At 54.7% G+C, this 57,340-nt stretch carries 53 protein-coding genes; 33 read left to right on the top strand and 20 right to left on the bottom strand.

Annotated features, from left to right (window positions below; all coding sequences use genetic code 11):
• Positions 1-117: 117 nt before the first annotated feature.
• Positions 118-1,464, bottom strand: coding sequence for an alpha-glucosidase/alpha-galactosidase (locus ABLV11_RS11145; RefSeq protein WP_004109389.1), 1,347 nt, complete (start codon positions 1,462-1,464; stop codon positions 118-120).
• Between the two features lie 238 nt (positions 1,465-1,702).
• On the opposite strand from ABLV11_RS11145, the gene melR reads away from it, so the two are divergent.
• Positions 1,703-2,644: a transcriptional regulator MelR gene (melR, locus tag ABLV11_RS11140; RefSeq protein WP_224330408.1), complete on the top strand. Its 942-nt coding sequence runs from the start codon at positions 1,703-1,705 to the stop codon at positions 2,642-2,644.
• Positions 2,645-2,695: 51 nt separating this feature from the next.
• Here melR and proP read toward each other — a convergent pair whose 3' ends face one another.
• Positions 2,696-4,198: a glycine betaine/L-proline transporter ProP gene (gene proP / locus ABLV11_RS11135; RefSeq protein ID WP_004109391.1), complete on the bottom strand. Its 1,503-nt coding sequence runs from the start codon at positions 4,196-4,198 to the stop codon at positions 2,696-2,698.
• Positions 4,199-4,737: 539 nt separating this feature from the next.
• Between proP and ABLV11_RS11130 the strand changes: the two genes are divergently transcribed.
• From ABLV11_RS11130 to ABLV11_RS11055, 16 genes are all read left to right on the top strand, one after another.
• Positions 4,738-5,073 (top strand): zinc ribbon domain-containing protein YjdM, encoded by a 336-nt coding sequence (locus tag ABLV11_RS11130; RefSeq protein ID WP_004109392.1) that lies wholly within the window; start codon positions 4,738-4,740, stop codon positions 5,071-5,073.
• Positions 5,074-5,243: 170 nt separating this feature from the next.
• A complete protein-coding gene (gene yjdN / locus ABLV11_RS11125) occupies positions 5,244-5,678 on the top strand; it encodes a VOC family metalloprotein YjdN (protein ID WP_126488199.1) in 435 nt (144 codons plus the stop codon).
• A gap of 294 nt (positions 5,679-5,972) precedes the next feature.
• Positions 5,973-6,698, top strand: coding sequence for a phosphonate metabolism transcriptional regulator PhnF (gene phnF / locus ABLV11_RS11120; protein WP_004117305.1), 726 nt, complete (start codon positions 5,973-5,975; stop codon positions 6,696-6,698).
• Positions 6,699-7,151, top strand: a complete 453-nt coding sequence (phnG, locus tag ABLV11_RS11115; protein WP_004109395.1) for a phosphonate C-P lyase system protein PhnG — start codon at positions 6,699-6,701, stop codon at positions 7,149-7,151.
• Positions 7,148-7,732, top strand: a complete 585-nt coding sequence (gene phnH / locus ABLV11_RS11110; protein ID WP_126488197.1) for a phosphonate C-P lyase system protein PhnH — start codon at positions 7,148-7,150, stop codon at positions 7,730-7,732. The genes phnG and phnH overlap by 4 nt, the downstream gene beginning before the upstream one ends.
• On the top strand, positions 7,732-8,796 hold the full coding sequence (locus ABLV11_RS11105) for a carbon-phosphorus lyase complex subunit PhnI (protein ID WP_004109397.1): 1,065 nt from the start codon (positions 7,732-7,734) through the stop codon (positions 8,794-8,796). The genes phnH and ABLV11_RS11105 overlap by 1 nt, the downstream gene beginning before the upstream one ends.
• Positions 8,789-9,637, top strand: coding sequence for an alpha-D-ribose 1-methylphosphonate 5-phosphate C-P-lyase PhnJ (locus ABLV11_RS11100; protein WP_004109398.1), 849 nt, complete (start codon positions 8,789-8,791; stop codon positions 9,635-9,637). The genes ABLV11_RS11105 and ABLV11_RS11100 overlap by 8 nt, the downstream gene beginning before the upstream one ends.
• Entirely contained in the window at positions 9,634-10,392 is a 759-nt protein-coding gene (phnK, locus tag ABLV11_RS11095; protein WP_126488195.1) for a phosphonate C-P lyase system protein PhnK, read from the top strand. Before ABLV11_RS11100 ends, phnK begins: the two co-directional genes overlap by 4 nt.
• 195 nt (positions 10,393-10,587) lie before the next feature.
• Positions 10,588-11,274, top strand: a complete 687-nt coding sequence (gene phnL, locus ABLV11_RS11090; RefSeq protein ID WP_017145113.1) for a phosphonate C-P lyase system protein PhnL — start codon at positions 10,588-10,590, stop codon at positions 11,272-11,274.
• Positions 11,271-12,407 (top strand): alpha-D-ribose 1-methylphosphonate 5-triphosphate diphosphatase, encoded by a 1,137-nt coding sequence (gene phnM, locus ABLV11_RS11085; RefSeq protein ID WP_016808416.1) that lies wholly within the window; start codon positions 11,271-11,273, stop codon positions 12,405-12,407. Before phnL ends, phnM begins: the two co-directional genes overlap by 4 nt.
• The gene (phnN, locus tag ABLV11_RS11080; protein WP_064373110.1) at positions 12,407-12,970 is read left to right on the top strand and encodes a ribose 1,5-bisphosphokinase; all 564 of its coding nucleotides are present in this window, start codon (positions 12,407-12,409) and stop codon (positions 12,968-12,970) included. The genes phnM and phnN overlap by 1 nt, the downstream gene beginning before the upstream one ends.
• A 16-nt stretch (positions 12,971-12,986) precedes the next feature.
• Positions 12,987-13,745: a phosphonate metabolism protein PhnP gene (phnP, locus tag ABLV11_RS11075; RefSeq protein ID WP_126488193.1), complete on the top strand. Its 759-nt coding sequence runs from the start codon at positions 12,987-12,989 to the stop codon at positions 13,743-13,745.
• Between the two features lie 70 nt (positions 13,746-13,815).
• Positions 13,816-14,283, top strand: coding sequence for a hypothetical protein (locus ABLV11_RS11070; protein ID WP_126488191.1), 468 nt, complete (start codon positions 13,816-13,818; stop codon positions 14,281-14,283).
• Positions 14,284-14,540: 257 nt separating this feature from the next.
• Positions 14,541-14,765, top strand: coding sequence for a hypothetical protein (locus ABLV11_RS11065; protein WP_004117295.1), 225 nt, complete (start codon positions 14,541-14,543; stop codon positions 14,763-14,765).
• Positions 14,765-15,091: a phosphotyrosine protein phosphatase gene (locus ABLV11_RS11060; RefSeq protein ID WP_026055915.1), complete on the top strand. Its 327-nt coding sequence runs from the start codon at positions 14,765-14,767 to the stop codon at positions 15,089-15,091. The genes ABLV11_RS11065 and ABLV11_RS11060 overlap by 1 nt, the downstream gene beginning before the upstream one ends.
• Before the next feature lie 92 nt (positions 15,092-15,183).
• Positions 15,184-15,591, top strand: a complete 408-nt coding sequence (locus ABLV11_RS11055) for a hypothetical protein (protein WP_004109407.1) — start codon at positions 15,184-15,186, stop codon at positions 15,589-15,591.
• On the opposite strand, the gene yjdP is transcribed toward ABLV11_RS11055, so the two are convergent.
• Both yjdP and rpiB read right to left on the bottom strand, forming a co-directional pair.
• The gene (yjdP, locus tag ABLV11_RS11050; protein WP_004109408.1) at positions 15,585-15,917 is read right to left on the bottom strand and encodes a DDRRRQL repeat protein YjdP; all 333 of its coding nucleotides are present in this window, start codon (positions 15,915-15,917) and stop codon (positions 15,585-15,587) included. The genes ABLV11_RS11055 and yjdP overlap by 7 nt on opposite strands.
• A gap of 69 nt (positions 15,918-15,986) precedes the next feature.
• Positions 15,987-16,436 (bottom strand): bifunctional allose-6-phosphate isomerase/ribose-5-phosphate isomerase RpiB, encoded by a 450-nt coding sequence (gene rpiB, locus ABLV11_RS11045; protein WP_004117284.1) that lies wholly within the window; start codon positions 16,434-16,436, stop codon positions 15,987-15,989.
• Positions 16,437-16,801: 365 nt separating this feature from the next.
• Between rpiB and alsR the strand changes: the two genes are divergently transcribed.
• The 8 genes from alsR to ABLV11_RS11005 all read left to right on the top strand — a co-directional run bounded on the left by alsR (position 16,802) and on the right by ABLV11_RS11005 (position 26,248).
• Complete coding sequence (gene alsR / locus ABLV11_RS11040; protein WP_004137474.1) at positions 16,802-17,689, top strand: D-allose utilization transcriptional regulator AlsR; 888 nt, start codon at positions 16,802-16,804, stop codon at positions 17,687-17,689.
• Between the two features lie 63 nt (positions 17,690-17,752).
• Positions 17,753-18,688 carry a D-allose transporter substrate-binding protein gene (gene alsB, locus ABLV11_RS11035; RefSeq protein ID WP_070557068.1) on the top strand — a complete coding sequence of 312 codons (936 nt, stop codon included), beginning with the start codon at positions 17,753-17,755 and terminating at the stop codon, positions 18,686-18,688.
• A 76-nt stretch (positions 18,689-18,764) separates the two neighbouring features.
• On the top strand, positions 18,765-20,297 hold the full coding sequence (gene alsA / locus ABLV11_RS11030) for a D-allose ABC transporter ATP-binding protein AlsA (protein WP_004109412.1): 1,533 nt from the start codon (positions 18,765-18,767) through the stop codon (positions 20,295-20,297).
• Positions 20,276-21,256 carry a D-allose ABC transporter permease gene (gene alsC / locus ABLV11_RS11025; RefSeq protein ID WP_004109413.1) on the top strand — a complete coding sequence of 327 codons (981 nt, stop codon included), beginning with the start codon at positions 20,276-20,278 and terminating at the stop codon, positions 21,254-21,256. The genes alsA and alsC overlap by 22 nt, the downstream gene beginning before the upstream one ends.
• Positions 21,257-21,266: 10 nt before the next feature.
• Entirely contained in the window at positions 21,267-21,962 is a 696-nt protein-coding gene (gene alsE, locus ABLV11_RS11020; protein ID WP_126488189.1) for a D-allulose 6-phosphate 3-epimerase, read from the top strand.
• The gene (gene alsK, locus ABLV11_RS11015) at positions 21,946-22,857 is read left to right on the top strand and encodes an allose kinase (protein WP_004109417.1); all 912 of its coding nucleotides are present in this window, start codon (positions 21,946-21,948) and stop codon (positions 22,855-22,857) included. Before alsE ends, alsK begins: the two co-directional genes overlap by 17 nt.
• A 274-nt stretch (positions 22,858-23,131) precedes the next feature.
• Entirely contained in the window at positions 23,132-25,279 is a 2,148-nt protein-coding gene (fdhF, locus tag ABLV11_RS11010) for a formate dehydrogenase subunit alpha (RefSeq protein WP_134883289.1), read from the top strand.
• A gap of 285 nt (positions 25,280-25,564) precedes the next feature.
• Entirely contained in the window at positions 25,565-26,248 is a 684-nt protein-coding gene (locus ABLV11_RS11005; protein ID WP_126488187.1) for a tetratricopeptide repeat protein, read from the top strand.
• 152 nt (positions 26,249-26,400) lie between these two features.
• Here ABLV11_RS11005 and gltP read toward each other — a convergent pair whose 3' ends face one another.
• Positions 26,401-27,714 (bottom strand): glutamate/aspartate:proton symporter GltP, encoded by a 1,314-nt coding sequence (gene gltP / locus ABLV11_RS11000; RefSeq protein ID WP_004109428.1) that lies wholly within the window; start codon positions 27,712-27,714, stop codon positions 26,401-26,403.
• Between the two features lie 411 nt (positions 27,715-28,125).
• On the opposite strand from gltP, the gene acs reads away from it, so the two are divergent.
• The 3 genes from acs to actP all read left to right on the top strand — a co-directional run bounded on the left by acs (position 28,126) and on the right by actP (position 32,227).
• Positions 28,126-30,084, top strand: a complete 1,959-nt coding sequence (gene acs / locus ABLV11_RS10995) for an acetate--CoA ligase (protein WP_126488183.1) — start codon at positions 28,126-28,128, stop codon at positions 30,082-30,084.
• Between the two features lie 182 nt (positions 30,085-30,266).
• Positions 30,267-30,581: a DUF485 domain-containing protein gene (locus ABLV11_RS10990; RefSeq protein ID WP_004127871.1), complete on the top strand. Its 315-nt coding sequence runs from the start codon at positions 30,267-30,269 to the stop codon at positions 30,579-30,581.
• Positions 30,578-32,227 (top strand): cation/acetate symporter ActP, encoded by a 1,650-nt coding sequence (gene actP, locus ABLV11_RS10985; protein ID WP_004109434.1) that lies wholly within the window; start codon positions 30,578-30,580, stop codon positions 32,225-32,227. The genes ABLV11_RS10990 and actP overlap by 4 nt, the downstream gene beginning before the upstream one ends.
• A 43-nt stretch (positions 32,228-32,270) precedes the next feature.
• Here actP and ABLV11_RS10980 read toward each other — a convergent pair whose 3' ends face one another.
• The 7 genes from ABLV11_RS10980 to ABLV11_RS10950 form a co-directional block, all read right to left on the bottom strand.
• On the bottom strand, positions 32,271-33,368 hold the full coding sequence (locus ABLV11_RS10980; RefSeq protein ID WP_105889515.1) for a type 1 fimbrial protein: 1,098 nt from the start codon (positions 33,366-33,368) through the stop codon (positions 32,271-32,273).
• A gap of 21 nt (positions 33,369-33,389) precedes the next feature.
• Positions 33,390-34,010 carry a fimbrial protein gene (locus ABLV11_RS10975; RefSeq protein WP_126488181.1) on the bottom strand — a complete coding sequence of 207 codons (621 nt, stop codon included), beginning with the start codon at positions 34,008-34,010 and terminating at the stop codon, positions 33,390-33,392.
• Entirely contained in the window at positions 34,007-36,598 is a 2,592-nt protein-coding gene (locus ABLV11_RS10970; protein WP_126488179.1) for a fimbria/pilus outer membrane usher protein, read from the bottom strand. Before ABLV11_RS10970 ends, ABLV11_RS10975 begins: the two co-directional genes overlap by 4 nt.
• A complete protein-coding gene (locus ABLV11_RS10965; RefSeq protein WP_064343601.1) occupies positions 36,552-37,238 on the bottom strand; it encodes a fimbrial assembly chaperone in 687 nt (228 codons plus the stop codon). The genes ABLV11_RS10970 and ABLV11_RS10965 overlap by 47 nt, the downstream gene beginning before the upstream one ends.
• Before the next feature lie 58 nt (positions 37,239-37,296).
• A complete protein-coding gene (locus ABLV11_RS10960; protein ID WP_004109443.1) occupies positions 37,297-37,836 on the bottom strand; it encodes a fimbrial protein in 540 nt (179 codons plus the stop codon).
• A 622-nt stretch (positions 37,837-38,458) separates the two neighbouring features.
• Positions 38,459-39,148: an LrgB family protein gene (locus ABLV11_RS10955; RefSeq protein WP_016808425.1), complete on the bottom strand. Its 690-nt coding sequence runs from the start codon at positions 39,146-39,148 to the stop codon at positions 38,459-38,461.
• Positions 39,141-39,551, bottom strand: coding sequence for a CidA/LrgA family protein (locus tag ABLV11_RS10950; RefSeq protein ID WP_004109448.1), 411 nt, complete (start codon positions 39,549-39,551; stop codon positions 39,141-39,143). The genes ABLV11_RS10955 and ABLV11_RS10950 overlap by 8 nt, the downstream gene beginning before the upstream one ends.
• 103 nt (positions 39,552-39,654) lie before the next feature.
• On the opposite strand from ABLV11_RS10950, the gene ABLV11_RS10945 reads away from it, so the two are divergent.
• Positions 39,655-40,536, top strand: a complete 882-nt coding sequence (locus ABLV11_RS10945; protein ID WP_023320181.1) for a LysR family transcriptional regulator — start codon at positions 39,655-39,657, stop codon at positions 40,534-40,536.
• Between the two features lie 123 nt (positions 40,537-40,659).
• Here ABLV11_RS10945 and ABLV11_RS10940 read toward each other — a convergent pair whose 3' ends face one another.
• The 4 genes from ABLV11_RS10940 to soxR all read right to left on the bottom strand — a co-directional run bounded on the left by ABLV11_RS10940 (position 40,660) and on the right by soxR (position 45,576).
• On the bottom strand, positions 40,660-42,306 hold the full coding sequence (locus tag ABLV11_RS10940) for a Na+/H+ antiporter (protein WP_004109468.1): 1,647 nt from the start codon (positions 42,304-42,306) through the stop codon (positions 40,660-40,662).
• A gap of 146 nt (positions 42,307-42,452) precedes the next feature.
• Complete coding sequence (locus ABLV11_RS10935) at positions 42,453-43,802, bottom strand: NCS2 family permease (protein WP_004109470.1); 1,350 nt, start codon at positions 43,800-43,802, stop codon at positions 42,453-42,455.
• Positions 43,803-44,190: 388 nt separating this feature from the next.
• Positions 44,191-44,859 carry a glutathione S-transferase gene (locus ABLV11_RS10930; RefSeq protein ID WP_064396629.1) on the bottom strand — a complete coding sequence of 223 codons (669 nt, stop codon included), beginning with the start codon at positions 44,857-44,859 and terminating at the stop codon, positions 44,191-44,193.
• A 258-nt stretch (positions 44,860-45,117) separates the two neighbouring features.
• Complete coding sequence (soxR, locus tag ABLV11_RS10925) at positions 45,118-45,576, bottom strand: redox-sensitive transcriptional activator SoxR (protein WP_004109476.1); 459 nt, start codon at positions 45,574-45,576, stop codon at positions 45,118-45,120.
• An 84-nt stretch (positions 45,577-45,660) separates the two neighbouring features.
• Here soxR and soxS point away from each other — a divergent pair, with 84 nt between their 5' ends.
• Positions 45,661-45,990, top strand: a complete 330-nt coding sequence (gene soxS / locus ABLV11_RS10920) for a superoxide response transcriptional regulator SoxS (RefSeq protein ID WP_004109478.1) — start codon at positions 45,661-45,663, stop codon at positions 45,988-45,990.
• On the opposite strand, the gene ABLV11_RS10915 is transcribed toward soxS, so the two are convergent.
• The gene (locus ABLV11_RS10915) at positions 45,975-47,579 is read right to left on the bottom strand and encodes an EAL domain-containing protein (RefSeq protein ID WP_348855311.1); all 1,605 of its coding nucleotides are present in this window, start codon (positions 47,577-47,579) and stop codon (positions 45,975-45,977) included. The genes soxS and ABLV11_RS10915 overlap by 16 nt on opposite strands.
• Before the next feature lie 541 nt (positions 47,580-48,120).
• Between ABLV11_RS10915 and ABLV11_RS10910 the strand changes: the two genes are divergently transcribed.
• Positions 48,121-48,402: a YjcB family protein gene (locus ABLV11_RS10910; RefSeq protein ID WP_004109483.1), complete on the top strand. Its 282-nt coding sequence runs from the start codon at positions 48,121-48,123 to the stop codon at positions 48,400-48,402.
• A 289-nt stretch (positions 48,403-48,691) separates the two neighbouring features.
• Here ABLV11_RS10910 and iraM read toward each other — a convergent pair whose 3' ends face one another.
• Both iraM and bamA read right to left on the bottom strand, forming a co-directional pair.
• Complete coding sequence (gene iraM, locus ABLV11_RS10905; RefSeq protein WP_004109486.1) at positions 48,692-49,081, bottom strand: anti-adapter protein IraM; 390 nt, start codon at positions 49,079-49,081, stop codon at positions 48,692-48,694.
• A gap of 320 nt (positions 49,082-49,401) precedes the next feature.
• Positions 49,402-51,825, bottom strand: coding sequence for an outer membrane protein assembly factor BamA (bamA, locus tag ABLV11_RS10900; protein WP_004109489.1), 2,424 nt, complete (start codon positions 51,823-51,825; stop codon positions 49,402-49,404).
• Between the two features lie 445 nt (positions 51,826-52,270).
• On the opposite strand from bamA, the gene ABLV11_RS10895 reads away from it, so the two are divergent.
• Positions 52,271-52,618 (top strand): AraC family transcriptional regulator, encoded by a 348-nt coding sequence (locus ABLV11_RS10895; RefSeq protein ID WP_016808427.1) that lies wholly within the window; start codon positions 52,271-52,273, stop codon positions 52,616-52,618.
• A gap of 267 nt (positions 52,619-52,885) precedes the next feature.
• Here the strand turns inward: ABLV11_RS10895 and ABLV11_RS10890 are convergent, their stop codons facing one another.
• Entirely contained in the window at positions 52,886-55,147 is a 2,262-nt protein-coding gene (locus ABLV11_RS10890) for a TonB-dependent siderophore receptor (RefSeq protein WP_032728777.1), read from the bottom strand.
• A gap of 592 nt (positions 55,148-55,739) precedes the next feature.
• On the opposite strand from ABLV11_RS10890, the gene ABLV11_RS10885 reads away from it, so the two are divergent.
• Positions 55,740-57,340 (top strand): lytic transglycosylase F (locus ABLV11_RS10885; protein WP_348855309.1); only part of this gene is annotated, 1,601 nt, incomplete at its 3' end.

Raw genomic sequence — 57,340 nt, 5'->3', positions numbered from 1 at the left:
ATGGCTTGCATAACGGGAGGTGTCCATATACGGCTAAGCGCAGCGCGAGCCGGGAGAAAAACGCAAAGCCACCTCCAGGCGGATAAGGCGCTAGCCGTCATCCGGCACAATACCTGATTAGCCATGCACCCACGCCGGCAGCCAGTCGCCGTGGCTGTCGATCAGATCGTCCACCAGCGCATAGATCTCCTCAATGCCCAGCACCGCCGCCGTATGCGGGTCCATCATCGTCGCATAGTAGATATAGTCGCGATTTTCCGTGAGTATCGCCTCAGTCAGCAGGGTCTGAACGTTGATATTGGTTTGCATCATTGCCGCCAGATGGGCAGGCAGCTTGCCCGCTTTGGTCGGTTGAATGCCGTTAGCGTCCACCAGACAGGCCACCTCCACGCAGCAGCCCTGCGGCAGGTTATCGATAAGATTATCGTTACGCACGTTGCCGTAGATCACGCTCGGCTCGCCTGTCCAGATGGCGTTCATAATGGTGCTGGCGTACTCGCGCGAGGGTTTGACCTCAATGCGCTCGCTGGTTTTATACCGCTCCAGCTCTTTGTGCCAGTTCGCCACCTGCTCTACGCAGCGTTTCGGATACTCATCCAGCGGCACCTGATAGCGCGCAATCAGATCCTCACGCCCCGGCTTGATAAACCAGGGAGTGTATTCCGCGAAGTGCTCGGACGACTCCGTGACAAAATAGCCCAACTTTTTAAACATCTCATAGCGGACGATGTTCTGGCAGCGCGAATCCTCGCGATGCTTCGGCGCGCGTCCTTCGGCAAATGCCTGCAGCATCTCCGGGTAAATACTGACATAACTGCCGTCGCTGAGCTTTTTCTCCAGCGACAGGTAAAAGGCCATATGATTGATACCGGCGCAGCGGTAGCGTAAATCCGCCGGGTCGAGATCCAGATCGTGGGCCAGCTCCTCCGCCGTCCCCTGCACCGAATGACACAGTCCGACCTGCTTAATATGCGGATAGCGGGCGTACATTGCCCAGGTATTCATCGCCATCGGATTGACGTAGTTAAGCATAGTGGCGTTCGGGCAAACTTCGGTCATATCGTCGCAGATGCGCCACAAGTGCGGAATGGTGCGCAGCGCGCGCATAATTCCGCCCGGGCCAAGCGTATCGGCAATAGTTTGCTCCACGCCATGCAGCTTACAGACTTCAAAATCGGTGACCGTACAGGGCTGATAGCCGCCAATCTGGAAGGCCACCACCACAAAATCCGCGTCCTGCAGCGCCGCTTTCTGGTCGCGATGGCAGCTGATTTCCCCCTCCGCGCCCAGAGAATCCATCAGTTTGCGCACCACAATATGCGACTCCTCCAGACGAGTCGCATCGATATCCATCAGGGCGATATGCGCGGACTTTAGCGCCGGGCGCTGAAACACATCGCCGAGTATATTTTTGACGAATACCGTCGAACCGGCGCCGATAAAGGTAATTTTGGGGGCAGACATAGGGTGCTCTCCGTAGGGTTAGTGAACGTTAACAGAGTGGCATGCCGGACTACCGGCGGGCTGCCCTCTTCCCGCCGGAGCATTCCCGAAAACTCAGATCGGCTACCGGCAAGCATGAAAACTGATTTTTCGGGAATAAATGGGCGAAAAAGAAGAGAAAACGGGCCTTTAATTCGACTAAGATAAGCGCTGACTGGCGTCAAAAATCGGCAAGAATGATGATTCAGGAATCCACATCATGATCGATAAACCCCGCGCAGCGCATCCCGCCGACGCGTATATGAGCAGCAGCGACGATCGACTGCCCCGCAGCCCGCTGGCGCTCTACTCTGAATACCAGCGGATGGATATCGAGCTGCGTACTCCTTATGCCATGACCGCCAGCCACTGGCACGGTCAGGTGGAGGTGAACGTCCCCTTCGACGGCGATGTCGAGTATCTGATCAACGATGAAGCGGTACGTATCGAGCAGGGCTATATCACCCTGTTCTGGGCATGTACGCCCCATCGCCTTACCCGACCAGGGGCCTGCAGGCAGATGGCTATCTTCAACCTGCCGATGCATCTGTTTTTATCCTGGCCGCTGGATCGGGAGCTTATTAACCACGTCACCCACGGTATGGTGGTGAAATCGCTGGCTGCCCAGCAGCTCAGCGTATTTGAAGTCCAGCGCTGGCAGCAGGAGCTGAACAGCGATAATGAGCAAATCCGCCAGTTAGCGATCGATGAAATCGCTCTGATGCTCAAGCGCCTGAGCCTCTCCGGCTGGCAGCCGATTCTGGTGAACAAGACTTCACGCACGCACAAGAACAGCGTTTCGCGCCACGCCCAGTTTTACGTCAGCCAGATGCTGGAATATATTGCCATCCACTACGATCGGGCGCTCACCGTCAACGATGTCGCCGAGCATGTGAAGCTGAATGCCAACTACGCGATGGGGATTTTTCAGCGGGTGATGCAGCAAACCATGAAGCAGTACATTACCGCGATGCGCATTAATCACGTTCGGGCGCTGCTCAGCGACACCGATAAGACCATCCTCGATATCGCTCTGACCGCCGGTTTCGGCTCCAGCAGCCGCTTTTACAGCACTTTTAATAAATATGTCGGCATGCCGCCGCAGCAGTATCGCAGGCTGAGCCAGCAGCGTCGCTATAATCTGGCGCCCGCCGGGGCATAAAAAAATGCCGCCGGGGAAGCCCACGGCGGCATTGATTAACAGCAAAACGGTTTAGTCGTTGATGCGCGGATGCTGCTGCACCAGACGAGAACGTTTTTCCTGCAGATCGGCGATCTCCTGATCGATATCTTCGATTTTATGCTCGATGTTATCGTAGTGCTCGCCGAGAATTTCTTTCGCTTCCTGAATATCCGAAGCCGCTGGCGTCGCCCCTTTCAGCGGACGATTGGCGGTCTCTTTCATCGACAGGCCGGTAATCAGACCGATAACCGCAATTACCATCAGATAGTAAGCCGGCATCATCAGGTTCTGCGTGCTTTCTACCAGCCACGCCGCCAGGGTTGGCGTCAGACCGGCAATCAGCACCGAGATGTTGAAGGCGCTGGCCAGGGCGCTAAAACGAATGTGGGTCGGGAACATCGCCGGCAGCGACGAAGCCATCACCCCGATAAAGCAGTTCAGCACAACCGCCAGCACCAGCAGACCGGCGAAAATCAGGCCGAGAACGTTACTGTTAATCATGATGAATGCCGGAATCGACAGCGCGAACAGCGCCACGCTACCAATCAGAATGAACGGGCGACGGCCAAAACGGTCGCTGAGCATACCGATAACCGGCTGAACGAACAGCATCCCGACCATGATGGCGATGATGATCAGCACCCCGTGGTCTTCTGAATAGTGCAGGTTATGCGACAGGTAGCTCGGCATGTAGGTCAGCAGCATGTAGTAGGTCACGTTGGTGGAAATCACCAGACCGATACAGGTCAGCAGGCTACGCCAGTGTTTAGTGGCAATCTCTTTAAAGGAGACTTTCGGCCCGTCCTGCAGGCCCTCGCGGTCGCCCTGCTCCATTTTATCAACGTGCTGCTGGAACGCCGGCGTCTCTTCCAGCGCATGGCGCAGATAAAGACCAATAATGCCTAACGGCAGCGCGAGGAAGAACGGAATACGCCAGCCCCAGTCGAGGAAGTTCTCTTCGCCTACCATGCTGGAAATGAGTACCACCACGCCCGCGCCCATCACGAAGCCCGCTATCGAACCGAAGTCCAGCCAGCTGCCCATAAAGCCGCGTTTACGGTCAGGCGAGTATTCCGCCACAAAGATCGATGCCCCGGTATATTCTCCGCCCACCGAGAATCCCTGCGCCATTTTACACAGCAGCAGCAGAATCGGCGCCCAGATACCAATGGTGGCATACGACGGAATAAGACCGATACAGAATGTACTTATCGACATAATGACGATGGTTATCGCCAGAATTTTTTGTCGACCATATTTATCGCCCAGCATCCCGAAGAACAGGCCGCCTAATGGACGAATTAAGAAGGGAACCGAGAAAGTACCGAGCGCGGCAATCATCTGCACGCTGGGGTTGGCATCGGGGAAAAAGACCTTACCAAGAGCATACGCAACAAAACCATATACCCCAAAATCGAACCACTCCATCGCGTTACCCAGCGACGCTGCGGTAATCGCTTTCTTCAGTTTGCTATCATCAATGATGGTCACATCCCGAAGCGTGATGGGTTTTACTTTTTTCCTTTTAAGCATAATTATCCTCTTTTGCTCTCGCCTTGAGCGCACGAATCTCCGCCGAATGACAAGGTCATTCGCGTCATGCGTTGGGAGCGGCGAATTGCTGTGCTCCACATTTCAAGCGTAGCAGGTTTGCCTGCACTGTCTGCTGACAGTCCGTACAACCGAACCTGTTGACGCCTGCTCTGGCCATAATGAATATGCGGGGCCGCTAATAAGTGTAGTGAATTTGCGTTCTCGCCTTTTTACCCTAACAGCGTTTAAATTTGGGATCAACTTCACAAAAATTCACCTACCCTTAAACAGAGTCGGCGAAAACCAATAAGTTCAATGAATATTGGAACTTAGCGATACATTTCCGGAAATATCTGGCGGTTTTTATGGAAATAACCCCGTCGTTCTTCACGGGGTATATTCATTTTCTTCCCTGCAGTAGCTCATAAAAAAGGCCCGACAAAAGTGCGGGATTGCGCTATAATCACTTACACTTTCGGCTATCAGCCGCCATTTAATGGACCAACGTCCTGTTTTACCCAGTAATCGCGAGGAACGTCATGCAACTGCCACACTGCCCGAAATGCCATTCTGAATACACTTATGAAGATGGCGGCATGTTTATCTGCCCGGAATGCGCCCATGAATGGAACAATGCCGAGCCTGCGGATGATAACGACGCGCTGGTGGTCAAAGATGCCAACGGTAATTTACTCACCGACGGCGACAGCGTCACCGTCGTAAAAGATCTTAAGGTTAAAGGCAGTTCTTCAATGCTAAAAATCGGTACTAAAGTGAAGAATATCCGCCTGGTTGAAGGCGATCATAATATTGACTGCAAAATTGATGGTTTTGGCCCGATGAAGCTAAAATCCGAATTTGTTAAAAAGAACTGATTTTATTCCCCCGGCGCCTGTCGTCGGGGGGAAATATATTTTCCCGTGCCGTTATGCGAATTGTCCGATCGTCTTCCGCCTCTTCTTGCGTCTTCCCTCGCTGCCGCCTGGCTTAATTTTGCAATCCTCTTCTACGCTTAATGGAATATTCGTTACCTGAGGTAATGCTTATGCCCCTGAGTCCCTATATCGCTTTTAGCGGCAACTGCTCGGCCGCCATCGCGTTCTACCAGCAGGCGCTGGGCGCTGAACTGCTCCATAAAATTACCTGGGGCGAAATGCCGCAGGATATTCATGACGCCGAGGATGGCTGCCCCTCCGGCCAGCATCTGGCCGCCGACGGCATCGCCCACGCCAGTCTGCGCATCGCCGACAGCATCCTGATGCTCAGCGACAGCCCCTCCAGTAAAATGGAGCGCTACGCCGGGTTTACTATCGTGCTTGATCCGCAAGATGTTATCGAGGGTAAACGCTGGTTTGACGGCCTCGCCGATGGCGGGCAGATAGAGATGGTCTGGCAGGAGACATTCTGGGCGCACGGCTTCGGTAAAGTGATCGACCGCTTTGGCGTCCCGTGGATGGTCAACGTGTTGAAAGAACCTTAACGCTGACCTTTTCCCCTCACCCTCTCCCCGAAAGGGAAAGAGAACCCGGCGGTGCAGTTTGTTACCCCTGCGCCGCTCTGCAGCCCCACGCACAGCTGACTCCGCCCCCGGTTTCCCCCTCTTCCCTTCAGGAGAGGGCATCTGTGCGTTCATCCCCGCTTACCTGTCATCCCTTCTGCGTTAACTCTTCATCCCCCGGTCATCAGGAGTTAACCGAAACGTAACAAAAAACCGTCAGGATTGGCTCACGCTCAGAGGAAAACTCCTTCTTGTCCTTAGTGAGGCTTGATTGCCATGTACTTATCCAGACATCCGACCAGTTACCCCACGCGATATCAGGAAATTGCCGCCAAACTGGAGCAAGAGCTTTGCCATCATTACCGCTGCGGCGACTATCTGCCCGCCGAGCAGCAGCTGGCGTCCCGCTTTGAGGTTAACCGCCATACCCTGCGCCGGGCCATCGATCAGCTTGTCGAGCGCGGCTGGGTCCAGCGCCGTCAGGGTGTCGGCGTGCTGGTACTGATGCGCCCGATAGATTACCCGCTCAACGCCCAGGCGCGCTTTAGCCAGAATCTTCTCGAACAGGGCAGCCACCCGACCAGCGAAAAGCTGCTGTCGGTGCTGCGTCCGGCCAGTAGCCACGTTGCCGATGCGTTTGCCATCAGTGAAGGCGATAACGTCATTCACCTGCGCACCCTGCGCCGCGTGAACGGTGTCGCCCTGTGCCTGATAGACCACTACTTTGCCGACCTGCAGCTATGGCCGGTTCTGCAAACCTTTACCCACGGCTCGCTCCATGATCTGTTGCGCAATCGTCTTGATATCGAACTGACCCGCGTACGCACCAAAATCAGCGCCCGCCGCGCGCAGGCCAAAGAGAGCCGCATTCTCGGCATTCCCAATATGGCGCCGCTGCTGTGCGTGCGCACCCTGAATCATCGCCAGGGCGAGCAGAGCGCGACGGAGTACTCCGTCAGCCTGACCCGCGCCGACATGATTGAATTCACCATGGAGCACTGAATGCACTTTGATACCGCTACCCGCCAGCGCTGGATGTCCGTGCTGGCCCACAGTGACCCACAAGAACTGGCGGCGCGGATGCAAACGCTGCAGCTCGCGCCGCAGTATGAACTGATTCGCGCCCCGGAAACCGGGCTGGTCCAGCTGCAGGCGCGCATGGGCGGCATCGGCGATCGATTTTTCGCCGGAGACGCCACCTTAACCCGCGCCGCTATCCGCCTGGCCGACGGCACGCTCGGCTATAGCTGGATTTTAGGCCGCGATCGTCCGCACGCTGAACGTTGCGCGGCCATCGATGCCCTGATGCAGTCGCCACACCATTTTCATACCCTGATGGAAACCCTGATAACCCCGCTGGAAGAACAACGTAGCGCGCGCATTGAAGCCCGACGCGCCGAAGTCAACGCCAGCCGGGTCGACTTCTTTACTCTGGTTCGCGGAGATAACGCATGACCTTACAACCCGCTTTTACCCTGGCTGTGCAGGATGCCCAGCACAGTTTCCGCCGCCTGCTGAAAGCGATGAGCGAGCCGGGCGTGATTGTCTCCCTGCAGCAGCTTCAGCACGGCTGGCAGCCGCTGAACGTCGCCACCACCAGCCTGCTGCTGACGCTGGTGGATCACGAGACGCCGGTCTGGCTCGCTCCGACGCTGGATAACGATCTGGTCGGCCAGAATTTACGCTTTCATACCGGCGCGCCGCTGGTTGAGCAGCCGCAGCAGGCAACCTTCGCCGTCGCCAGTGACAGCATCAGCGCCGAACAGCTCAACGTGCTCTCCGCCGGTACCGTCGTCGCCCCGGAGACCGGCGTTACGCTGATTGTTCAGCTCGCCAGCCTCAGCGGCGGCCGGATGCTGCGCCTGACCGGCGCCGGGATCGCCGAGGAGCGGATGATCGCCCCGCAGCTGCCGGAATGTATTATTGCAGAGTTAACCGAGCGCCCGCATCCGTTCCCGCTGGGTATCGATCTGATTCTCACCTGCGGCGAACGCCTGCTGGCGATTCCGCGCACCACTCACGTCGAGGTCTGCTAATGTACGTAGCCGTCAAAGGCGGCGAGAAGGCGATCGTCGCCGCTCACGCCCTACAGGAACAGCAACGCCGAGGCGATGGACGGCTTCCTGAAATCAGCGTTGACCAGATTAGCCAACAGCTCAATCTGGCGGTGGATCGGGTCATGACCGAAGGCGGTATCGCCGACCGGGAGCTGGCGGCGCTGGCGCTGAAGCAGGCCAGCGGCGATAGCGTCGAAGCGATTTTTCTGCTGCGCGCTTACCGCACCACGCTGCAAAGACTGGCGGTCAGCGAGCCTGTCGACACCGCCGCTATGCGCCTTGAGCGCCGGATCTCGGCGGTCTATAAAGATATCCCCGGCGGCCAGATGCTCGGCCCGACCTACGATTACACCCACCGTCTGCTCGATTTTACCCTACTGGCCAACGGCGAAACGCCGCCGCTGGCGACCGATAGCGCGCCGCAGGAAGCCACGCCGCACGTTTTTAATCTGCTCGTCCAGCAGGGACTGGCGAAGGCGGAGCAGGATACTGACGCGCAGCCCGACGACATCACCCGCCATCCGCCGGTTTATCCCTGTTCGCGCTCGTCGCGCCTGCAGCAGCTGGTGCGCGGCGACGAGGGCTACCTGCTGGCGCTGGCCTACTCCACCCAGCGCGGCTACGGGCGCAACCATCCGTTTGCCGGGGAAATTCGCAGCGGCTACGTCGCGGTGGAGATCGTCCCGGAAGAGCTGGGCTTCACCGTCACTATTGGCGAACTGTTGATGACCGAATGCGAAATGGTCAACGGCTTTGTCGACCCTCAGGATGAACCGCCGCACTTCACCCGCGGCTACGGCCTGACGTTTGGCATGAGCGAGCGCAAAGCGATGGCGATGGCGCTGGTTGACCGCGCGCTCCAGGCGCCGGAGTACGGCGAAGAGGCGGCGGGTCCGGCCCAGGACGAAGAGTTTGTGCTGGCTCATGCTGATAACGTCGAGGCGGCCGGTTTCGTTTCGCACTTAAAACTCCCCCACTATGTCGATTTCCAGGCCGAACTGGCGCTACTTAAACGCCTGCAACGGGAGAATCAACGTGGCTAACGCACTGACCGGCTACAACTTTGCCTACCTCGACGAGCAAACCAAACGCATGATCCGCCGCGCCATCCTGAAAGCGGTGGCCATCCCCGGCTACCAGGTACCCTTCGGCGGTCGCGAGATGCCGATGCCCTACGGCTGGGGAACCGGCGGTATTCAGCTTACTGCCAGCATTATCGGCGAAAATGATGTGCTGAAGGTGATCGATCAGGGCGCCGACGACACCACCAACGCGGTATCGATTCGTCAGTTTTTCAAACGCGTAACCGGCGTCGCGACCACCGAACGTACCGAGGACGCCACGCTGATCCAGACCCGCCACCGGATCCCGGAAACGCCGCTGACCGAAGATCAGATCCTCATCTTCCAGGTGCCGATCCCGGAACCGCTGCGCTTTATCGAGCCGCGCGAAACCGAAACCCGCACCATGCATGCGCTGGAGGAGTACGGCGTAATGCAGGTGAAGCTGTACGAAGATATCGCCCGCTTCGGCCATATCGCCACCACCTACGCCTACCCGGTGAAGGTCAACGGCCGCTACGTCATGGACCCATCGCCGATTCCGAAATTTGATAATCCGAAGATGCATATGATGCCTGCGCTACAGCTGTTCGGCGCCGGGCGCGAAAAACGCATCTATGCGGTGCCGCCTTATACCCCGGTGGAGAGCCTCGATTTCGACGATCATCCGTTTACCGTTCAGGAGTGGGATGAACCCTGTGCTATCTGCGGCTCACGCCACAGCTATCTTGATGAAGTGGTGCTCGACGACAGCGGCAAGCGGATGTTTGTCTGCTCCGATACCGACTATTGCCGCCAACAGTGCGAGGAGCAGAAAAAATGAGCTATCCGTTACTGGCGGTGAATAACCTGACCCACCTCTATGCGCCGGGTAAAGGCTTCAGCGACGTATCGTTCGAGCTGTGGCCGGGAGAAGTGCTGGGTATCGTTGGCGAGTCCGGCTCCGGTAAAACCACCCTTCTAAAGGCGATTTCCGCCCGCCTGAGGCCGCAGCAGGGTGAAGTGCGGTACCAGAATCGTTCTCTGTACGCGATGAGCGAAGCGGATCGCCGCCGCCTGCTGCGCACCGAGTGGGGCGTGGTGCATCAGCATCCGATGGACGGGCTGCGTCGCCAGGTGTCGGCCGGCGGCAATATCGGCGAGCGCCTGATGGCGGTCGGCGCCCGTCACTACGGCCACATTCGCACCACCGCCGGGCAGTGGTTACAGGAGGTGGAGATCCCGCCTTCGCGCATTGACGACCTGCCCACCACCTTTTCCGGCGGCATGCAGCAGCGTCTGCAAATCGCCCGCAATCTGGTGACGCAGCCGAAGCTGGTGTTTATGGATGAACCTACCGGCGGGCTGGACGTGTCGGTGCAGGCGCGCCTGCTCGATCTGCTGCGCGGCCTGGTCGTGGAGCTCAATCTGGCGGTAGTCATTGTGACCCACGACCTCGGCGTTGCCCGCCTGCTGGCTAACCGTCTGCTGGTGATGAAACAGGGGCAGGTGGTGGAAAGCGGCTTAACCGACCGGGTGCTCGACGATCCCCATCATCCTTACACCCAGCTGCTGGTGTCGTCGGTATTGCAGAACTGAGCGTATGTCCACTCCCGGCGGCGCTGCGCTGACCGTGCTACGGGTGACGGACCGTCTGCGAGCCGGTAGCACGGACAGGCGCAACGCGCCGTCTCCGGCGATCCCCGGTCGCGCTTCGTGAATTAATGCATCAGGTAGCCCGGATAAGGCGTTCGCGCCGCGATCCGGGGAAATTCAGGCACGATGAGGCTAAAAATGAACGCCATTCGCGTGGAAAACATCCATAAAACCTTTGTTCTGCACCAGCAGAACGGCGTGCGTCTGCCGGTACTCGCCGACGCCTCGCTGAGCGTAAACGTCGGCGAATGCGTGGTGCTGCACGGCCACTCCGGCAGCGGAAAATCGACCCTGCTGCGTTCGCTGTACGCCAACTATCTCCCCGATAGCGGCCACATCTATATCCGCCACGGCGATGAATGGGTGGATCTGGTCACTGCCACGCCGCGCAAAGTCCTGGAAGTGCGTAAAACCACCATCGGCTGGGTTAGCCAGTTTCTGCGAGTGATCCCGCGCATCTCCGCCCTCGACGTCGTCATGCAGCCGCTGCTCGAGCTGGGCATCCCGCGCGAAGAGAGCGCCGGTAAAGCCGCCCGCCTGCTGACGCGCCTGAACGTGCCCGAACGTCTGTGGCACCTCGCCCCCTCGACCTTTTCCGGCGGCGAACAGCAGCGGGTCAATATCGCCCGCGGCTTCGCGGTGGACTACCCGATCTTGCTTCTCGACGAACCCACCGCCTCGCTGGACGACAAAAACCGCGCCGCCGTGGTGGAACTGATCCAGGAAGCCAAAGCCCGCGGCGCGTCGATCGTCGGCATTTTCCACGACGAGGCCACGCGTAAACAGGTCGCCGACCGCCTGCACCCCATGGGGATTTCAGCATGATTATCAACAACGTAAAGCTGGTCCTCGAAGACGAGGTGGTTAACGGTTCGCTGGAGGTGCGGGACGGCAGAATTTCAGCCTTTGCCGAAAGCCAGAGCCGGCTGGCGGAGGCCATTGACGGCGACGGCGGCTGGCTGCTGCCGGGGCTTATCGAGCTCCATACCGACAACCTGGACAAGTTTTTCACCCCGCGACCGAAGGTGGACTGGCCCGCCCACTCGGCGATGAGCAGCCACGACGCGCTGATGGTCGCCAGCGGCATCACCACCGTGCTGGATGCCGTGGCTATTGGCGATGTCCGCGACGGCGGCGATCGTCTGGAAAACCTGGAAAAGATGATCAACGCCGTGGAGGAGACGCAAAAGCGAGGCCTCAACCGCGCCGAACACCGGCTGCATCTGCGCTGCGAACTGCCGCATCACACCACTCTGCCGCTGTTCGAGAAGCTGGTTGGCCGCGAACCGGTGAGCATGGTCTCCCTGATGGATCACTCCCCTGGCCAGCGCCAGTACGCCGACCGCAGCAAATACCGCGACTACTACCAGGGCAAATACCATCTGACCAACGAACAGATGGACGCCTTCGAAGAGGAGCAGATGGCGCTGGCGGCTGCCTGGTCACAGCCCAACCGGCAGCGCATCGCCGCGATCTGCCGCGAGCGGAATATCGCGCTGGCCAGCCACGATGACGCCACCTGCGAACATGTGCTCGAGTCACGCCAGCTTGGCAGCGTTATCGCCGAATTTCCCACCACTATCGCCGCAGCGCAGGCCTCGCGCCAGCATGGGATGAGCGTCCTGATGGGCGCACCGAATATCGTGCGCGGCGGCTCGCACTCCGGGAACGTCGCCGCCCATCATCTGGCGGCCAGCGGACTGCTGGATATTCTCTCCTCCGACTATTATCCCGCCAGCCTGCTGGATGCCGCTTTCCGCATCGCTGACGACGAGGGCAACGCTTTTACCCTCGCGCAGGCTATTCGTCTGGTAAGTCAAAACCCGGCGCAGGCGCTGGGGCTGCACGACCGCGGAGCGATTGCCGAAGGTAAGCGGGCGGACCTGGTGCTGGCACGCCGTCACGGCGAGCATATCCATATCGATCACGTCTGGCGGCAAGGTAAGAGGGTCTTCTGATGGCAGGAAAACTGATTTGGCTGGTCGGTGCCTCCGGCTCCGGTAAAGACAGCCTGCTGGCAGCGCTGCGCCAGCGTGAGCATCCGCAGCTGCTGGTAGCGCACCGCTACATTACTCGTTCGCCCAATGCGGGCGGTGAAAACCATATCGCCCTCAGCGAGCGAGAGTTTTTTACCCGCGCCGAGCAGCATCTGTTTGCCCTCAGCTGGCATGCAAACCACCATTACTACGGTATTGGCATCGAGATTGACCTGTGGCTGCACGCCGGGTTCGACGTGGTCGCTAACGGTTCACGCGCGCACCTTGCGCAGGCGCAGGCGCGCTATGCTGACGCCCTCCTGCCTATCTGTTTGCAGGTTTCACCGGAGGTGCTCAGGCAACGCCTGGCGCGGCGCGGGCGGGAGAACGAAACAGAAATCGCCCAGCGCCTGGCGCGCGCGGCGCGCTATACGCCGAGCGCGTGTCTGACGCTAAATAACGATGGTCGCCTTAGCCAGTCGGTGGACGCTCTGGTTTCGCTGATTCGCATTCACGGCAACCGACGCGAACGGCAGCCAGCCTGACGCGCGAGGAGAAAGCATGAGCCTGAGTATCCGCTTAACCGGCACCGGCGGCGCGCAGCTGGTGCCGGTTTTTGGCTGCGATTGCCCCGCCTGTCGCCGCGCCCGCTCCGACGAAGCGCATCGTCGTCGCCCCTGTAGCGCGATAGTTAAATTCAATAGCGCGGTGACGCTGCTCGATGCCGGGCTGCCGGATCTGATGACGCAGTGGCCCGCCGGCAGCTTTCAGCAGTTTCTGCTCACCCATTATCATATGGATCACGTACAGGGGCTGTTCCCCTTGCGCTGGGGCGTGGGCGAATCCATTGCGGTATACGGCCCCCAGGATGATCAGGGCTGCGATGACCTGTTTAAGCATCCGGGCCTGCTGGATTTCAGCCACACCGTCGAACCATTTGTGCGGTTTGAACTTCAGGGATTGCGCGTCACGCCGCTGCCGTTGAATCACTCAAGGCTCACGTTTGGCTATCTGCTGGAGTCGGCCCATAGCCGGGTCGCCTGGCTCTCCGATACCGCCGCGCTGCCGGAAAAAACGCTGAAGTTCCTGCTGAATAATCAGCCGCAGCTTATCATCATCGACTGTAGCCACGAGCCGCGCCCGCAGCCGCCGCGCAACCACTGCGACCTGAACACCGTGCGGGCCATTAACCAGGTCATCGGCTGCCCGCGAGTGATCCTCACTCATATTAGCCACTGCTTCGACGCGTGGATGATGGAGCACTCTCTGCCGGCGGGGTTTGAAGCGGGATTTGACGGCATGGAGATTGTGCTGCCTTAACCAAACTTCATTGTCCCTTCACTTAACCTCACTATCTTCCCTGCGAACTTAACCATCTGAAGGGATTCACATGACCACAACACGACGCACGCTTCGCCATGCCTGCTGGTATACATTCATTGGCCCCTATATTGGCCTGCTGTGGGCCATCGTCGCCATCGTCATACAGTCGCGCCGTTCGGTGGGTAGTTTCTTTGAATTTGTCTTTTCTGAACTGCCGTATTTTCTCATCGTCCCCTGGGCTGCTGGCGCCATCCCGGCGCTACTGACCGGGATTGCCGTCGCTTTTTTGCCCACGGGCATTCATGCGATTCATTACCGGCGTATCCTCGCCAGCGCGACCATTGGCCTGGCCATATGCGCGGCAATACCGCTAACCGGCGTGCTGCTTTTCTCCGATACCGATCTGACGACCTTTATTCTGCGTGGTCATGGGTTCCGGGTAATCGCAGGTTCTGGCCTGTTCTCCGGACTGATTATGGGATGGCTGATAGCCTATCTGCCGGGCAGGGAGCAGAGAAAAACGCCAAATGAATAAGTTCCTGCATCATATCGGCTGGTTTGCGGAGCTAGGGCCGATGATTCCCAGGCTTCCGCCGCGGATCGCGGCACATCGGTAACCCTTATCCAGACGGCCCGGCTCCTCCGACGACCGCACACCAGCAGCCCCTGCCCCGGTATTCAACACGCGTGAAAACGCTGGATAAAGAGCCCCTGGCAGCGTTAACATAGCGGCGCTTTCCTCTCCGTATTATCGCGGCTGCTGAACCCGATTAATCTGAGAGAGAAAAGACCATGGAAACAACCCGTAGCCGGGACTGGCGCATGGCGCAAAAGCAGCGCAATAAGTCTCGCGATGTTCACACCGCCCTCTTACGTTTTCGTCGCGAGAAAAACTGGAAGCATCTCTATTTGCGTTCAGAAAAATTGCTACGCGCCGCGCAGCTGGGAATGGAATATCCCCGTAAAACTCGTCGCCAGCTGGCGCATCAGGGAATGGAAGAGCTGTTATCGAATTGATCAACGTGCTGTTTGTTTGTAGCCGCAATCAATGGCGAAGCCCGACGGCGGAACAGGTGTTCCGCCGTTATCCTGGCATGAACGTGCGCTCTGCGGGCACAAGCCGGAACGCCAGAAAACCCCTTACTCCTGAACTGATTAACTGGGCGGATATTATCTGCGTGATGGAGCAGAAACATAAAAATCGACTGGTCGCTGAATATCGTCGCCTGGTCGAAAATAAACCGCTTTACGTGCTGGATATCCCCGACGACTACCGCTATATGGACCCCGAACTTGTCGCCCTGCTGAAAGAGCTGGTCCCCGCCCTGCCCGAACTGAGCTAATTTTCTATCACCGTTTTACCCTGACTTCATCCTCGCTTCACAGTAGTGAAATACCTTTCCCGACGGACAAAAAAACAGGGAAGGAAACGATCGTGACAGGACGAATGATTCATCATGCAGGCTGGTTCGTGGCCCTTGGGCCGTTAATACCGCTACCGCTCATTCTCTTTTTACCCAGGGTCATCTCAGTTGATGAGCTCCTCAATCATCTTCCGGAAGTATTATCCCTCACCTGGGGTATTGGCTTTTTACCCGCATTGTTAACCGGCATTTTCATGGCTATCCTGACGGGCCACGCTGATTGCGCCTGGTACTATCGGATGCTGGCAGGCGGGATTGCCGGGCCTCTGATAACGGCCATTTGCTGCGGCATCATCGGCGCTTTTATTCCGATGTTTTTCTATTTAATCCCGCTGTTGCTTATCTCGGCGCTGCCGTCCGGCATCGTTATGGGGCTGCTGATTCCCTGGCTCCCGCCGCGGATCGCCCGGCATCAGTAATCATCATCCAGACGACGCCAGTCGTTTTCTAACTGTCGCCGATCGCTGTCCAGCTGGCGCTGACGCTCGTCAAGCTGGCGGCGGCGATCTTCAAGCTGTCGTCGTCTGTCTTCATACTGCCGCTGGCGATCGGCGCTTTGCTGACGGCTGCCCTGATAGCGCCCATCATCATAGTCATCGTCGTCGGAACGGCTATCGCCCGGGTGGTAAGCATCGTTAATAGCCTGCTGAATATTGCCGATAGCGTCGTCGATCACATCGGCGTGCGCCAGCTGGCCGGCGAGGGATAGGGTGCAAAAAAGCAAAGCAGTAGTATAACGTTTCATAAAGCCAGTCTCATCGGTGGGCTGGCTTTACGTTAATCAAGCGCTACCGCGGCGAGTAGCGGAGGAATCTCAAATCCGCTGCTGCTCAATCGCGCCGATCGCGTCTACCCGCCCCTGGTGGCGCCCGCCCTCGAATTCGGCATCCAGCCAGGCATCGACGATCATTTTTGCCAGTTCAAGGCCGATCACCCGCGCGCCAAAGGCCAGAATATTGGTGTTATTATGCTGCCGTGAAAGCTGCGCCGAGTAGGGCTCGCTGCACACCACCGCCCGAATACCGGGATGCTTATTGGCAGCGATAGAGATGCCGACGCCGGTGCCGCAGATCAGAATCCCGCCGTCGACCTCACCAGCGGCAACGGACTCAGCGACGGCGCTGGCATAGCGCGGATAATCGGTACGTTCCGTAGACCATGCGCCTTTATCCACGACGTCAATGCCACGCTGGCGCAGATGCGCAACGATATCGTCTTTCAGGATAAAACCGACATGATCGCAGCCAAATGCAATCCTTTTCATACTTAGCCTCGCCTGTTGTTAACTTTACAAGGATGGTTGGCGTTGTGATTTAAACGCCTAAAAATGCCCCTGGAAACGCTGAAAATAGCATCATCCGGCTCCTTTCTACACGCTGATATTTTACAAATCAAGTCGAAAACGTTATTTAACGCCATATGCACTTTTCAGAAAAAGAACCATATAAATCACACAATAGTATGATTTATAATGAATTTATTGCATGTAAAAGTAAAAATGAATTTTAGCAAAACTTCACAATAAACATAACTTTATAAAAAAATAAATTTTGTGAAGTTGGCGGTATCTTTTTTGTTTTGCCTGTGGTGATATAGTGTCGTCTTCATTTTATGGACAAAGAGAAAGCGATGAGTCAGTCAGAATCCAGTTCGCTCCCTAACGGTATCGGCCTTGCCCCCTGGCTTCGCATGAAGCAGGAAGGCATGACCGAAAACGAGAGCCGTATCGTCGAATGGTTGCTTACCCCCGGCAATCTCAGCGATGCGCCGGCCATTAAAGACGTCGCGGAAGCGCTGTCGGTATCAGAAGCCATGATCGTTAAGGTTTCTAAGCTGCTCGGGTTTAGCGGTTTTCGTAACCTGCGCAGCGCGCTGGAGGCCTACTTTTCGCAATCTGAGCAGGTGCTACCGACCGAGCTCTCCTTTGATGAAGCGCCGCAGGATGTGGTGAACAAGGTGTTTAACATCACTCTGCGCACCATTATGGAAGGCCAGTCGATCGTTAACGTCGACGAGATTCACCGCGCGGCGCGCTTTTTCGCTCAGGCTAACCAGCGCGATCTTTACGGCGCGGGCGGCTCCAACGCCATCTGCGCCGACGTGCAGCATAAATTTTTACGTATCGGCGTGCGCTGCCAGGCCTACCCGGACGCGCATATCATGATGATGTCCGCCTCGTTGCTGAAAGAAGGCGATGTGGTGCTGGTGGTTTCACACTCCGGGCGCACCAGCGATATTAAATCCGCGGTGGAGCTGGCTAAAAAGAACGGGGCAAAAATTATTTGCATCACCCACAGCTATCATTCGCCGATTGCCAAATTAGCTGATTTTATTATTTGTTCGCCAGCACCAGAGACACCTTTATTAGGCCGAAACGCCTCAGCGCGTATATTACAACTGACATTATTAGATGCATTCTTTGTTTCCGTTGCCCAGCTTAATATTGAACAAGCGAATTTAAACATGCAAAAAACCGGCGCAATTGTTAATTTCTTTTCTCCAGGCGCGCTGAAGTAAATAAAAAGCCGATCCCACATTAGTGGGATCAATAAAATTGTATCTTACACCGAGAGTATTGATATGAATAAATATCTGAAACTTTTCAGCGGCGCGGCTATGGGCGTAATGTTATCCACCAGCGCCTTTGCCGCCGCCGATTATGCCGTGGTCTTAAAAACCTTATCCAACCCATTCTGGGTTGATATGAAAAAGGGTATTGAAGACGAAGCCAAAACCCTGGGCGTGAGCGTCGATATTTTTGCCTCACCTTCTGAAGGGGATTTTCAGTCGCAGCTGCAGCTGTTTGAAGACCTGAGCAATAAAAACTACAAAGGTATCGCCTTTGCCCCCCTCTCATCGGTAAACCTGGTGATGCCGGTGGCTAAAGCCTGGAAAAAGGGCATCTATCTGGTCAACCTCGATGAAAAAATCGATATGGATAACCTGAAGAAAGCCGGCGGCAACGTAGAAGGTTTTGTCACCACCGATAACGTGGCGGTCGGGGCAAAAGGCGCAGAGTTTATCATCGACAAACTGGGTGCTGAAGGCGGCGAAGTCGCTATTATCGAAGGCAAAGCCGGTAACGCGTCCGGTGAGGCCCGCCGCAATGGCGCCACCGAAGCTTTCAAAAAAGCGAGTCAAATCAATCTGGTTGCCAGTCAGCCTGCCGACTGGGACCGCATCAAGGCGCTGGACGTCGCCACCAACGTGCTGCAGCGTAACCCGAACGTTAAAGCGATCTACTGCGCCAACGACACCATGGCAATGGGCGTCGCCCAGGCCGTCGCTAATGCCGGCAAAACCGGCAAGGTACTGGTAGTCGGTACCGACGGCATTCCTGAAGCGCGCAAAATGGTCGAAGCCGGACAGATGACCGCCACAGTCGCCCAGAACCCGGCGGATATTGGCGCTACGGGTCTTAAGCTGATGGTCGATGCTGAGAAGAGCGGCAAAGTCATCCCTCTGGATAAAGCCCCGCAGTTTAAGCTGGTGGACTCCATTCTGGTGACGAAATAAGACTGACCTTGTACTGACGGTTGCCCCCACCCCGACCCTCTCCCCCACGGAGAGGGTGAAAATATAAGGAAAATCTATGCTCACGCCATATATTTCAATGGCGGGGATCGGCAAATCCTTTGGCCCGGTTCACGCATTAAAATCGGTTGATTTAACTATTTACCCCCATGAAATACATGCGTTATTAGGGGAAAATGGTGCCGGTAAATCAACGCTGATGAAAGTTCTGTCGGGAATACATGAACCGACCAAAGGCACCATTACGATTAATAACGTTAACTACGACAAGCTTGATCATAAATTAGCGGCCCAGCTCGGCATTGGAATTATTTATCAGGAACTCAGCGTCATTGATGAATTAACGGTGCTGGAGAATTTATATATTGGCCGCCATCTGACGAAAAAAGTCTGCGGCGTCAACGTGATCGACTGGAAAGAAATGCGCGTGCGGGCGGCGATGATGCTGCTGCGCGTCGGGCTGAAGATCGACTTAGACGAAAAGGTGGCAAATCTCTCCATCAGCCACAAGCAGATGCTGGAAATCGCCAAGACGCTGATGCTTGATGCCAAAGTCCTGATCATGGATGAACCGACCTCCTCGCTGACCAATAAAGAGGTGGACTATCTGTTTCTGATCATGAATCAGCTGCGGAAAGAGGGCACCGCCATTGTCTATATCTCGCACAAGCTGGCGGAAATACGCCGCATCTGCGACCGCTACACGGTCATGAAAGACGGCAGCAGCGTCTGCAGCGGGATGGTCAGCGAAGTGAATAATGATGACATCGTTCGTCTGATGGTCGGCCGCGAACTGCAAAACCGCTTCAACGCCATGAAAGAGAGCACCGGCAATATCGCCCGTGAGACGGTGTTTGAAGTGAAAAACGTCACCAGCCATGACAAGAAAAAGGTACGCGATATCTCGTTTAGCGTGAATCGCGGCGAAATTCTCGGTTTTGCCGGACTGGTCGGTTCCGGGCGCACCGAACTGATGGACTGCCTGTTTGGGGTTGATAAGCGTAGCAGCGGTGAAATTTACCTCAACGGCAAAGCGATCTCCCCCCGCTCGCCGCTGGACGCCTTAAAGAAAGGCATGGGCTACATCACCGAAAGCCGCCGGGAAAACGGCTTTTTCCCCAATTTTTCTATCGCTCAGAATATGGCAGTCAGCCAGAGCCTGAAGCGCGGCGGCTACAAAGGGGCCATGGGGCTGTTCCGCGAAGGCGACGAACGCAAAACGGCGGAAGAGCAGCGCAAGCTGCTGGCGCTGAAGTGCCATTCGGTCGATCAGAACATTACCGAGCTATCCGGCGGTAACCAGCAGAAGGTGCTGATATCGAAATGGCTATGCTGCAGCCCCGAAGTGATCATTTTTGACGAGCCGACGCGCGGTATCGACGTGGGCGCAAAAGCCGAAATTTATAAAGTGATGCGCCAGCTGGCCGATGACGGAAAAGTCATCCTGATGGTGTCATCCGAACTACCTGAAATTATCGCCGTCTGCGACCGCATTGCCGTGTTCTGCGAAGGGCGACTGACGCAAATCCTGACCAATCGCGACGATATGAGCGAAGAGGAGATTATGGCATGGGCACTACCACAAGAGTAAAAGGCGATATGGACGAGAAAAAACCGTTTAACTTCGCGCTGTTCTGGGATAAATACGGTACCTTTTTTATCCTCGCTATCATCGTCGCCATCTTCGGCACCCTGTCGTCGGAGTACTTCCTGACGACCAACAACATTACGCAGATCTTTGTCCAGAGTTCGGTCACCGTGCTGATCGGCATGGGCGAGTTCTTCGCGATCCTCGTCGCCGGGATCGACCTGTCGGTCGGGGCGATCCTCGCGCTCTCCGGGATGGTCACCGCCAAGCTGATGCTGGCGGGCGTTGACCCGTTCCTTGCGGCGCTGATTGGCGGGGTGCTGGTCGGCGGCGCGCTGGGCGCTATCAACGGCTGTCTGGTCAACTGGACCGGGCTGCATCCGTTCATTATTACCCTCGGCACCAACGCCATCTTCCGCGGTATCACGCTGGTTATCTCTGATGCCAACTCGGTGTACGGCTTTTCATTTGATTTCGTTAACTTCTTTGCCGCCACGCCTCTGGGCATCCCGGTGCCGGTGATCTTCTCGCTGATTGTGGCGCTGATCCTATGGTTCCTGACCACCCGTATGCGCGTCGGCCGCAATATCTACGCGCTGGGTGGCAACAAAAACTCCGCTTTCTACTCCGGTATCGACGTCAAGTTTCACATGCTGCTGGTGTTCATCATTTCCGGTATTTGCGCCGGACTGGCGGGCGTGGTCTCCACCGCGCGTCTCGGCGCAGCAGAGCCGCTGGCCGGTATGGGCTTTGAAACCTACGCCATCGCCAGCGCCATCATCGGCGGTACCAGCTTCTTCGGCGGCAAAGGACGCATCTTCTCGGTGGTCATCGGCGGCCTGATTATCGGCACTATCAATAACGGACTGAACATTCTGCAAGTACAAACCTACTACCAGCTGGTGGTAATGGGCGGATTAATCATCGCGGCTGTCGCCCTCGACCGTCTTATCAGTAAGTAAGGAATTTATCATGAAAATTGCTCCCTCTTTAATGTGTATGGATCTGCTGAAATTTAAAGAACAGATCGAGTTTATCGACCAGCATGCAGACTATTTTCACATCGATATCATGGACGGTCATTTTGTGCCGAACCTGACCCTGTCGCCGTTTTTCGTCGGCCAGGTCAAAAAGCTGGCCAGCAAACCGCTGGATTGCCATCTGATGGTCACCCGCCCGCAGGATTACATTAGCCAGCTGGCGCAGGCGGGGGCGGATTTTATCACCCTGCATCCGGAAACCATCAACGGCCAGGCCTTCCGCCTGATCGAAGAAATTCGACGCCACGGTATGAAAGTCGGGCTGATCCTTAACCCGGAAACCCCGGTTGAGACCATGAAGTACTACATTCATAAAGCCGACAAAATCACGGTGATGACCGTCGATCCGGGCTTTGCCGGACAGCCATTTATCCCGGAAATGCTGGAGAAAATCGCTGAACTTAAAGCCTGGCGCGAGCGCGAAGGGCTGAACTACGAGATCGAAATCGATGGCTCCTGCAATAAAGGCACCTATGAAAAACTGATGGCGGCGGGCGCGGACGTCTTTATCGTCGGTACTTCGGGCCTCTTTAATCACGCCGAGAAGATTGAAGAGGCGTGGCAGATCATGGTCGAGCAAATTCTGGCGGCAAAAAACGAGGTACAGCCTCATGCAAAAACAGCGTAACGTCGTCGCGGGCGTGGATATGGGAGCGACTCATATCCGTTTTTGCCTGCAAACGGCGCAGGGCGAAGCGCTGCACTGCGAAAAGCTGCGTACCGCGGAGGTGATTAACGCCGACGGCCTGGTTAACGGCATTAAAAACCTGCTACAGCAGCAGCTAAACCAACATGATGCCCGCTGCTGCGGGCTGGTGATGGGGTTTCCGGCGCTGGTGGCAAAAGACAAGCGGACGATTATCTCCACCCCCAACCTGCCTCTGGCCGCTGACGATCTGTATAACCTGGCGGACCGGCTGGAAGCGGCGCTGGGCTGCCCGGTGGAGTTTTCCCGCGATGTGAATCTGCAGCTCTCTTTTGATGTGCAGCAGAACGGCCTGCAGGAGCAGGAGGTGCTGGCGGCCTATCTTGGCACCGGTATGGGCTTCGCGGTCTGGCTAAACGGCGGGCCGTGGACCGGCGCCCACGGCGTGGCGGGCGAGCTGGGGCATATCCCCCAGGGCGATGACGCCCTCACCTGCGCCTGCGGAAACCCCGCCTGTCTGGAAACCGTCTGCTCCGGCATTGCGCTAAAGCGCTGGTATGAACAGCAGCCGCGCGCGTACGAACTGGGCGAGCTGTTCGTTCATGCCGCACAGGAGCCGTTTGTGCAGCAGTTGCTGAATCATGCCGCCCGCGCCATCGCCACCAGTATTAACCTGTTCGACCCCGACGCGGTGATCCTCGGCGGCGGCGTAATGGATATGCCCGCTTTCCCGCGCGACGCCCTAATCACCAGGGTTAAAACCTACGTTCGCCGTCCGCTACCGTATCAGGCCGTACGCTTTATCGCCGCTTCCTCCTCGGCGTTTAACGGCGCCCGGGGCGCGGCGGCGCTGGCGAGAAGCCGTTATTTGACCTAGCCCAATAAGCGCAGCACCGCTTTCAAGCCTGCCCGCTATCCTCCCCGGAAGCGGAGCTGCGCCCCTCCCGGGCTATCCATCATCGCCTGTCCGAGCGCGTCACCTGCTCCCGCGTCGACACGTCAAAACTGACGATAGCCTGTTTTTCGTCAGCATTTCGCCCAAAAAAACAACGTATCATCAGGCGATACCCACAATGAAAACATGGCATAGAAGATGCATATTGACGGCGCGATAGCGCGTATGCGCCAATTGATTAACTGGAGCAAGACCGATGAAAAAAGTCGTCACGGTTTGTCCGTATTGCGCATCAGGTTGCAAAATCAACCTGGTGGTCGATAACGGCAAAATCGTTCGGGCGGAGGCGGCACAGGGGAAAACCAACCAGGGAACCCTGTGTCTGAAAGGCTATTATGGCTGGGACTTCATTAACGATACCCAGATCCTTACCCCGCGCCTGAAAACCCCTATGATCCGTCGCCAGCGCGGCGGCAAGCTGGAATCCGTCTCCTGGGATGAGGCGCTCGATTACGTCGCCACTCGCCTCAGCGCTATTAAAGAGAAATATGGCCCGGACGCGATTCAGACTACCGGCTCGTCCCGCGGAACGGGTAACGAAACCAACTATGTGATGCAAAAATTCGCGCGCGCCGTTATTGGTACCAATAACGTCGACTGCTGCGCTCGCGTCTGACACGGCCCATCGGTTGCAGGTCTGCACCAATCGGTCGGTAACGGCGCTATGAGTAATGCCATCACCGAGATCGACAATACCGATCTCGTGTTTATCTTCGGGTATAACCCGGCAGATTCACACCCTATTGTGGCGAATCACGTGATTAACGCCAAACGCAACGGGGCAAAAATCATCGTCTGCGATCCGCGTAAAATTGAAACCGCGCGCATTGCCGATATGCACATTGCGCTGAAGAACGGCTCGAATATCGCGCTGCTCAACGCTATCGGGCACGTGATTATCGAAGAAGACCTCTACGATAAATCCTTCGTCGCCAGCCGTTCTGAGGGCTTCGAAGAGTATCGCAAAATCGTCGAAGGCTACACGCCAGAGTCGGTGGAAGAGATCACCGGCGTGAGCGCCCAGGAGATCCGCGCCTGCGCCCGTATGTATGCCAGCGCGAAATCCGCCGCGATCCTGTGGGGCATGGGCGTGACCCAGTTCTACCAGGGCGTGGAAACCGTACGTTCGCTGACCAGCCTGGCGATCCTCACCGGCAACCTCGGCAAGCCGAGCGTCGGCGTCAACCCGGTGCGCGGCCAGAACAACGTTCAGGGCGCCTGCGACATGGGCGCGCTGCCCGATACCTATCCGGGCTATCAATACGTTAAGTTCCCGGAGAACCGCGAGAAGTTCGCCAAAGCCTGGGGCGTCGATAGCCTGCCGGCGCACACCGGCTACCGCATCAGCGAGCTGCCGCACCGCGCGGCGCATGGCGAAGTGCGGGCGGCGTATATTATGGGGGAAGATCCGCTCCAGACCGACGCCGAGCTGTCCGCAGTGCGTAAAGCATTCGACGATCTGGAACTGGTTATCGTCCAGGATATTTTCATGACCAAAACCGCCTCAGCGGCCGACGTTATCCTGCCGTCCACCTCGTGGGGCGAGCACGAAGGCGTCTATACCGCAGCGGACCGCGGCTTCCAGCGCTTCTTTAAAGCGGTAGAGCCGAAATGGGACCTGAAAACCGACTGGCAGATTATCAGCGAAATCGCTACCCGGATGGGCTACAAGATGCACTACAACAACACCCAGGAGATCTGGGACGAGTTGCGGCATCTGTGTCCGGATTTCTACGGCGCCACCTACGAGAAAATGGGCGAGCTAGGCTACGTCATGTGGCCGTGCCGCGATGAGTCCGACGCCGATCAGGGGACCTCTTATTTGTTTAAAGAGAAGTTCGATACCCCGAACGGTCTGGCGCAGTTCTTCACCTGCGACTGGGTCGCGCCGATTGACAAACTCACCGACGAGTACCCGATGGTGCTGTCGACGGTGCGCGAAGTCGGCCACTACTCGTGCCGTTCGATGACCGGTAACTGTGCGGCGCTGGCCGCGCTGGCGGATGAACCTGGCTATGCGCAAATCAACTCCGCCGATGCCGAACGTTTGGGCATTGAGGATGAGGCGCTGGTGTGGGTGAACTCGCGTAAGGGCCGTATTATCACCCGCGCGCAGGTCAGCGATCGTCCGAATAAAGGGGCGGTCTATATGACCTACCAGTGGTGGATTGGCGCCTGTAACGAGCTGGTTTCCGAGAACCTGAGCCCGATAACCAAAACGCCGGAGTACAAGTACTGCGCCGTCAACGTTGAGCCGATTGCCGACCAGCGTGCCGCTGAGCAGTACGTCATTGATGAGTACAACAAGCTGAAAGCCCGCCTGCGCGAAAGCGCGCTGGGTTAATCGGACCGCCTCCCCGAAGGCGGTGCTTCGCACCTGGCCGGGCTACCGGACCGCAGAAGGCTGTGAATCAATCCCCCCGGATGGCGGCTAACACCTTATCCGGGCTAGCGGACCGCAGACGACTGTGAATCTGTAGCCCGGGCAAGGCGCGTCGGCGCCGCCCGCGGGGAAACAGACGGCACGATTATTCGGATAAACCATGAGTATCCCCCACGAGTTCCCGGCGTTTTCTTCTTCTTCCCCTGCCTTTATACTGCTCGTTATGTTCTCTACCGATAATAAAAAATGAAATACCTCTATTTACTGCTGGTGATAGCAAGCTTCACCTCAGGCGCCATGGAACCAGGTAGCCAGTATAGACAGCAGGCCGAAGCCGGCGATCCACGTGCACAATATTACCTGGCGGATACTTACGTCAGCTTCGGCGATTTTCCCCAGGCCGAATACTGGGCGCAGAAAGCCGCAGACAACGGCGATGGCGACGCGCTGGCGCTGCTGGCCCAGCTCAAAATCCGCAATCCTCAGCAGGCAGACTACCACCAGGCTAAAGTGCTGGCGGAAAAGTCCGTACAAACAGGCAGCAAGGCGGGGGAAATTGTTCTCGCCCGGGTGCTGGTGAACCAGCAGGCCGGTACGCCGAACTACCCCCACGCCATCACTCTGTTACAGCACGCCGCGCAGGATCCGGAAAGCGATTCAGCCGTTGACGCTCAGATGCTGCTGGGGCTGATTTACGCCAGCGGCGTTCATCTTCTGGAAGATGATGTCAAAGCGACGCAGTACTTTAAAGAGAGCTCTGCCCTCTCCCGTACCGGCTACGCCGAATACTGGGCCGGGATGCTTTTCCTGCAGGGGGAAAAAGGCTTTATCGAACCGAACCGGCAGAAAGCGCTGCACTGGCTCAACGTTAGCTGTCAGGAGGGGTTTGATACCGGCTGTGAAGAGTTCGACAGGATAAGTAAAAGATAAGAAAAAGCCCGGCGAAGTCCATACGCCGGGCTTGTTGGAGATGTTCACCAGCCGATCTGGCTGGAGTGTTTCGGCCGGGTCAGGCGTTAGCCGCCGACAGAAACGCGACGCTTTTCTCTCAGGCCCGGTGCGATGTCACCGGGCTTTCTGTTTTATTGCGCCGTTTTATCAAATTTGCCCAGCACTTCACGTTCATACGCCAGCGCTTTTTTGCGGTCAAATTTGTGTTCCCACTTGGCGATAACCAGCACCGCCAGCGCGTTGCCCACCACGTTCAGCGCGGTACGCGCCATATCGAGGATACGGTCAACGCCGGCGATAAACGCCAGACCTTCCAGCGGAATGCCCACGCTGCCCAGCGTCGCCAGCAGCACCACGAAGGAGACGCCCGGTACGCCGGCAATCCCTTTCGACGTCACCATCAGCGTCAGCACGAGGGTAATTTCCTGCCAGATGGACAGATCAATACCGTACAGCTGGGCGATGAAGATAGCCGCAATACTCTGATACAGCGTCGAGCCATCGAGGTTAAAGGAGTAGCCGGTCGGCACCACGAAGCTGGTGATCGACGCTGGCGCGCCGTAGGCTTCCATCTTCTCAATAATACGCGGCAGCACGCTCTCGGAGCTGGCGGTAGAGTAGGCCAGAATCAGCTCATCCTTCAGAATGCGGATTAGGGTCCAGATGCTCAGTCCGCATACCCGCGCCACGATGCCAAGCACCACCAGCGCGAAGAACAGAATGGCGAAATAAACCAGAATCACCAGCTTCGCCAGCGGCCACAGTGAAGCGAAGCCGAAGGTCGCCACGGTCACCGAGATCAGCGCGAACACGCCCACCGGCGCGTAGCGCATCACCATATGCGTCACTTTAAACATGGTTTCAGAGATAGAGCGGAACACCGTGACCAGCGGTTCACGATGGGTAGCGGGCAGCGAGGAAAGGCCGAGACCAAATAGCACCGAGAAGAAGATGATCGGCAGCATGTCGCCCTTCGCCATCGAAGCCACGATATTGGTCGGTACCAGCGAGAGGATGGTGCCCATCAGGCCATGCGCGTGGCTCTGTACTTCTGCCGTGGTGTTTTGATATTTCGAAATATCCACCGCCGCCAGCTGCGACATATCAATGCCGCTTCCTGGCTGAAAGACGTTAGCCAGGGTAATCCCCAGCACGATGGCCACCGTGGTGATCACTTCAAAATAGATAATGGTTTTCGCGCCGATACGGCCCAGCTGCTTCGCATCGCCTACGCCGGCAATGCCGACCACCAGGGTCGAGATGACGATCGGTACGACGATCATTTTAATCAGATGGATAAAGATATCGCCCGCCGGGGTCAGCAGGTTCGAGATTAACCAGTCACGGCTTTCGGCGTGGTAATGCAGGTAACTGCCCAGAAGTATGCCCAGCACCAGAGCCAGCAAAATTTGCCAGGCCAGGCTGACTTTTGTTTTTTTCTTCACTACAGACTTCCTCGATGAAAGGCGCCATTCCAGGAGGTAATGGCACCCACTGAAAGGGGTATGAATTGTGTTGCGTTGCTTTATGGGGTTATTTAACGCGCAATATCAGTATCATTTGCACGGCATGCTGCGCAAGTCTTTAAGAACAGCGGTTTACTCTGGTTTTATGCATAAACTCGCTAATATCCCCAACTTATCTTGCATAAGTATTTGTTATAAAAAATATTTAATAAATTCATTTTCTATAAATCCATTTTAGAAATTATTTCACCTCAAAGTTTCATTTGATTGATTTTCATTCAGTTCAATCAATGCGTGATCTGTCCCCCAAATAGCAAACAAAGCCGCCAAAGCCCCTACTATTAACGTTTATTTGACATATATTTAACAACCTACAGGAGAAAAAAAGCCATGAGCCAAATACATAAACACTCTATTCCCGCTAATATTGCGGAACGCTGCCTGATTAACCCGGAACAGTACGAGGCGCAGTATCAGCAGTCCGTCACCGACCCAGATGCCTTCTGGGGCGAACAGGGCAAAATTCTCGACTGGATCAAGCCCTACACGCGCGTGAAAAACACCTCATTCGCGCCGGGTAATATCTCCATCAAATGGTACGAAGACGGCACCCTTAACCTGGCCGCTAACTGTCTCGATCGCCATCTGGCGGAGCGCGGCGACCAGACGGCCATCATCTGGGAAGGCGACGACGCCAGCCAGAGCAAAAATATCACTTATCGCGAACTCCACCGCGATGTCTGCCGCTTTGCCAACGTCCTGCTCGACCTCGGCATTAAAAAGGGCGATGTCGTGGCTATCTATATGCCGATGGTGCCGGAAGCCGCGGTGGCCATGCTGGCCTGCGCCCGCATCGGCGCTATCCATTCGGTGATTTTCGGCGGCTTCTCACCGGAAGCGGTCGCCGGACGTATCATCGATTCCAACTCCCGCCTGGTGATCACCTCTGATGAAGGCCTGCGCGCCGGTCGCGCGATCCCGCTGAAGAAGAACGTCGACGACGCGCTGAAAAACCCGCACGTGAAGAGCATCAAAAACGTGGTGGTGTTTAAACGTACCGGCGGCAAAATCGACTGGCAGGAAGGCCGCGACCTGTGGTGGAGCGATCTGATTGAGAAAGCCAGCGCGGAACACCAGCCTGAAGAGATGAACGCTGAAGATCCGCTGTTTATCCTTTATACCTCCGGCTCGACCGGTAAGCCAAAGGGCGTACTGCATACTACCGGCGGTTACCTGGTCTATGCGGCCTCAACGTTTAAATACGTTTTTGACTACCATCCGGGCGACATCTACTGGTGCACCGCCGACGTCGGCTGGGTCACCGGCCACAGCTACCTCCTGTACGGTCCGCTGGCCTGCGGCGCGACGACGCTGATGTTCGAGGGCGTACCGAACTGGCCAACCCCGGCGCGCATGTGCCAGGTGGTCGACAAGCATCAGGTCAACATTCTTTATACCGCCCCCACGGCGATCCGCGCACTGATGGCGGAAGGCGATAAGGCTATTGAAGGCACCGACCGCTCTTCCCTGCGCATTCTCGGCTCCGTCGGCGAACCAATTAACCCGGAAGCCTGGGAGTGGTACTGGAAGAAGATCGGCAACGAGAAGTGCCCGGTGATGGACACCTGGTGGCAAACAGAAACCGGCGGCTTTATGATCACCCCGCTGCCCGGCGCCATTGAGCTGAAGGCCGGTTCCGCGACGCGTCCCTTCTTCGGCGTTCAGCCGGTGCTGGTGGATAACGAAGGCACGCCGCTGGAAGGCGCCACCGAAGGTAACCTGGCGATCGCCGACTCCTGGCCGGGCCAGGCGCGTACGCTGTTTGGCGACCACGAACGCTTCGAACAGACCTACTTCTCGACTTTTAAAAATATGTACTTCAGCGGCGACGGCGCGCGCCGTGACGAAGATGGCTACTACTGGATCACCGGTCGCGTCGATGACGTGCTGAACGTTTCCGGCCACCGTCTCGGAACCGCCGAAATCGAATCGGCGCTGGTGTCGCATCCGAAAATCGCCGAAGCGGCGGTGGTCGGTATTCCGCATAACATTAAAGGCCAGGCCATTTACGCTTACGTCACTCTCAACCATGGCGAAGAACCGACGCCGGAGCTCTACGCCGAGGTGCGAAACTGGGTCCGTAAGGAGATTGGCCCGCTGGCGACGCCGGACGTACTGCACTGGACCGATTCGTTACCGAAAACCCGTTCGGGCAAAATCATGCGCCGTATACTGCGCAAAATTGCCGCGGGCGATACCAGTAATCTCGGCGATACCTCAACGCTTGCCGATCCTGGCGTGGTGGAAAAACTGCTCGAAGAGAAGCAGGCCATCGCTATGCCATCATAAACTAACCGATCCCCTACACCCTCTCCCCACCAGGGGAGAGGATATAAATACCCACTCCCCAAGGATTTCAGGTAGCAGGAAAGCGGTAAACAGGCTGACTCCCGACAGTTAACTGCCGGGGGGATAAGTGTTGCCGACGACCGGCGCGTGGATGACAAAAGGGAACCTCTGGAGACGCTATGATGAACGATCAGATTTGTCAGCGGATAGAAAATAGTGCGCATTTTAAGGAGCTTGTTGCAGCCCGGCAAAGGTTTGCCGCCATCCTGTCACTGATTATGCTGGTGATTTATGTGGGCTTTATTCTGCTTATCGCCTTTGCCCCCGGCTGGCTGGGCACGCCGCTGCATGCGGGAACCAGCGTCACCCGGGGTATTCCGATTGGTATCGGCGTGATCGTTATCTCTTTCGTATTAACCGGAATATACGTCTGGCGGGCAAATGGTGAATTTGATCGGCTGACAAAAAGCATTCTCAGCGAGGTTAAAGCATCATGAAGAAAGTCCTGACGGCGCTCGCCGCCACGCTCCCTTTGACCGTCAATGCCGCAGATGCCCTCACCGGCGCGGTACAGCGCCAGCCGACCAACTGGCAGGCGATCATCATGTTCCTGATTTTCGTCGCCCTGACCCTGTATATCACTTACTGGGCGTCAAAACGCGTACGTTCACGCAGCGACTACTACACCGCTGGCGGCAACATTACCGGTTTCCAGAACGGTCTGGCGATTGCCGGCGACTTTATGTCGGCGGCCTCGTTTCTCGGTATTTCCGCACTGGTTTACACCTCCGGCTACGACGGGCTGATCTACTCGCTCGGTTTCCTTGTCGGCTGGCCGATTATTCTGTTCCTGATCGCCGAACGCCTGCGTAACCTCGGCCGCTACACGTTTGCCGACGTGGCCTCCTATCGTCTCAAACAGGGGCCGATTCGCACCCTTTCCGCCTGCGGTTCGCTGGTGGTAGTGGCGCTCTACCTCATCGCCCAGATGGTCGGCGCGGGTAAGCTGATTCAACTGCTGTTCGGCCTCAACTACCACGTCGCGGTAGTGCTTGTCGGCGTGCTGATGGTGCTCTACGTCCTGTTTGGCGGCATGCTCGCCACCACCTGGGTGCAGATTATTAAAGCGGTCCTGCTGCTGTTCGGCGCCAGCTTTATGGCCTTTATGGTGATGAAGCACGTCGGCTTCAGCTTCAATAATCTGTTCACCGAAGCAATGGCGGTGCACCCGAAAGGCTCGGCGATTATGAGCCCCGGCGGACTGGTAAAAGATCCGATATCGGCGCTCTCACTCGGCCTCGGGCTGATGTTCGGCACCGCGGGTCTGCCGCATATTCTGATGCGTTTCTTCACCGTGAGCGATGCCAAAGAAGCGCGTAAGAGCGTGTTCTATGCCACCGGCTTTATGGGTTACTTCTATATTCTGACCTTTATCATCGGCTTCGGCGCCATCATGCTGGTGGGGGCGAATCCGGCGTTCAAAGACGCGGCCGGGCAGCTTATCGGCGGCAACAATATGGCGGCGGTGCATCTGGCGGATGCGGTCGGCGGCAACCTGTTCCTTGGCTTTATCTCAGCGGTCGCCTTCGCCACGATTCTGGCGGTGGTTGCTGGCCTGACGCTGGCGGGCGCATCGGCGGTGTCTCACGACCTGTACGCTAACGTGTTCCGCAAAGGCGCGACCGAGCGTCAGGAGCTGAAGGTGTCGAAAATTACCGTACTGATCCTCGGCGTGGTGGCGATTCTGCTGGGTATCCTGTTCGAGAATCAGAACATCGCCTTTATGGTCGGCCTGGCGTTCTCCATCGCCGCCAGCTGTAACTTCCCGATTATCCTGTTGTCGATGTACTGGTCGAAGCTGACCACGCGCGGGGCGATGATTGGCGGCTGGCTGGGTCTGCTGACCGCGGTGATTTTGATGATCCTCGGCCCGACTATCTGGGTGCAGATCCTCGGTCACGAAAAGGCGATATTCCCGTATGAATATCCGGCGCTGTTCTCTATCGCCGTGGCCTTTATCGGTATCTGGTTCTTCTCGGCTACCGATAGCTCCGCGGAAGGCGCGCGCGAGCGTGAACTGTTCCGCGCCCAGTTTATTCGTTCTCAGACCGGGATCGGTATTGAGAAAGGTCAGGCGCATTAATGATTATCCCTACCCCGGCCTGGCGGCTGGGGTACGTGTGATTCTAGTTATAGATAAATGTTATCGTTCCGCTGGCGTTGGCCGTTCCAGGCGTCACTTCAGCCCCGGTTTTGTAATAGTTGGTTGAAAAGATGAGCGAGTTCGATGCGGCAGCGCCGCCGGGATTATTCGGATAGGTGAAGGTTGCGTAGCTGGCCTCAGCTCCGGCATTCAACGTTACACTTCTGCTGGATGTACTTAAATAAAAACTGGTGTTTAACGGTATGACCTTCCCGTTGAGGCTTAACTGCACACCCACACCGGTTGCTACGTTTTCCCCCGCCGTTAACGCAATAACGCTCCTGTTCGGATTATCGCCTTCGGCTTCAGTCGCCGTCACACGCATTGATATATTGGTTCCGGGTTCGCAAGAAAGCGTCAGCGTTTGCTGGGCGGAGCCGACTGTCGAGGAAAGAGTAAACTCACTCGTTTTCACGGAGCCCATAGGGAAATTCAGCGTGGTCGAACTCACGTTGCAGCCCATCGGCGTCAGCTGGATTTTGGTGCTTCCGGTGACGTGCAGTTGGGAAATGACCATCGTTCCGTGATCGTCTCTAACCGACACAGTGGATATCGGCTCCCCCAGCGTCAGCGTGCTGTTGCTGGCAATGGCTCCGCCAGTTGCCACGAGCTGCACCTGATATGTTGGCGCATAATATGTGCCTGCCCAAAAATCTAAAAGCCCGGTTGGCTTTCCAAGATAAAAGTCCGCATCACCGATATGATGCTCGTTATAATCCGGAGTAAAATCGTTATTATCACCATTATATTCGCCGGTAATATTCAGCCAGACCTTAACTCTGATACCGATACCCGGTACAGAGGTTGTATATATATTATCGCCAATCAACGAGCCGGCATTACCCGAACTCCATGCTAAATTTGAATATATTGATCCCTGACAGTTGATAAAAAAAGTTGTAGGATGCGTGAGCTTCCCGGAATCATAAAGTACGGTCCCGGTCGAATAACTGCCGGCATTAATCAATATTTTCGCGGGCAAATTAGCCATTGAAACATCGCCATAATTCGTTCCTGTCTCACACGCCCAGCTATAGATCGGAGCGAGACAGGCCAGCAATAATAAAATATATTTTTTCATATCTTTCCCTGTCGCTGTGAATCACTTATATGACACGTTAAAGGTGACGGTAAAGGCGACTTTACCGGCTGCCACCCTTCCAGTAGGTGTATACATTCTGGCGAGCATATTAAAAACATTCCCATCAGCACCATCGTTGAATACATAGGTGTACCGATCGTTCGGCCCCAACGATTGCTGATCCTGGGCGCTCAAAAGCTGTAGCCCAACCTCTTTGGCACCATAGATAATTTCATTCACATAAATCGATTTAAAAGTATTATCAAAAGATAAACCGCTGAAAGTAATCGTTACGGAAGAAGTGCCAGTTGAACAGTTATCAAACACAAGGGAAAGCGCAGTGCTATCGCTGCTCGAGCCCGGCTTCCCGGTCAGACGTTGGTAAGAGACGGTTCCCAGATCGATTGCACTGGAAGGCTTAACCGACACCTCGCAGACGGGCTCTTCAATATTACCGGTAATATTTAAATTGACGGTACTATTCGCTTCGTAGGCCCGGGCCGGCATCATACTGTACAAAAAAATAAAGGTGCTGGTGAGGCTCAACCATCCTGCATATATTGCCAATCGCCTGATATTATTGATGCTCATCCCGGTCATCCTGATTTTTTGGCCTAATCCGAATATATTAAGTTCCATCATCGGCAATCCGCTGCATAAAAAACGATATCATCAACCGATTTATTGGCGGATAAATCGTAGTTAACAGAGCACTGGGTATTTTGGCTATCGCCCCACTTCACATATAAACGGCCTTTTTCTGGCAGCCCGGTCAAATAGGCCTGCCCGGAATCGCCAACAATAGCGCTGCGTTTTTGTTTATACTCCTGACTTTCATCCTCTAGCGTAATCACCGCGCCAAACGGCACATCTTTATGATGAAATTGCAAGGTCATCATGGCCTTATAGCCAATCCAGGTATCATATTTAACTTTTACGATCGCATTGCGCGTCGGGACCACCGTTCTGACGATATTATCTATTTCCGCTCCCGAGACCTGCTGTTCATCAAGGGAGAGATTGTTTTCATGATAAGGGCGAACGAAAGGCACTACAGCATACCCGGCAGAATCGGTCATGACGTTAGTCTGCCCGCGTACCGCGATATCCCTGACGCCAGGCGCTTCAATCAGCGCAACGCTCTCGCCCAGATAGCGTGACAGCGTTATCCCGCCGGAATGGGCGAGCATCCCACCGCGTAGCGAATAATTATAGTGGGCGCTGTTGCTGTCATAACCGTATCCGGCGGTGACTTCACCTTTTGAGCCCTGGTAGTTGAGGTTGATGTTCCCTGAGGTGCTTTTATCGCTGGCGTTATATCCCTCCTGCACGTTCCAGTTCAGAGAACGATCGGCGAAAGCGGAGCCATTTAAACCAAGACTGTGAGTGGTGTCTCCCACCCGGCTGCTGTTCATATTGTAGCTGGCTGATATATCGGCGCCGAAAGGAATACTCACGGTTAGCGAAATAATGCTGTCGCTGGAAGGCGAGCTATTTTCATTCTGGCCGCTGCTCTGCACATTGCGGTTATAGGCGTAGTTAATGAAGTAGGACATCCGGCCAAACGTATTGCTATAACTCACGCCCAGCGACTCCATCCGCGAGTTATCCCAGTAAGACTCACTGACCAGCGAAAGGGAGAGTGAACCGAATCCGGAGAAAATCTGCGACGCTGAAGCGTCAAAGCGGTCTTTAGTCCGACCGTATGACGAACAGCAGGCGCGATGAGAGTCCGCCCGATCGATAAAGTTCTGCAGAGAATAATAACCATGCGTTGAGTAACGGTACCCGGCAACGGAAAAGTTTGTCCCCGTCTGTGGAAAATCTTTACTAAAGCGCACGCGGTATGACTGCCCTTCGCTGGATGAGGCGTTATCCGATGAGGAATTTTCTTTTATGTCAGCCCAGGACTGAGAAGCATCAAAAGAGAGCGCCCCGACTGAACCCAAATTAAACCCGGCCCCCAGCAGGAGATTACTGTATTTATCCTCTAATTGCTGAAAGCCGCCGTACAGCGTGACGTTGCTCAACGCTCCCCAGGCAACGTTGGATTGTAGAAACTGATACTCCTTTCCGCCCGCGCTTCCCGAGCGCGTCTTGCCGCCGCTGAAAGCGTAATCAACCTGCCCTTCACGTTGTAATATTGCCAGTGAAGCAAACGGCACCACAAAGCTCTGCTCACTACCGTCTGATTCTTTCACCGTCACGTAGAGATCGCCCGCGCTTCCCGTGGGATAAAGATCGTTTATTTCAAAGGCGCCGGGAGAGACCGTTGTTTTATAAATGCTGTATCCGTTTTGATAAACCGTCACGTCTGCGGTCGAGCGCGCGATGCCTTTTATAACCGGTGCGAAGCCGTTCAGGCTGTCCGGGAGCATCTCTTTATCAGAGTTCAGCTGCAGGCCGGTGAAGCTGATGCTGTCAAACACCGCCGAAGAAGTATAGGTTTGCCCCACTATCAGCTGACCTTTCAGGGCGTGGATATCGCGTGAAATATAGCTATAGACGGAGTCCCACTGGCTGCCATCGTCATTATGATTGAGGGTGCTGTAATTACGTAAACGCCACGGCCCAACGTTCAATCCCGGCTGCAGGCTGACAAACTGGCTGGAGGTGGAAACGCCTCCATCTCGCGGATCGGTTTTTTGCCCGGAAATGTTGTAATTCAATAGCCCGGCGGTAATGCCCTGCTGCCATCGGCTTTCCGGGACATACCCCCGCGGACGGTGCACTAAAGCCACCTGGGGTAAGGTAAAGTCGATTCGCTGTTGCGAGAGCTGTACCGCCGTCTCCCATCCGGGGATCGCAGACAGTTTTGCGCACTCCGAACCCGCCACGGTAAGCTCAGGATAATCTTCGGTTTTTATCGACCACTCTTTCAGGCGCGCGACGGAAAGACATGGCCGGGATGAAGCGGCGTTATTTTGATCCTGTCGCGTAAAAATGACGGACTCAGAAGCCACAAACGTATGGTTAATATAGACATCCAGGTTGTAGTCACCTGGCGGAATGGTCTCTTCAGAAATATAGGTTAAGTCAACGGCGGAGGTACCGGTTTCGTTTACCTCCAGCAGGTGGGGATTGAAGTACTCACCTGCCATCGCCGGGAGAGGTATTGTGGCAAAGCTGAAAATGAGGGCGGCATAGCCGCTGGTCAATAAAAAGGTATAACTCTTTCCAACGTTATTGAATGATGGCGGTATATTTCGGTCCAGGCATTCCATAATCATTGATCACGCTCCATGTGATTTTCTTTTTGCCCGCAGAAGAGGCATTTGCTACCGGTATTTTTATTGTTGAAAAGGGGGCAACAAACCACGCTTCAGGTACTGCTTTGCCGTTAACCAAAACTTCAGAGAAATTCATATATAGAGGAGAAACATTTTTCACTTTTATATCTCGCCCTTCAGCAGACCACTGCAGCTTTTCAGCAAAATTTTCTGGTATGGCGCTTTTCAATGCGGCGGGTCGAAAAATAAGCTTTATCCTGGAATTAATCGCAAACTGAACCATATTTTTGTCCGGTGCGTTCTCCATGGCGGGAATCCCTTTAATATTCAACCAGAACATGGATTCCCGATCCTCCGCTAAAGGTTTACCCGAACGTAGAATGCGTACAAATCCTTGCTCTCCGGATTTCAGGCGAAATAGCGGAGGCGTTGTGATGAATGAATCTTTCGCTGGCGAGGCCGCATCGACAACGGAGATCCAGGACTGAACGATATTGGTCACATTATCCTTATTTTGAACAGATACCGTCGTCGACTTTTGTGTGCCATCGAATATCACCCGCGTGCCGCCCACGACTACGCTTGCCTGCGCCGCAGACGCACACAAATAAAAACAAATAAAGTAGAATAATCTGCTCATAATGGAGTCCAGTAAGGGAAAGAATTACCCTTTCCCTTGGTATTTATTAGCGTCTGAATTAATAGTACGTAACGTTGTAGGTTACCGTTGTCTGAACGGCGCCTTTAGTCGGTTCAGCACTGCCTGCTTTCGCCATTTTTACGGTGAAAGGAATGGTCGCAGCGCCGGAGGAAATATCCACATCGGCGCCTTCAGTATTATTTTTAAGCAGCGCACCCTGGTTATCAAAAATAGCCACGGCAACGCCCGTCGCAGGCGATGCGGAAGCCTGGTTCTTAAAGTAATCGCTGTTAGTTTCATCGGCTTCACCGCCAAAGGTGACTCTGGCCTTAGCGTTACCGCCATCAGCCACTTTCGGGCAACCGGTCAGGGTGAAAGAAAAACTCTTAGCCGCGCCATAGGTATTCGCCTTCAGATCCGCGACGGAGGAGGTCCCCATCTCAATAGATGAGACGCCGTTATCGATAGTAGCTGTACAGGTAGTATCAGAGACCGTGCCGGTAAAAGTAATGGTGTTATCCGCCTGCGCCATTGTCACCAGTGAGCAGCCCGCAGAGAAGGCGACTATTTTAGCCAGAGTTATTGCATTCATTTTCATTGGTATTCTCCTGTTTATTAAGATTAACAATCAGTCCATCAATTGTTTATGGCACTCTATTAGAGAAGGGAAACAGGCATCAACTCAATCTATAAGTTATATCAGCGCTTAGGGAAATAAACTGCCTGCTTACAATATTATTTTAAATATTGAAGCAAAAGCTCAAGCTCCACATGAATCCATTCAATAATAAAAGCTCACCTCAATAAGATATCCAAAAACAAGATTACCCTCAATAACTAATGAAGAATAATCCTAAAATCATAAATGAGATTAACCTATAAGATAAAGACATGATTTAAAAATAAACAAATAAAAACAACAGATTGCAAAAACCACTCATTCATACTGCAAATAAATATAGTGATTTATATTTGTGAATCAAGTTAAAATGAAGCGATTTTGAAACATTTAGTTACACTTAAACGTAAAATAAGTGAGATTAACATCGGCGGATAAACTTCATCTACTTTTACATGACTTCATGTTTTCAACGATTCAAGTGCTGATTATATTGGTTGAGGTATATCAAATATGAAATGACAACTGAAATAAATATTGATGATATATATTTTTTCTGTGGTCTATTTCCTTGCGGAGGATAAACCACAGAAAATAATAGTCAGAACATTGCCCAGCGCACCAGCGGCGCGGCCAATACCATCACAACGCCGGAAAGCATCATCACCAGGCTGGCGACCACGCCCTCCTGCGGCCCCAGTTCATAAGATCGCGCGGTACCGGCGCCGTGGGATGCCGCGCCGAAACCCGCTCCTTTAGCCATCCCTTCGCGAATAGAAAGACGCAGAAACAGCACATCACCCACCGCCATGCCGAATACCCCGGTGACCACGACAAACAGGGCGACTAAATCAGGCTGACCGCCCAGCGGTTTAGCTGCCGCCAGCGCAAAGGGCGTGGTCACCGAACGTACCGCCAGGCTACGCTGGATCTCATCGGGCAAGGTAAACAGTCGCGCCAGCCATACCGAACTGGTCACCGCAACAACCGACGCGGTCGTTACTCCGGCCGTCAGCGACATCCAGTGGCGTTTAATAATCGCCAGATTGTCATACACCGGCACGGCGAAAGCGATAGTCGCCGGGCCCAGCAGCCATAGCAGCCAGTGGGCCTCCCCCATATAGCTTTGATAAGAGATATGGCCGAATACCAGCATCATCACCAGCAGGATCGGGGTGAAAACCAGCGGCATCAGGGGCAGTTTATGGAAGCGGCGATAAAGCCGTTTATTGGCAAAATAGAGCCCCAGCGTGACAAGAAGACACAGGACGCTCAGCTGGAAATCACTCATGTTTCATCCTGCTGACTTCATAGCGATACACTTTATCAACCACCCATGCCGTCGCGCCCAGCACCATCATGGTACTTAAGCCAATCACCAGAAAGATGCGCCAGCCCTCCACCATCAGCAGTTGCGCGTAGTTGACGACCGCCACTACCGCCGGCACGAAGAACAGCAGCATCTCGGCCAGCAGCCAGCGGGCGCCGGCGCGTACCCAGTTTAAAGGGATCACCCGGCAGACTATCAGCGTCAACATCATCAGCATGCCGACAAGGTTCGCCGGAAGCGGCAGGTGCAGCCAGTTAACAAAATAGTCAGCGCAGACGAACAGTCCGGCGTAGATCAGTACCTGAACAGGTACCTGAAGACGTTGCATAACGAAGGGCGTCACGCGAGCTGGCGCAAAGGCCATGAGCGGTATTCCTGAAAAAGAAGACAGGCGAGCAGTATAGAGAGCCGCCGGGCCCGGCAGAAATGAATTAAAATCATCACAGGTATAGTCTCAGGGAATAATTATGGATATCCGAACGCTGCGCTATTTTGTCGAAGTGGTGCGCCAGCAAAGCTTTACCCGCGCAGCGGAGAAGTTGTTCGTCACGCAGCCGACCATCAGTAAGATGCTCAAGAATCTGGAAGATGAGCTGAACTGCACGCTGCTGATCCGCGACGGTCGTCGGCTGCTGCTGACCGATACCGGTCGGGTAGTTTTCGAGCGCGGACAGGCCATCCTTGGTGAATTTCATCAGCTGGAGTCGGAGCTAAGCGATATTAATCATCTGCACAAGGGCGTACTGCGTCTCGGCATTCCGCCGATGGTCGGGATGTTGATGGCCGAACCGATTAGCCGCTTTCGCCAGCGCTATGCGGGTGTGGAATTGAAAATCTCCGAATTCGGCGGGCTGACCGTGCAGCAGGCGGTAAGCAACGGTGAACTGGATTTAGCCATGACCGCGCTTCCCGTTGATGAGGCCAGCGGCTTAACCACGCTCTCGCTGTTCAGCCATCCGCTCTGCGTGCTGACGCCGAGAACGGCGCAGTGGGAAGGCATCAGTTCGTTGTCGCCGGAAGCGCTCGCCGCGCATCCGCTGGTGATCTACAACGAGGATTTCGCCCTCAGCCAGCAGCTGATGCGGCTATTTACTCAGCATGAAGTTAAGCCGCGTATCGCCGTGCGCAGCGGACAGTGGGATTTTCTGGCCGCGATGGTACAGGCCGGAATTGGCGTCGCGATTTTACCGGAGCCGATTTGCCAGCGCCTCGACCCGCAGAGCTTTTGCTGGATACCGTTACAAAGCGATCTACGCTGGGAACTGGGAATGATTTGGCGGGAAGGCGTGTACATGTCGCACAGCGCGCGGGCGTGGCTGGAGTGCAGTAAGGCGTTCTGGCTGAAGTAAGATGCCGAAAGCGGCACGCTTAACCGCGGCGTCAACGCCTTCCCCGGGCTACAGATTCCCCATCGTCTGAGGGGCGGTAGCCCGGACAAGGCGCCTCAGGCGCCGTCGCGGACGAGTACGGTGTTACTGATCCTCGATAAGCAGCGCTTCCAGCAGGTCGAGATCGTGCAGCAGCTTCTGCAGCGTCTCGTTACTGATCTGCCGGGTGGCGCGCAGGTGGTACAGCTCCCCGCGTTCAGAACGCAGCGCCGCCAGACGGAACCGGCGCTCGAGGCTCTCTTCCAGCATCGAGGTTTCCACATCGTTACGCCCATCAACGCGACGGCGCAGGTTACCAATCACCCGCGAGCTGACCTCAGTCAGCAGCTGATTATCGATGTTTTCTTTGGTATCCGCCGCCAGACGCTCTTCCATTTTCTGAATCGCGACAATCGCCACATCCGCCGTTGCCGCCCGCGCCAGGCGCTCCTCTTTGCGCTGCTGTACATGGTCGGTCGACTCGATATGGCGCAGCAGAATCGGCAGCACAATCACGCCGACAAACAGAGAGAACAGAATCACCCCGGCGGCAAGGAATACCAGCTCATAGCGCGCCGGGAAGACGTTGCCGTCCGGCAGCAGCAGAGGAATCGACAGCACACCAGCAAGGGTAATGGCCCCGCGAACGCCAGCGACGGAGGAGATCAGCAGCTCGCGCGTGGTCCAGGAGCCGAACTCCATCGGTTTCTTTTTCAGGAAACGCTGGCTCAGCTTGCGCATCGTCCACAGCCAGCCAAAACGCACCAGCATCAGGGCGGCATAAATCAGGATGATATCGGTAAACAACATCCAGGTTTCGACGTTGGGATCCGCCTCTGCGGCCACCAGCGAGCTGGAGAGAATATCCGGCAGCTGCAGGCCCAACAGCAGGAACACCATGCCGTTAAACACGAACTCCAGCATCGCCCAGGTGCTGTTGGCGCGCAGGCGCATCGCCAGCGGCGCGCTGCGCATCACGCCGGAACGGGTGATGGTCATCCCCGCCGCGACTGCCGCCAGGATGCCGGAAAAGCCGATGTGTTCAGCGATCAGGTAAGAGGCGAACGGCAGCAGGAACAGCAGCACAATTTGCGTTGCCGGTTCATCGCCGCCCCAGCGGCTAAGGAAGCGCATTGAACGCCCGTACAGCCAGCTGACCACAAAGCCCGCGAGAATACCGCCGACCGCCACCTTGAAGAACTCCACCGTCGCGCCGCCGACGGTAAAGACCATCGTGCCCATCGCCACCGCAACGGCAAACTTCAGGGAGACCAGGCCGGACGCATCGTTCATCAGCGCTTCGCCCTGCAAAATTCCCATAATTTTTTTCGGAATACGCCCTTCGCCGACGATGCCGGACAGCGCGACGGCATCCGTTGGCGACAGGACGGCCGCGAGGGCAAAAGCCGGAATCAGCGGGATACCGGGAACGATCCAGTAGATGAGATAGCCAATACCGACCACCGTCACCACCACTAACGCCAGCGCCAGACCGAAGATTTCTCGCCCATGCTCAATAAACTCGCGGGTCGGCGTCTTCCAGCCATCGGCAAATAGCAGCGGCGGGATGAACAGAACCAGAAAGAGTTCAGGATCGAATTCAACATGCAATCCGAAGGTAGGCCAGGCCAACAGCGCGCCGATGGCGATTTGGATTAAAGGTAGTGGAACCTGAAAGGGCAGTACGCGTGTAACCACCCCGGAGAGAGAGACCACGAGGGTCATGATGAGTATGGTAAAGAATATTTCCATGTGTTCCCTGTTTGCTGCGTTTTCTTTTTTACATCTGAGGCGTCATGTCTCGGCATAATACGCTACTCAGATTAACGCAAAAGGAAACAGGATGTGGCTTAAAAATTAAACGGGCGGCCAAAGCCGCCCGCCGTTAGCAGGAAAAGTTAAATCGCCCAACCGCCAGCATAGAAGATGACCAGCGCCGCGGCGATAATCACCGTCCCCAGGTTCAGCTTACGCCATTCGCCGGATACCAGACGGCCAATCACCAGCGCCGCAAAACCAATCATGATGCCGGTAACGATGTTACAGGTCAGCACGATAAAGACCGCGGTGATGAGCCCCGCCATCGCATCAACAAAGTCGTTGAAATCGATTTTCGCCACGTTGCTCAGCATCAGCAGGCCGACGTACATCAGCGCCGGCGCGGTAGCATAAGCCGGAACCAGATAGGAGAGCGGAGAGAGGAACAGGATCAGCAGGAACAGCACGCCGACGGTCACTGCGGTCAGGCCGGTTTTACCGCCCGCCGCCGTACCGGCAGCAGACTCGATATACACTGCCGCCGGCGCCGCCCCGACCAGGCCGGAGAAGACGCTGCTCAGGGAGTCGGTGGTCAGCGCTTTGCCGCCGTTGATAATCTGCCCGTCTTTATCCAGCAGGTTCGCCTGACCGGCCACCGCGCGGATCGTGCCGGTGGCGTCAAACACCGCGGTCATCACCAGCGCAAGCACGCTTGGCAGCACGACCGGGTTGAGCGCGCCCACGATATCCAGGCTGCCGATCAGCGAGTTGCCTTTATCGTCGCTCAGCGACGGCATGGCGAAGATACCGGAGAAGTGAACGTTAGGATCGAAGATCAGGCCGATAATCGAAACGCCGATAATCGTCAGCAGGATACCGCCCGGCACTTTCAGTTTTTCGAGGCCAATAATCACTGCCAGCCCGACCAGCGACATAATCACCGGGAAACTGTCAAAATTACCCAGCGCCACCGGCAGACCGTCCAGCGGGTTTTTGATCACCAGACCAACGCCGTTGGCGGCAATCAGCAGCAGGAACAGACCGATACCAATCCCCGTGCCGTGCGCAACGCCCTGCGGCAAGTTACGCAGGATCCAGCTACGAATGCCGGTTGCGGAGATGACGGTAAACAGTACGCCCATCAGGAAGACCGCGCCCAGCGCGACCGGAATGCTGATCTGTTGGCCCAGCACCAGGCTAAAAGCGGTAAAAGCGGTCAGCGAGATGGCGCAGCCAATCGCCAGCGGCAGGTTCGCCCACAGCCCCATCACCAGCGAGCCGACGCCGGCAACCAGACAGGTGGAAACAAATACCGCAGCTGGCGGAAAACCCGCTTTGCCGAGCATCCCCGGCACCACGATGACGGAGTAGACCATCGCCAGGAAGGTGGTAAGACCGGCAACGATTTCCTGACGCACGGTACTGCCGCGAGCAGAAATTTTAAACCAGGCGTCTAATGAACCGCCGGTACGCGCTGAAGGCGTAGACATAGAAAACTTCCCCTGAGAATTTTTATCGTTCGTCTGGATGCGAGGTGGACCATCCACTGCCAGTTAAACGCGATCTCCTTGTGCTACATCGCAGCGCCAGGGGCTGTGAAAAGCAAACGTTTAACTCCGCGCATACAATACGGTGTGAAGAATGACTTTGCTCCCCCCTGTCAGCAGAGGAAATGATGAGCAAAATAAAAAGGCAAACGATTATCCAGCCTTTAGACGGGCCTTTTCAACAGAAGTTTGTCGGATTTAGCTAAATTTCGCTTATGACGTTCATGAAATAACCAGCCGATGCGCAAACGTTATCGTCCATGCGCAATCCGGTAACATTTTTGTATTGCGCTGATAGCAATTTTCCCCTGTCATCGGCTTGAGTAATGGTTCATTCGCCGGGTAAGGTAAATGGGCCCCCACGCTCAATCGCCTTCTGCCAGGCCGGACGCTGCTCTACCCGCTGAACCCACTGCGTCAGATGCGGTAAATCCCCCACCCCGCCGCGCGCCAGCAGCGCCATTGCCGGAAAGCTCATCTGAATATCAGCCATACTCAGCTCAGCGCCGGCAAACCAGCGCTGGCGAGAAAGGTGCGATTCAATAAAGCGGGCATGGGTCTCAACCTGTCGGTTAAGCCAGGTCTTTTGCACCCCTTTGCCTAATGCATTGCCCAGCGTGCGTATGCCAAACGGCACCGGGGGCTTGCCCAGGCTGGAAAACACCAGCTTCATCAGCAGCAGGGGCATCAGCGAACCCTCGGCATAGTGCAGCCAAAAGCGGTATTGCAGTTTATCTTCCACCGACTCAGGCTTTAAGCGCCTGGCGCTATCATAGGTTTCCTGTAAATACTCCAGAATGGCGCCGGACTCCGCCAGAATATGGCCGTTATCTTCAACGACCGGCGATTTCCCCAACGGATGAACGCTTTTTAACTCCGCTGGCGCGAGCATATCCTTTCCCCGCTGATAAGAGACAACCTGATAAGGCAGCTGCAACTCTTCCAGCGCCCATAATACGCGCTGCGATCGTGACTGATTGAGATGATGTACCGTTAACATGGGCCTCTCCCGCTGTTTGTTCAAATTAACTATAGGAACAGGCAGCGAATGACGGGAATTTTTCGGCAACATGAGGCGGCAAAATCAGAGAAAAGAGCCACACTTAAGTTGTCGGCGCAAACCGGAACCTCCATCAATATATTGCGCAATACTGAGGTGAGCCGACGTCGGGGGAAACCCTCCTGCGTACCAGCGGGATAGTGCGAAAGACCAAGACCGGAAAACAACTAAAGCGCCCTGTTGTGGCGCTTTAGTTTTTTAATCCTCTTCCAGCAGCCGTGCGCCGGTCCCCTCTTCTCCCAGCTTATCGCCCGGGTTGCGTAACGGACAGTCGCGGCGCGACAGGCAGCCGCAGCCGATGCAGCCATCAAGCTGATCGCGCAGCGCGGTCAGGGTGTGAATCCGTCGGTCCAGCTCCTCCCGCCACTGGGACGACAGCATCTTCCACTCTTTGGCGCTGAGGTTATGCCCTTCCGGCAGTACGCCAAATGCATCACCGATAGTGGCCAGCGGAATACCAATGCGTTGCGCAATCTTAATGATCGCCACCGCACGCAGGACGTCGCGCCGGTAGCGCCGCTGATTGCCCGCGTTGCGCTGACTGTGGATCAACCCTTTGCTTTCATAAAAGTGCAGCGCGGAGACGGCCACGCCGGTTCGTTTTGCCACTTCGCCGGGAGTCAGCAGCATTTTGATGCGGGGAGATTTCTTTTCCATAAAGCGCTTTACCTCAAGTTAACTTGAGGAATTATACTCGCCCGCAGACAAAACGACGAATCGAGAATTGAGAGAGGCCGCTTTATGTCCCATCAGGATATTATCCAAACGCTTATTGAATGGATTGATGAACATATCGATCAACCACTTAACATTGATGTAGTCGCCAGAAAATCGGGATACTCAAAATGGTATCTCCAGCGGATGTTCCGCTCCGTGATGCATCAAACGCTAGGTGATTACATTCGCCAGCGCCGTCTGCTGCTCGCTGCGGAAGCGCTAAGAACCACCCAGCGCCCTATTTTTGATATCGCGATGGATCTCGGCTACGTATCGCAGCAGACTTTCTCACGGGTGTTCCGCCGCGAATTCGACCGTACGCCTACCGACTATCGCCATCAGATTTCCGCCTGATAACGTTGTTGCCAGGGGCAGAGGCTGGTGCGGTCGTTAGCCAGCCACTGCATATACTCCTGCGGCGGCATCGCTTTCGCAAAAAGCCAGCCCTGGCAATATTGCACGCCCCGCTTTTGTAGCCAGGCGACCTGCTCTGCCGTTTCCACGCCTTCAGCGACGATCTTTAAATGCAGGCTGTTCGCCATCTGGATGATATGTTCGGCAATCAGGTGGCTGGTGGTGTTGTTTGACAGCGTATCGACAAAAGATTTATCAATCTTGAGGATATCGACGTTGAGCGCATGGAGATTGTTCAGATTGGAGTAGCCGGTGCCGAAGTCATCGATAGCGATTTCATATCCCGCGTCGCGAAAAGCCTGAATCACCGGCGTCGTTTTCGGGACGTCAATAAACCCGCGTTCGGTCACTTCGATTTTTATTTGTTCCGCCTTGATGGCGTAGCGCCGGACCTTCTCATTGATATGCTCAATCAAGCGCGCGGATTGAAAATCAGCAGCCGAGAGATTAATCGCTACGTACAGGTGCGGATGCCGCGCCAGAAATTCGCCGAGATCGGAAAATACCTCATCGATGACATAGTCGGTAACCTGGGCGATCATCCCTTCGTTTTCCGCCAGCGGAATAAACTCCGCCGGACTCATCACCGGGCCATCAAACCCCGGCCAGCGCAATAACGCTTCGGTACCAACGCAGCGGTGATTTTTAATATCGATAATCGGTTGATAGTGCAGGCACAGCTGGCGACGGCTTAACGCGCGCTGCAGCATATTACGCGGAGAGTGGTACTGCTGCCGCGTGCGCAACCACACCAGTAACAGCAACACGCTGCAAATCAGCCCCAGCGGCAGAGTCAGCGTCACCTGATTATAAAAATTCTGGTAATAGCTGACGCGCGAGGTGGACATGATGACGGCAATCGGGCGAACGGTGGAATGGGCGATGGCATAAACGCGGCCATCCTGCTGAAAGAGCGCCTCTTCAGCGCGAATCAGATGACGTAATTCCTCAGGGTCGGCGTTCTTGCTGACGGAAAAAAAATGGTTCGTTTTGGTATCAAACACGCCCCAGGCGAGATTGCTGTCACTGGATATCAGCGCGCTGAACGAGAGCGGATTAATCACCACCACATAGTGGCCGCGCTGCAGATAGTTCATCGCATAGCCAGGGTAGAAAGGCGTTTCGCGGTAGTAGTAAATCGCGATATCCGGCTTTTTGGTATAGGTTGCGGCCGGAATTTGCCACCCCCTCTCGCGGCGTACCGCAGTGGAGCAGAAAAAATGGCTGCCGTTGGCGTAGATTAAGTCGTCGATATAGAGCAGACCGCGTACAATGCCGAGCAGATATTGCTGATGATACGGCGAACACACTTCTCCCTGATACAAACGGGCCTTATCGCGCGCTTCGTCAGCTTCTCGAATAACCAACTCCGTTTTTTGTAGCGCCAGCCGAGAAAACAGCCGCAGCTGATCGGCGGTTTCCGCTTTGGCGCGGATTTGCGCAAACCACAATGCCAGCACCACCGGTAGCAGAATGACCAGCACGATGCCAACAATTCTCAACGCCTTGTGTGGCGCGCTACGACTCATTTACGCTTTTTATCCATGCGATACGCCTTAATCAAGGTGAAAGGCCCCGATGATTCCTCTTACTGTGATATGAATCAGGGTATCTCAGCAACCCACGCTTTGACGTAAAAACCTCATGACTACGAATGATGAATAATACTTGCTAATGCAAGACGTGAGAAACATTCTCAACATAATGAGATTAGCCCCACTATCTAATTCGGTTTATCCGTATAATTCGCCGGAATATGTAATAAAATCCGCAGAACCTAAACCTTATTAAAAAAGAAATGCGCTCGACTATCGCTTATAATCGACCTTCGCGATGAAAGCTCTCCCTCCCCCCTTATTAACCATGAACTTTGCAGGGTCAATGAGCGCAAGAAAACTCCCATTTTGGACTGGTGAATAAAAGAACAAATGTGATATAGTTCACATTAGCTAATGAAACAAAAACGTTGTTTCATTACGTTCCTGTTTGCCTGAAGATAGCCAGAGCATCGCATCACCGTCAGTCTCGCCAGGTTGTCAAAGGCTTCCAAATTTCGTTGAGGATAGGTTGATGGCTTCCATTACTACCAGTGTCGTACTTTTGCGCTGGCCGCTCGTGAGCGCAGTGCTGATGTTTCTGGCCAGCTCGTTGAACATTCAGCTGCGTAAAAGTGATTATGCCGGTTTAGCGGTAATCTGTAGCTGTATTGGCCTGGCCGCGGCCTGCTGGTTTGCCACCGGTCTGTTGGGCATTACGCTGCTGGACGTGGCGAAAATCTGGGGCAATATCAAGGACGTGATGATTGAAGTCATGAGCCAGACTCCGCCTGAATGGCCGATGATGATGACCTGATTTCGGGCCGCCTTATCCGGGCGGCCACGCCCACACCATCGTGAATGCCCGCACTGGCGAAGCGCCGTTAGCGAAAATCCCCGGTCCGCACTGTGCATAGCCGGGCGACAGGGCCAACAAAAGGGTAGCCCGGAGGACAGGGACTACGTGCCGCCTCCGGGAGGATGCGTCTCTTCTGGCCACCAGAGAAGAGTAAGACCTTAATCACCGGGAACCTGCTGCACTCTCCCCCTTTGCGACAATACATCACCTGCATGAACAACAACAATGGCCAGATACGGGTCAGGTTTTACCGTATCTGCTGGCCCAGATCGTGCTGCCCCGACGGCAGCCCCGGTACTGCACGTGGAAAGTCGTTCGGGCAGCGTTTTATGGCGCAGAGCGCCTGGTAACGGCAGGAGTCTGCCGTCGTGGCGGTAGAATGATAAGGACAGGAAGGCCGCTCCCGCAGCTTCTCCCACTGCGCTTCATCGTATCGCGTGATGTTATAAACTTTTACCGCATGATATTGCTCGTTGATTAACACGCTCGATGAGTAGAGTTTTATCGACTCTCCCGGCAGTAATAAAATGTCGGCCTCATACCACAGAATAAACTTTAAAAACCGCAGGCTGGAAATTGAGGAAAAAGCTACCCCGGAATGCGGGCAGACAAGAGTATTATGAATAGTCCATTTCATTTTCTATCCTTGCGTGCATTGCTGATTAATGACTCTATATATTGATAGCATTCATCATAGATAACCGCAAGGCGATCGATTAATAATGTGATATCAGACAATACTCAAAGCGCTTTATACTCACTAAGATGTAGCGTGAATATTGCATTATAACAATGAATGGTTAGCCATAATAATCAACGATAGCGCCAGCAATGAACATACATAAATAAGTATATATTGACAATAAATTACAGGCTACCAAAAGCGGTAGCCTGTAATATTACACCGGGAGTGAGTCAAAAATATCTAAGCGATTGTGCGCATATTAAACGCGGGCATCACCAGGTTTTACCAATATTAAACTGGAACTGCTCAGCTTTATCTCCATCGTATTTTTTAAATGGCTCAGCCCAGGAAAACACCAGCGGGCCTAACGGCGACATCCACTGCACCGCAATCCCGGCAGACATACGGATATGCGAAGGGTCGCCATAGTCCGGGATCCCTGCCGCCAGCGTCTGACCGGTATTTTGCCAGGTGGTACTCCATACCGTACCGGCATCGAGGAATAGCGACGTTCGCAGGCTGTCGGCATATTTGTCATTCACAAACGGCGTCGGCACAATAAATTCGCTGTTCAGGACCGCCATCGCGTTACCGCCAACCGCATCGGATGAAGAATCCAGCGGACAGGTGCTGTAGCTGCTTTCAGAACCATTACAACGATAATACGCTGCTTTTGGGCCAATCGTATTGGACGAAAATCCGCGAACCGACGACGATCCACCGGCATAAAAGTTATCGTAAAACGGCACCGATTTGCCGTTCAGCCCATCGGCATAGCCCGCACGCAGGTGCTCCATCCACACCCAGCTTTTGTTCTCGGTCAGCGGCATATACTGGGTGGTATCGAAAGTCACTTTGTAATAGCTGTTATCCGAACCGGGTACGGTAACCTTGGCGGTCAGGCTGCTTTTATTCCCCGCCCGGGGGAAGAAACCGCGATCCAGATTGTTATAGCTCCAGCCAACGCTGGCAAAATAGTCATTGGCGCTATAGGTCGCACCGCTATCGCCATCTTTGGTGACAACGTCAGGATAGATGCCCCGCGAGTTAAGATAGCTCCAGGTGGTGAGCTCCGGGTCCATATTGGTCAGGCGGTTATGGACATAGTCCAGGCCCAGGTTAAGAGCGTTATTCTCGCTAATCGGGAATCCCAGCGTACTGCCGACGCCGTAGCTTTGCTGGTTGTAACTCCCGGAATCGGCATCCGAGGCGTCGTAGCTGTTGTAGAAGATTTTACCGCCGAGGCTAACGCCATCCACGGTGAAGTAAGGGTTTGTCGCTCCCAGCTCAAGATAGGACTGGTAACTGTTGCGCGTGCCGTTGAAGCTGACGCTATTACCGGTTCCCAGCCAGTTATCCTGGGTGACGCCGAGCTGGTAGCTCACGCCGCTATCGGTGCCGAAGCCCAGACCCACGTTAAAGGAGCCGGTATTGCGCTCCTTCACCTTATAGACCACGTCCACCTGATCCTGGCTACCGCTTACCGGAACAATCTGCTTGTCGACAGTTTCGAAAAATCCTGTACGATCCAGCCGCGTTTTTCCCTGCTCGACCTTCTCATCATTCAGCCACGCACCTTCCATCTGGCGCATTTCGCGACGCAGCACCGCATCACGGGAAGTATCGTTACCCTGAAAGCGAATCTGGCGTACCGAATAACGGCGTCCGGCATCGACACTGATATGCAAAATGACGCTTTTTTCCGCATCATTAATATCCGATGTGGTGTTCACCTGCGGCCAGGCATAGCCGTATTTTCCCAGCAGCGTCTTAATACTGTTCTCGACTGCCGTGATTTCCGCACCGCTATACCATTTCCCCGCTAAAGGCTTCACCAGCGCCTCAATTTCCTGATTATGCTGCGCCATATCGCCGGTCACCATCGTACTGGCGACTTTATAACGAGCACCTTCGGCAATATTAATGGTGATATATAGCGATTTTTTATCCGGCGTAATACTCACCTGGCTTGAATTTATGCTAAAACGCGCATAGCCGCGATCGAGATAATAGCTACGAAGGGTTTCAAGATCCGCCGCCATCTTTTGCTTTTGATATTTCTTATCGCCAATCACGTTCCACCACGGAACGCTGTCACGTAGCTGCAGCTGATCCAATAATGTTTCTTCACTAAAAGCCTTGTTGCCAATAATATTTATTTGCGCAATTTTCGCCGAGACCCCCTCCTGAAAGACAAACTTTAAATCAACGCGGTTACGCGGCAGCGGGGTGACGACGGCATGAACCTGAGCGCTGTATTTTCCTGTACTGTAATAGAAATCCTGTAATCCTTTTTCTATTTCCGTAAGGGTATTGCGATCCAGCGCGCTGCCTTCTTCAATGCCGCTGGCGGCCAGGTTCTCTTTCAGGGCATCGTCCTTAACGGATTTATTGCCGGAAAAACTGATTTTAGCGATGGTAGGCCGCTCTTTTACCTGTACTACCAGCGTGCTGCCATCGCGCAGGATCTGTACGTTGTCAAAATTGCCGCTGGCATACAGGGCGCGGACCGAGTCGCTGATATCCTCATTAGAAACCTCTTCTCCTGTATGAACAGGCATGCTCAGTAGCGCGGCGCCGACGGTAACGCGCTGTAGACCCTCGAAACGAATGTCATCAACCGTATATGAAGTTGATGCATAGAGCGTTAAAGGGGAAATCAATAGACCGGCGATGATACTCGTTTTTTTTAGCATGAAGGTGTCGTCTAGAAGATATTTAGCAATAGCAGATACCTGCCGGGAATAATGCTGTTCATTGCACCAGACAGTTGCTGACGCAATCTTAAATAACCTGAACGAGGCGCAGAATTGCACGCAATTATGACGAGAAAATGGAGAAAATATGGATACGAGAGAATATTGAAAAAAATATTTTTCTACGGAACCTTCCCTCTTGAGCCTGGTCAGATAAGCATTTCCTCATAACATCGAAACTCTATAGTTTTTGTTTTTTTAACTAAAAAAACAAAAAGCCCCCTTTCTCATTGGTTGAAAGGGGGAAAAGATCTTGTTAGGAATGATGCTCTCTGGGATAAACCAGGAACAGGGAGAAATTAACGCATAATCCCGTAGATAAAATGAAGAGATATTGAATAAATTATGCAGCCAGATTTCTATAGTAATGAAATGGGTAGACATTATGCCGCGAAATGAAATTCAGCGTTCAGTGCTTAACGAACTGGTGCAATGGATAAAAAACAATCTTGCAAAGAAGCTCACGATGCAGGCGCTAAGCCGCTTTTCCGGCTACTCCGAATGGCATCTCTTTCGCCTGTTTCGCCACTATTTTAACATGTCGCCGATGGCGTATATCCGCCAGCAGCGAATGCAACTATCCCTTAATTTATTGCAGATCAACCCGCCTTTCCGCATCGTTGATATTTGTCTGATGGCTGGTTATGAAGATATCAGCGCCTTTAACCGAACCTTTAAGAGGTATTATACGATGACACCAACGCAGTTTCGCAGAAGCCTGAACCTGACCTGATAGAGGATCCCCCTCCTCCGCATTGCTGCGGTTGGGAATGGAAGGGGGAAGAGGAACTACTTTAGAATGGAAATGGCAGGATGCCACCGTTAACCGTTTCCGGGATCAAGCAGATCCGATTAACAGGATTCATTGTAGGCTGCTAAGTTGAATTAATTGTGTAGAGGCCGTGGAGATTTTGTCATAATTTATATCACTGGTTTTTCCCGGCATAAAAAATAACAAGCCGGAATAGTTCATTATTCCGGCGGGTGTTTGAATCGTTAATCAGAAATGCGTATTCACGCTGACATAAAACGTCCGCCCCGATTCATTATAAGTTTCCGCGCCTGCACCATACAGATAAGCGCCGGTCGTCGAATTTCCCGTCGTCTGCGCGTTACCGGCACGGTAGTGGCGAATATCGAACAGGTTGTCCACTCCGCTGGTCAGGCTCAGGTTTTTATTCACATCCCAGGTCGCGCTAAGACCGACAATGCTGTACGGGCTCACTTCGTTCAGCTCGCTGCCGGAAACAGACTCGCCTTTATAATTGAAGCGTTTAGGTTTCTGGCGGCCATACCAGGTGAACGTGCTCTGCAGCGAAAGATCGTCGCGTGCCTGCCAGCTCAGGGTAGAGTTCAGCGTAAACTGCGGGATCACCGACAGGCGATCGCCGGTGGTCTTATTCTTACTCTGCAGCATCCACGTCAGGTTGTTGCTCCAGTTGACCGTTTCGCTTACCGGGAGATTCAGCGAGCCCTCCAGCCCTTCAACCAGCGCCTTCGGTACGTTTTCCCATTGGTAAATATTGGTGGTGCCGTTGCTGGCCGTCCCCACCGCCGAGTAGCCCGATTCAATCTTGTTATGGTAATCGTTACGGAAGTAAGTCAGCCCGGCCTGATAGCCATTGTGCTTATACTCAAGGCCAATCTCTTTATTGACGCTGGTTTCCGCCTTCAGATCGCTATTCCCCATCAGGTAACAGGCTGAGCTACTGGCATAGCAACCCTGGCCGTTGCTGTAGAGGATATAGTTCGGGTTAAGCTGATAAAGGTTCGGCGCTTTATAGGCGCGGGCGATCCCCAGCTTCAGCGTCCAGTCATCCGCCAGCCCCTGCGAGAGATTCAGCGATGGGCTCCAGTTATTACCGACGATGCTGTGATGATCGAAGCGCAGAGCGGGCGTCAGCATAGTGCTATCGGTCAGCTCGATATTGTCTTCGGTAAACAGCGAGAAGATCTCGGCGCTGGAATAAGGAGTACGACCGGTTGCCGAAACGCCGTCAATGGAGCCATAAGAGAGTGACTGGGTAGTCGACACGCCATCCTTCATCCGCTGCTGGTTCCACTCGGTACCCAGCGTCAGATTCTGCTCAAATCCCAGGGTAAACGGAATATTGACCTCGCTGTGCAGCAGCACATCCGACAGGTCGATATCGGAGAATTCGCTGCTGGAGAAGATCCCTTCCGTTCCGCCCGCCAGCCCCTCGTTCATGCGCGAGTTACGGGTGTGCTCATACTGCGCCCAGGTATTGCTGGTCACGCCGTTATCCCAGCCGCCGGTCCACGTCACGCCGTAAGTCTGACGATAGAGACGGTTAGTCTCTTTACCGTACATACTTTTCACCAACGTGCTGGTGTTAGTATTCTGGGTATCCCCTGCATACAGGTTGCCCTGGCGGCTGTAGCCGGTTTCAAACTCCAGCGCCTGCATTGGCGCAAACTCCCAGCGCAGCTTGCCGTGAATATCTTTATTCACTACCCCTTCGCGTCCTGCAGGATACGATCCCGCATAGCTACCGGTTCGCGCTGCTTCATGACCGGAATTAATATCCTGGGCATCGGCCTGCGTTTTGCTCAGATTTCCCCATAAATTAAAGCTGACCTCATCCGATAGCGGGCCGTTGAGGCTAAAGTTTGTCCGTTTCGTCGCGCCCTCTTTACGGTGCTGAGGCGCGTTCATATAGGTATTCCATGAACCATGCCACTCGCTGGTGGCCGGTTTAGTGACGATATTGACCACTCCGCCCATCGCGCCGTTACCGTAGCGGGCCGCAGCAGGGCCGCGAATGACGTCGATATGGTCGATCATTTCCGCCGGCACCCAGCTGGTATCACCGCGGGTATCGCGGTCGCCGCGCCAGCCATAGCGCACGGAATTACGGCTGGTCACCGGTTTACCATCCACCAGAATCAGGGTGTTCTCCGGCCCCATGCCGCGGATATCGACCTGGCGGTTATTGCCGCGCTGCCCGCTGGTAGAGTTACCGGTGAGGTTGACGCCGGGCTGGGTACGAATCAGCTCGGAGACATCGCGCGCGGGCGGATGTTTACGGATTTCTTCGGCGGTGATGGTGGATACTCCGGGGGCTTGCAGCGTTTGCGCCGCCGCGGTGACCACCATGGTTTCATCGTCATTTACCGCAGTCGTTTCAGATTTCTTCGTATCGTCTGGAGTCGTGCCATCAGCGGCCTGCGCTGGCAGCATCCCTCCCCAGATGGCCATCGGGATCAGCGCGGCCAGCGAGTAGTGTGAACTGTGTTTCATGGAATATGCCCTGTTTTCTTTTTTGCTGTCGGGGCACGCCTTCTTCTTCCGTCAGATAAACATTCCCTGCATAGAGCAACATCTCTTTTTGGCGTAGTCAGGCCCTCCCGCTTAAATAGCGAGATAGCAATCATAATGGGTGGCCAAAATAGATTTATTACTCTGGCAAAAACGAAGAAATAAACGCGCCACGCTATTCTTTGATAGCCTTTGCCGAACAGCAGTAATAGGATTATTGTGCCACACAACGTTATTAGAAATGAGATTTATTATCAAGTCGATAATCATTTATCACATGAATGTTTTTGGTTAATGCAATAAAAACAAAAAGATATAAATAGCAGAAGCGCATTTATCGGGAAGAGAAATTAAAAAAATGAATAACATCCACATTAAAAAAACATAATTCAACCATATTGCCTCCACAATTAATTTGAGATTTATAGTTTTATAATCTCGCCAAAAATACCGAGCATGCTAATTAATAAAATAATTAAAATAACCGGCTAACCGATTCTCACACTTGTTCGCGGACATGCTAACGGCCAGAAATTGACTAAAATAAGACCATCCCCCTGCGGAGCACCGCGCCATGAACACTTCGTCGTTCTATCGATACCTTATCGGCTGGCTGGCATGCTTTGCCGCGCTGCTGTGCCTCACATCCGGTTACGCGGCTACAGAGAACAAACTATCAGAACCAGCGGAACGCGACGCCCTGGAAGTCAACGTTGACGATATGCTACAGCCATGGAGGGGAGATTTACCGGGTATGCTCGACCGGCGAACCATTCGCGTATTAACCCCCTTCAGCAAAACTTTTTTCTTTATCAATAAAGGCACCCAGCGCGGCGCGACTCACGATATATTTATGGAGTTTGAACGCAGTCTCAATCAAAGCCTGGCGAAAGAGAAAAAGCTCAAGCATCGTCACCTTAAAGTGCGGATCATCTTTGTTCCGGTGGCCCGTGACCAGCTCGTCAGCGCGCTTAACGCAGGTAAAGGGGATATTATTGCCGCCAACCTGACGATCACGCCTGAGCGTCAGCAGGAGATGACCTTTACTGCGCCGCTCTATTCTCACGTTCAGGAGCTGCTTCTTTCTGGTCCCGGCTCTCCCAAAGTGGACGATCTACAGCAGCTTTCTGGTAAAACGGTCTTTGTCCGCACCTCATCCAGCTATTACGCGAGCCTGGTCGCGCTCAACGCACGCTTTGCGCAGCAATCGCTGCCCCCCATCACCATCGAACCGGCGCCCGAAGCGCTGGAAGATGAGGATCTGATAGAGATGCTCAGCGCGGGCCTGATCCCATTGATCGTGGTCGACCGCCACAAGGCCCTGTTCTGGAAACAGGTCTTCCCCAGGATTCAGGTTCATCAGAACATTGTTCTGCGCGACGAAGGTAATATCGGTTGGGCGGTACGTAACAATAGCCCGCAGCTGCTGGCCCTGCTTAATGCGTTCATCAACAAGAATCGCCAGGGCAGCAGGCTGGGTAATACGATACTGCTGCGCTACCTGAAGGATGCCAGCTACGTTAAAAACGCGGCGGGGCAAAAAGAACGGCGTAAATTTCTGGCCATGGTGGAGATCTTTCGCAAATATGGCGATCGCTACGATGTTGACTGGCTGCTGATGGCCGCTCAGGGGTATCAGGAATCGCGGCTTAATCAGTCGGTGCTTAGCCACGTCGGCGCCATTGGCGTTATGCAGGTCATGCCGAGCACCGGTAAGGAGCTCAACGTCGGCGATATTAAGCAGCTCGACCCCAATATTCATGCGGGGGTGAAATACATGCGCTGGATGATAGACCGCTACTATGGCGATGAACCAATGACCCAGCTTGATAAGGCGCTGTTCTCGTTCGCCTCTTATAACGCGGGCCCCGGGCGCATTGCCCGGCTACGGGCGGATACTAAAAGGCGCGGTTTTGACCCGAACGTGTGGTTTGGCAACGTTGAGTATCTGGCCGCCGAGAAAATCGGCTCCGAGACCGTAAGCTATGTCAGCAATATCTATAAGTACTACATTGCTTATCGGCTGATCGTGGATGAAATGGCGCGTAAGCAGCAGGCGACGGCGGCTTCTAAAAATCAGGTCGCATCGGCAGTAAATCCGACAGCCACACCTGCCACACTTGCCACACCTGCCACACCTGCCACACCTGCCACACCTGCCACACCTGCCACACC

The sequence above is a fragment of the Klebsiella sp. GW_Kp181 genome, from assembly GCF_040062315.1.
Classification (GTDB): domain Bacteria; phylum Pseudomonadota; class Gammaproteobacteria; order Enterobacterales; family Enterobacteriaceae; genus Klebsiella; species Klebsiella oxytoca.
This window is presented reverse-complemented; position numbering and strand designations above follow the sequence as displayed.

What these genes read in the sequence shown, in the direction of transcription:
- ABLV11_RS10990 (WP_004127871.1), top strand. Translation starts at nt 30,267, where the DNA reads ATGAACGATCAGATTTGTCAGCGGATAGAAAATAGTGCGCATTTTAAG.
- ABLV11_RS11145 (WP_004109389.1), bottom strand. Translation starts at nt 1,464, where the DNA reads ATGTCTGCCCCCAAAATTACCTTTATCGGCGCCGGTTCGACGGTATTC.
- iraM (WP_004109486.1), bottom strand. Translation starts at nt 49,081, where the DNA reads ATGAAATGGACTATTCATAATACTCTTGTCTGCCCGCATTCCGGGGTA.
- ABLV11_RS10930 (WP_064396629.1), bottom strand. Translation starts at nt 44,859, where the DNA reads ATGTTAACGGTACATCATCTCAATCAGTCACGATCGCAGCGCGTATTA.
- soxR (WP_004109476.1), bottom strand. Translation starts at nt 45,576, where the DNA reads ATGGAAAAGAAATCTCCCCGCATCAAAATGCTGCTGACTCCCGGCGAA.
- alsC (WP_004109413.1), top strand. Translation starts at nt 20,276, where the DNA reads ATGGGCACTACCACAAGAGTAAAAGGCGATATGGACGAGAAAAAACCG.
- rpiB (WP_004117284.1), bottom strand. Translation starts at nt 16,436, where the DNA reads ATGAAAAGGATTGCATTTGGCTGCGATCATGTCGGTTTTATCCTGAAA.
- yjdP (WP_004109408.1), bottom strand. Translation starts at nt 15,917, where the DNA reads ATGAAACGTTATACTACTGCTTTGCTTTTTTGCACCCTATCCCTCGCC.
- actP (WP_004109434.1), top strand. Translation starts at nt 30,578, where the DNA reads ATGAAGAAAGTCCTGACGGCGCTCGCCGCCACGCTCCCTTTGACCGTC.
- alsE (WP_126488189.1), top strand. Translation starts at nt 21,267, where the DNA reads ATGAAAATTGCTCCCTCTTTAATGTGTATGGATCTGCTGAAATTTAAA.
- phnL (WP_017145113.1), top strand. Translation starts at nt 10,588, where the DNA reads ATGAACGCCATTCGCGTGGAAAACATCCATAAAACCTTTGTTCTGCAC.
- acs (WP_126488183.1), top strand. Translation starts at nt 28,126, where the DNA reads ATGAGCCAAATACATAAACACTCTATTCCCGCTAATATTGCGGAACGC.
- alsK (WP_004109417.1), top strand. Translation starts at nt 21,946, where the DNA reads ATGCAAAAACAGCGTAACGTCGTCGCGGGCGTGGATATGGGAGCGACT.
- ABLV11_RS10940 (WP_004109468.1), bottom strand. Translation starts at nt 42,306, where the DNA reads ATGGAAATATTCTTTACCATACTCATCATGACCCTCGTGGTCTCTCTC.
- soxS (WP_004109478.1), top strand. Translation starts at nt 45,661, where the DNA reads ATGTCCCATCAGGATATTATCCAAACGCTTATTGAATGGATTGATGAA.
- ABLV11_RS10965 (WP_064343601.1), bottom strand. Translation starts at nt 37,238, where the DNA reads ATGAGCAGATTATTCTACTTTATTTGTTTTTATTTGTGTGCGTCTGCG.
- ABLV11_RS10890 (WP_032728777.1), bottom strand. Translation starts at nt 55,147, where the DNA reads ATGAAACACAGTTCACACTACTCGCTGGCCGCGCTGATCCCGATGGCC.
- ABLV11_RS10945 (WP_023320181.1), top strand. Translation starts at nt 39,655, where the DNA reads ATGGATATCCGAACGCTGCGCTATTTTGTCGAAGTGGTGCGCCAGCAA.
- phnM (WP_016808416.1), top strand. Translation starts at nt 11,271, where the DNA reads ATGATTATCAACAACGTAAAGCTGGTCCTCGAAGACGAGGTGGTTAAC.
- alsR (WP_004137474.1), top strand. Translation starts at nt 16,802, where the DNA reads ATGAGTCAGTCAGAATCCAGTTCGCTCCCTAACGGTATCGGCCTTGCC.
- ABLV11_RS10955 (WP_016808425.1), bottom strand. Translation starts at nt 39,148, where the DNA reads ATGAGTGATTTCCAGCTGAGCGTCCTGTGTCTTCTTGTCACGCTGGGG.
- ABLV11_RS11130 (WP_004109392.1), top strand. Translation starts at nt 4,738, where the DNA reads ATGCAACTGCCACACTGCCCGAAATGCCATTCTGAATACACTTATGAA.
- phnN (WP_064373110.1), top strand. Translation starts at nt 12,407, where the DNA reads ATGGCAGGAAAACTGATTTGGCTGGTCGGTGCCTCCGGCTCCGGTAAA.
- ABLV11_RS11065 (WP_004117295.1), top strand. Translation starts at nt 14,541, where the DNA reads ATGGAAACAACCCGTAGCCGGGACTGGCGCATGGCGCAAAAGCAGCGC.
- ABLV11_RS10960 (WP_004109443.1), bottom strand. Translation starts at nt 37,836, where the DNA reads ATGAAAATGAATGCAATAACTCTGGCTAAAATAGTCGCCTTCTCTGCG.
- alsB (WP_070557068.1), top strand. Translation starts at nt 17,753, where the DNA reads ATGAATAAATATCTGAAACTTTTCAGCGGCGCGGCTATGGGCGTAATG.
- ABLV11_RS11070 (WP_126488191.1), top strand. Translation starts at nt 13,816, where the DNA reads ATGACCACAACACGACGCACGCTTCGCCATGCCTGCTGGTATACATTC.
- ABLV11_RS10970 (WP_126488179.1), bottom strand. Translation starts at nt 36,598, where the DNA reads ATGATTATGGAATGCCTGGACCGAAATATACCGCCATCATTCAATAAC.
- phnH (WP_126488197.1), top strand. Translation starts at nt 7,148, where the DNA reads ATGACCTTACAACCCGCTTTTACCCTGGCTGTGCAGGATGCCCAGCAC.
- ABLV11_RS10935 (WP_004109470.1), bottom strand. Translation starts at nt 43,802, where the DNA reads ATGTCTACGCCTTCAGCGCGTACCGGCGGTTCATTAGACGCCTGGTTT.
- phnF (WP_004117305.1), top strand. Translation starts at nt 5,973, where the DNA reads ATGTACTTATCCAGACATCCGACCAGTTACCCCACGCGATATCAGGAA.
- ABLV11_RS11005 (WP_126488187.1), top strand. Translation starts at nt 25,565, where the DNA reads ATGAAATACCTCTATTTACTGCTGGTGATAGCAAGCTTCACCTCAGGC.
- alsA (WP_004109412.1), top strand. Translation starts at nt 18,765, where the DNA reads ATGCTCACGCCATATATTTCAATGGCGGGGATCGGCAAATCCTTTGGC.
- ABLV11_RS10980 (WP_105889515.1), bottom strand. Translation starts at nt 33,368, where the DNA reads ATGAAAAAATATATTTTATTATTGCTGGCCTGTCTCGCTCCGATCTAT.
- ABLV11_RS10915 (WP_348855311.1), bottom strand. Translation starts at nt 47,579, where the DNA reads ATGAGTCGTAGCGCGCCACACAAGGCGTTGAGAATTGTTGGCATCGTG.
- yjdN (WP_126488199.1), top strand. Translation starts at nt 5,244, where the DNA reads ATGCCCCTGAGTCCCTATATCGCTTTTAGCGGCAACTGCTCGGCCGCC.
- ABLV11_RS10895 (WP_016808427.1), top strand. Translation starts at nt 52,271, where the DNA reads ATGCCGCGAAATGAAATTCAGCGTTCAGTGCTTAACGAACTGGTGCAA.
- phnP (WP_126488193.1), top strand. Translation starts at nt 12,987, where the DNA reads ATGAGCCTGAGTATCCGCTTAACCGGCACCGGCGGCGCGCAGCTGGTG.
- proP (WP_004109391.1), bottom strand. Translation starts at nt 4,198, where the DNA reads ATGCTTAAAAGGAAAAAAGTAAAACCCATCACGCTTCGGGATGTGACC.
- melR (WP_224330408.1), top strand. Translation starts at nt 1,703, where the DNA reads ATGATCGATAAACCCCGCGCAGCGCATCCCGCCGACGCGTATATGAGC.
- bamA (WP_004109489.1), bottom strand. Translation starts at nt 51,825, where the DNA reads ATGCTAAAAAAAACGAGTATCATCGCCGGTCTATTGATTTCCCCTTTA.
- ABLV11_RS10950 (WP_004109448.1), bottom strand. Translation starts at nt 39,551, where the DNA reads ATGGCCTTTGCGCCAGCTCGCGTGACGCCCTTCGTTATGCAACGTCTT.
- ABLV11_RS10910 (WP_004109483.1), top strand. Translation starts at nt 48,121, where the DNA reads ATGGCTTCCATTACTACCAGTGTCGTACTTTTGCGCTGGCCGCTCGTG.
- phnG (WP_004109395.1), top strand. Translation starts at nt 6,699, where the DNA reads ATGCACTTTGATACCGCTACCCGCCAGCGCTGGATGTCCGTGCTGGCC.
- ABLV11_RS11105 (WP_004109397.1), top strand. Translation starts at nt 7,732, where the DNA reads ATGTACGTAGCCGTCAAAGGCGGCGAGAAGGCGATCGTCGCCGCTCAC.
- phnK (WP_126488195.1), top strand. Translation starts at nt 9,634, where the DNA reads ATGAGCTATCCGTTACTGGCGGTGAATAACCTGACCCACCTCTATGCG.
- ABLV11_RS10975 (WP_126488181.1), bottom strand. Translation starts at nt 34,010, where the DNA reads ATGATGGAACTTAATATATTCGGATTAGGCCAAAAAATCAGGATGACC.